Source organism: Nocardioides sp. WS12 (genome assembly GCF_014108865.1).
Taxonomy (GTDB): domain Bacteria; phylum Actinomycetota; class Actinomycetes; order Propionibacteriales; family Nocardioidaceae; genus Nocardioides.
In genome coordinates this window covers 2,034,114-2,089,641 of sequence record NZ_CP053928.1, presented here as the reverse complement: position 1 = coordinate 2,089,641, position 55,528 = coordinate 2,034,114, and the positions used below count along the sequence as shown (strand labels likewise).

At 69.3% G+C, this 55,528-nt stretch carries 58 protein-coding genes (2 of these 58 only partly in view); 24 read left to right on the top strand and 34 right to left on the bottom strand.

Translation table 11 applies throughout. The features are described from left to right. Positions 1 to 775, bottom strand: the 5' portion of a protein-coding gene (locus tag HRC28_RS10130; RefSeq protein ID WP_182379966.1) for an oxygenase MpaB family protein. It extends 497 nt beyond the left edge of the window; the window shows 775 of its 1,272 coding nt (coding positions 1–775); the start codon lies at positions 773 to 775; the stop codon falls past the left edge of the window. A 74-nt stretch (positions 776 to 849) separates the two neighbouring features. Here HRC28_RS10130 and HRC28_RS10125 point away from each other — a divergent pair, with 74 nt between their 5' ends. Beyond that, positions 850 to 1,800, top strand: a complete 951-nt coding sequence (locus HRC28_RS10125) for a sensor domain-containing diguanylate cyclase (RefSeq protein WP_182379965.1) — start codon at positions 850 to 852, stop codon at positions 1,798 to 1,800. Positions 1,801 to 1,819: 19 nt separating this feature from the next. Continuing rightward, complete coding sequence (locus HRC28_RS10120) at positions 1,820 to 2,413, top strand: TetR/AcrR family transcriptional regulator (protein WP_202033288.1); 594 nt, start codon at positions 1,820 to 1,822, stop codon at positions 2,411 to 2,413. Positions 2,414 to 2,434: 21 nt separating this feature from the next. Here HRC28_RS10120 and HRC28_RS10115 read toward each other — a convergent pair whose 3' ends face one another. From HRC28_RS10115 to mca, 3 genes are read right to left on the bottom strand one after another with little or no spacing between them, the layout of a single operon-like run. Continuing rightward, positions 2,435 to 3,076, bottom strand: coding sequence for a LysE family translocator (locus tag HRC28_RS10115; RefSeq protein WP_182379964.1), 642 nt, complete (start codon positions 3,074 to 3,076; stop codon positions 2,435 to 2,437). Then, positions 3,076 to 3,330 (bottom strand): hypothetical protein, encoded by a 255-nt coding sequence (locus tag HRC28_RS10110; protein WP_182379963.1) that lies wholly within the window; start codon positions 3,328 to 3,330, stop codon positions 3,076 to 3,078. Before HRC28_RS10110 ends, HRC28_RS10115 begins: the two co-directional genes overlap by 1 nt. A gap of 12 nt (positions 3,331 to 3,342) precedes the next feature. Beyond that, positions 3,343 to 4,254: a mycothiol conjugate amidase Mca gene (mca, locus tag HRC28_RS10105; protein ID WP_182379962.1), complete on the bottom strand. Its 912-nt coding sequence runs from the start codon at positions 4,252 to 4,254 to the stop codon at positions 3,343 to 3,345. 41 nt (positions 4,255 to 4,295) lie between these two features. Here mca and HRC28_RS10100 point away from each other — a divergent pair, with 41 nt between their 5' ends. Both HRC28_RS10100 and greA read left to right on the top strand, forming a co-directional pair. Then, positions 4,296 to 4,703, top strand: a complete 408-nt coding sequence (locus HRC28_RS10100; RefSeq protein ID WP_182379961.1) for a DUF4307 domain-containing protein — start codon at positions 4,296 to 4,298, stop codon at positions 4,701 to 4,703. 77 nt (positions 4,704 to 4,780) lie between these two features. After that, on the top strand, positions 4,781 to 5,293 hold the full coding sequence (gene greA / locus HRC28_RS10095) for a transcription elongation factor GreA (protein WP_182379960.1): 513 nt from the start codon (positions 4,781 to 4,783) through the stop codon (positions 5,291 to 5,293). Positions 5,294 to 5,301: 8 nt separating this feature from the next. Here greA and HRC28_RS10090 read toward each other — a convergent pair whose 3' ends face one another. The 3 genes from HRC28_RS10090 to HRC28_RS10080 all read right to left on the bottom strand — a co-directional run bounded on the left by HRC28_RS10090 (position 5,302) and on the right by HRC28_RS10080 (position 9,858). Next, on the bottom strand, positions 5,302 to 6,624 hold the full coding sequence (locus HRC28_RS10090) for an AI-2E family transporter (protein ID WP_237111778.1): 1,323 nt from the start codon (positions 6,622 to 6,624) through the stop codon (positions 5,302 to 5,304). 27 nt (positions 6,625 to 6,651) lie between these two features. Then, a complete protein-coding gene (locus HRC28_RS10085; protein ID WP_182379959.1) occupies positions 6,652 to 8,604 on the bottom strand; it encodes a fatty acid desaturase in 1,953 nt (650 codons plus the stop codon). An 81-nt stretch (positions 8,605 to 8,685) separates the two neighbouring features. Beyond that, entirely contained in the window at positions 8,686 to 9,858 is a 1,173-nt protein-coding gene (locus tag HRC28_RS10080) for a cystathionine gamma-synthase (protein WP_182379958.1), read from the bottom strand. Positions 9,859 to 9,926: 68 nt separating this feature from the next. On the opposite strand from HRC28_RS10080, the gene HRC28_RS10075 reads away from it, so the two are divergent. Next, entirely contained in the window at positions 9,927 to 10,889 is a 963-nt protein-coding gene (locus HRC28_RS10075; protein ID WP_182379957.1) for a DUF5995 family protein, read from the top strand. Here HRC28_RS10075 and HRC28_RS10070 read toward each other — a convergent pair whose 3' ends face one another. Further along, positions 10,890 to 11,258, bottom strand: a complete 369-nt coding sequence (locus HRC28_RS10070; protein WP_182379956.1) for a type II toxin-antitoxin system death-on-curing family toxin — start codon at positions 11,256 to 11,258, stop codon at positions 10,890 to 10,892. Next, the gene (locus HRC28_RS10065; protein WP_202033287.1) at positions 11,258 to 11,473 is read right to left on the bottom strand and encodes a ribbon-helix-helix protein, CopG family; all 216 of its coding nucleotides are present in this window, start codon (positions 11,471 to 11,473) and stop codon (positions 11,258 to 11,260) included. Before HRC28_RS10065 ends, HRC28_RS10070 begins: the two co-directional genes overlap by 1 nt. 109 nt (positions 11,474 to 11,582) lie before the next feature. On the opposite strand from HRC28_RS10065, the gene msrA reads away from it, so the two are divergent. From msrA to HRC28_RS10050, 3 genes are read left to right on the top strand one after another with little or no spacing between them, the layout of a single operon-like run. Beyond that, the gene (gene msrA / locus HRC28_RS10060; protein WP_182379955.1) at positions 11,583 to 12,233 is read left to right on the top strand and encodes a peptide-methionine (S)-S-oxide reductase MsrA; all 651 of its coding nucleotides are present in this window, start codon (positions 11,583 to 11,585) and stop codon (positions 12,231 to 12,233) included. 32 nt (positions 12,234 to 12,265) lie between these two features. Next, positions 12,266 to 13,627, top strand: coding sequence for an AarF/ABC1/UbiB kinase family protein (locus HRC28_RS10055; RefSeq protein ID WP_182379954.1), 1,362 nt, complete (start codon positions 12,266 to 12,268; stop codon positions 13,625 to 13,627). A 3-nt stretch (positions 13,628 to 13,630) separates the two neighbouring features. After that, a complete protein-coding gene (locus HRC28_RS10050) occupies positions 13,631 to 13,990 on the top strand; it encodes a hypothetical protein (protein WP_182379953.1) in 360 nt (119 codons plus the stop codon). A gap of 28 nt (positions 13,991 to 14,018) precedes the next feature. On the opposite strand, the gene HRC28_RS10045 is transcribed toward HRC28_RS10050, so the two are convergent. From HRC28_RS10045 to HRC28_RS10015, 7 genes are all read right to left on the bottom strand, one after another. Continuing rightward, complete coding sequence (locus tag HRC28_RS10045; protein ID WP_182379952.1) at positions 14,019 to 14,798, bottom strand: TSUP family transporter; 780 nt, start codon at positions 14,796 to 14,798, stop codon at positions 14,019 to 14,021. 27 nt (positions 14,799 to 14,825) lie between these two features. After that, positions 14,826 to 15,323 (bottom strand): hypothetical protein, encoded by a 498-nt coding sequence (locus HRC28_RS10040; protein WP_182379951.1) that lies wholly within the window; start codon positions 15,321 to 15,323, stop codon positions 14,826 to 14,828. Next, positions 15,323 to 17,137 carry an alpha/beta hydrolase gene (locus HRC28_RS10035; protein WP_182379950.1) on the bottom strand — a complete coding sequence of 605 codons (1,815 nt, stop codon included), beginning with the start codon at positions 17,135 to 17,137 and terminating at the stop codon, positions 15,323 to 15,325. The genes HRC28_RS10040 and HRC28_RS10035 overlap by 1 nt, the downstream gene beginning before the upstream one ends. Beyond that, complete coding sequence (locus HRC28_RS10030; protein WP_182379949.1) at positions 17,137 to 17,463, bottom strand: hypothetical protein; 327 nt, start codon at positions 17,461 to 17,463, stop codon at positions 17,137 to 17,139. Before HRC28_RS10030 ends, HRC28_RS10035 begins: the two co-directional genes overlap by 1 nt. Continuing rightward, positions 17,454 to 18,032: a hypothetical protein gene (locus tag HRC28_RS10025; protein ID WP_182379948.1), complete on the bottom strand. Its 579-nt coding sequence runs from the start codon at positions 18,030 to 18,032 to the stop codon at positions 17,454 to 17,456. The genes HRC28_RS10030 and HRC28_RS10025 overlap by 10 nt, the downstream gene beginning before the upstream one ends. Positions 18,033 to 18,102: 70 nt before the next feature. Next, positions 18,103 to 20,109, bottom strand: coding sequence for a VWA domain-containing protein (locus HRC28_RS10020; protein ID WP_182379947.1), 2,007 nt, complete (start codon positions 20,107 to 20,109; stop codon positions 18,103 to 18,105). Continuing rightward, entirely contained in the window at positions 20,102 to 21,526 is a 1,425-nt protein-coding gene (locus HRC28_RS10015) for an AAA family ATPase (protein ID WP_182379946.1), read from the bottom strand. The genes HRC28_RS10020 and HRC28_RS10015 overlap by 8 nt, the downstream gene beginning before the upstream one ends. A gap of 53 nt (positions 21,527 to 21,579) precedes the next feature. On the opposite strand from HRC28_RS10015, the gene HRC28_RS10010 reads away from it, so the two are divergent. Then, a complete protein-coding gene (locus tag HRC28_RS10010) occupies positions 21,580 to 22,410 on the top strand; it encodes an adenylate/guanylate cyclase domain-containing protein (protein WP_182379945.1) in 831 nt (276 codons plus the stop codon). Here the strand turns inward: HRC28_RS10010 and HRC28_RS10005 are convergent. The 6 genes from HRC28_RS10005 to mshB form a co-directional block, all read right to left on the bottom strand. Further along, positions 22,407 to 23,588 (bottom strand): lipid-transfer protein, encoded by a 1,182-nt coding sequence (locus HRC28_RS10005; protein WP_202033286.1) that lies wholly within the window; start codon positions 23,586 to 23,588, stop codon positions 22,407 to 22,409. The two genes, HRC28_RS10010 and HRC28_RS10005, sit on opposite strands and share 4 nt — an antisense overlap. Continuing rightward, entirely contained in the window at positions 23,588 to 24,073 is a 486-nt protein-coding gene (locus HRC28_RS10000; RefSeq protein ID WP_182379944.1) for an OB-fold domain-containing protein, read from the bottom strand. The genes HRC28_RS10005 and HRC28_RS10000 overlap by 1 nt, the downstream gene beginning before the upstream one ends. A 68-nt stretch (positions 24,074 to 24,141) precedes the next feature. Further along, the gene (locus HRC28_RS09995) at positions 24,142 to 24,711 is read right to left on the bottom strand and encodes a hypothetical protein (RefSeq protein WP_182379943.1); all 570 of its coding nucleotides are present in this window, start codon (positions 24,709 to 24,711) and stop codon (positions 24,142 to 24,144) included. 52 nt (positions 24,712 to 24,763) lie between these two features. Continuing rightward, positions 24,764 to 26,551 carry a VanW family protein gene (locus HRC28_RS09990; protein ID WP_182379942.1) on the bottom strand — a complete coding sequence of 596 codons (1,788 nt, stop codon included), beginning with the start codon at positions 26,549 to 26,551 and terminating at the stop codon, positions 24,764 to 24,766. 10 nt (positions 26,552 to 26,561) lie between these two features. Then, a complete protein-coding gene (locus HRC28_RS09985; protein WP_182379941.1) occupies positions 26,562 to 26,945 on the bottom strand; it encodes a hypothetical protein in 384 nt (127 codons plus the stop codon). Continuing rightward, a complete protein-coding gene (mshB, locus tag HRC28_RS09980) occupies positions 26,942 to 27,865 on the bottom strand; it encodes an N-acetyl-1-D-myo-inositol-2-amino-2-deoxy-alpha-D-glucopyranoside deacetylase (RefSeq protein ID WP_182379940.1) in 924 nt (307 codons plus the stop codon). The genes HRC28_RS09985 and mshB overlap by 4 nt, the downstream gene beginning before the upstream one ends. Before the next feature lie 25 nt (positions 27,866 to 27,890). On the opposite strand from mshB, the gene HRC28_RS09975 reads away from it, so the two are divergent. After that, a complete protein-coding gene (locus HRC28_RS09975) occupies positions 27,891 to 28,928 on the top strand; it encodes a hypothetical protein (RefSeq protein ID WP_182379939.1) in 1,038 nt (345 codons plus the stop codon). A gap of 13 nt (positions 28,929 to 28,941) precedes the next feature. On the opposite strand, the gene HRC28_RS09970 is transcribed toward HRC28_RS09975, so the two are convergent. Next, positions 28,942 to 29,238 (bottom strand): hypothetical protein, encoded by a 297-nt coding sequence (locus tag HRC28_RS09970; RefSeq protein ID WP_182379938.1) that lies wholly within the window; start codon positions 29,236 to 29,238, stop codon positions 28,942 to 28,944. Positions 29,239 to 29,278: 40 nt separating this feature from the next. On the opposite strand from HRC28_RS09970, the gene HRC28_RS09965 reads away from it, so the two are divergent. The 4 genes from HRC28_RS09965 to HRC28_RS09950 are packed head-to-tail and all read left to right on the top strand — an operon-like array spanning position 29,279 to position 33,215. After that, on the top strand, positions 29,279 to 30,319 hold the full coding sequence (locus HRC28_RS09965; RefSeq protein ID WP_182379937.1) for a hypothetical protein: 1,041 nt from the start codon (positions 29,279 to 29,281) through the stop codon (positions 30,317 to 30,319). A 39-nt stretch (positions 30,320 to 30,358) separates the two neighbouring features. Beyond that, positions 30,359 to 31,432 (top strand): acetamidase/formamidase family protein, encoded by a 1,074-nt coding sequence (locus tag HRC28_RS09960; protein ID WP_182379936.1) that lies wholly within the window; start codon positions 30,359 to 30,361, stop codon positions 31,430 to 31,432. Further along, positions 31,432 to 32,604, top strand: a complete 1,173-nt coding sequence (locus HRC28_RS09955) for an amidase family protein (RefSeq protein ID WP_182379935.1) — start codon at positions 31,432 to 31,434, stop codon at positions 32,602 to 32,604. Before HRC28_RS09960 ends, HRC28_RS09955 begins: the two co-directional genes overlap by 1 nt. Positions 32,605 to 32,627: 23 nt before the next feature. Further along, the gene (locus HRC28_RS09950) at positions 32,628 to 33,215 is read left to right on the top strand and encodes a hypothetical protein (protein WP_202033285.1); all 588 of its coding nucleotides are present in this window, start codon (positions 32,628 to 32,630) and stop codon (positions 33,213 to 33,215) included. Positions 33,216 to 33,223: 8 nt separating this feature from the next. Here the strand turns inward: HRC28_RS09950 and HRC28_RS09945 are convergent, their stop codons facing one another. From HRC28_RS09945 to HRC28_RS09930, 4 genes are read right to left on the bottom strand one after another with little or no spacing between them, the layout of a single operon-like run. Further along, positions 33,224 to 34,063, bottom strand: coding sequence for a hypothetical protein (locus HRC28_RS09945; protein WP_182379934.1), 840 nt, complete (start codon positions 34,061 to 34,063; stop codon positions 33,224 to 33,226). Between the two features lie 3 nt (positions 34,064 to 34,066). Beyond that, positions 34,067 to 35,881: a methionine--tRNA ligase gene (gene metG, locus HRC28_RS09940; protein ID WP_182379933.1), complete on the bottom strand. Its 1,815-nt coding sequence runs from the start codon at positions 35,879 to 35,881 to the stop codon at positions 34,067 to 34,069. Between the two features lie 44 nt (positions 35,882 to 35,925). Further along, positions 35,926 to 36,561, bottom strand: a complete 636-nt coding sequence (locus tag HRC28_RS09935; RefSeq protein WP_182379932.1) for a DsbA family protein — start codon at positions 36,559 to 36,561, stop codon at positions 35,926 to 35,928. A 42-nt stretch (positions 36,562 to 36,603) separates the two neighbouring features. Further along, complete coding sequence (locus HRC28_RS09930; RefSeq protein ID WP_182379931.1) at positions 36,604 to 38,235, bottom strand: CHAP domain-containing protein; 1,632 nt, start codon at positions 38,233 to 38,235, stop codon at positions 36,604 to 36,606. Positions 38,236 to 38,422: 187 nt separating this feature from the next. Here HRC28_RS09930 and pepN point away from each other — a divergent pair, with 187 nt between their 5' ends. After that, positions 38,423 to 41,005, top strand: a complete 2,583-nt coding sequence (gene pepN, locus HRC28_RS09925) for an aminopeptidase N (protein ID WP_182379930.1) — start codon at positions 38,423 to 38,425, stop codon at positions 41,003 to 41,005. Here the strand turns inward: pepN and HRC28_RS09920 are convergent. Then, a complete protein-coding gene (locus tag HRC28_RS09920; RefSeq protein WP_182379929.1) occupies positions 41,002 to 41,364 on the bottom strand; it encodes a TPM domain-containing protein in 363 nt (120 codons plus the stop codon). The genes pepN and HRC28_RS09920 overlap by 4 nt on opposite strands. 4 nt (positions 41,365 to 41,368) lie before the next feature. After that, a complete protein-coding gene (locus tag HRC28_RS09915) occupies positions 41,369 to 41,737 on the bottom strand; it encodes a hypothetical protein (RefSeq protein ID WP_182379928.1) in 369 nt (122 codons plus the stop codon). An 81-nt stretch (positions 41,738 to 41,818) separates the two neighbouring features. Between HRC28_RS09915 and HRC28_RS09910 the strand changes: the two genes are divergently transcribed. From HRC28_RS09910 to HRC28_RS09885, 6 genes are all read left to right on the top strand, one after another. Further along, a complete protein-coding gene (locus HRC28_RS09910) occupies positions 41,819 to 42,859 on the top strand; it encodes a mechanosensitive ion channel family protein (protein WP_182379927.1) in 1,041 nt (346 codons plus the stop codon). A gap of 18 nt (positions 42,860 to 42,877) precedes the next feature. Then, positions 42,878 to 43,261: a globin gene (locus HRC28_RS09905; RefSeq protein ID WP_182379926.1), complete on the top strand. Its 384-nt coding sequence runs from the start codon at positions 42,878 to 42,880 to the stop codon at positions 43,259 to 43,261. Between the two features lie 759 nt (positions 43,262 to 44,020). Continuing rightward, entirely contained in the window at positions 44,021 to 44,563 is a 543-nt protein-coding gene (locus tag HRC28_RS09900) for a sigma-70 family RNA polymerase sigma factor (protein ID WP_182379925.1), read from the top strand. Positions 44,564 to 44,668: 105 nt separating this feature from the next. Then, positions 44,669 to 45,199 (top strand): hypothetical protein, encoded by a 531-nt coding sequence (locus tag HRC28_RS09895; RefSeq protein ID WP_182379924.1) that lies wholly within the window; start codon positions 44,669 to 44,671, stop codon positions 45,197 to 45,199. 112 nt (positions 45,200 to 45,311) lie between these two features. Continuing rightward, entirely contained in the window at positions 45,312 to 45,842 is a 531-nt protein-coding gene (locus tag HRC28_RS09890; RefSeq protein ID WP_182379923.1) for a sigma-70 family RNA polymerase sigma factor, read from the top strand. A 21-nt stretch (positions 45,843 to 45,863) separates the two neighbouring features. Beyond that, positions 45,864 to 46,649, top strand: coding sequence for an enoyl-CoA hydratase-related protein (locus HRC28_RS09885; RefSeq protein ID WP_182379922.1), 786 nt, complete (start codon positions 45,864 to 45,866; stop codon positions 46,647 to 46,649). A gap of 9 nt (positions 46,650 to 46,658) precedes the next feature. Here the strand turns inward: HRC28_RS09885 and HRC28_RS09880 are convergent, their stop codons facing one another. Beyond that, entirely contained in the window at positions 46,659 to 47,540 is an 882-nt protein-coding gene (locus HRC28_RS09880; protein WP_182379921.1) for a thioesterase family protein, read from the bottom strand. Positions 47,541 to 47,688: 148 nt separating this feature from the next. On the opposite strand from HRC28_RS09880, the gene HRC28_RS09875 reads away from it, so the two are divergent. Genes HRC28_RS09875 through HRC28_RS09865 form a run of 3 tightly spaced genes read left to right on the top strand, consistent with a single transcriptional unit; the run spans position 47,689 to position 50,024 of the window. Then, positions 47,689 to 48,900: an acetyl-CoA C-acetyltransferase gene (locus HRC28_RS09875; protein ID WP_182379920.1), complete on the top strand. Its 1,212-nt coding sequence runs from the start codon at positions 47,689 to 47,691 to the stop codon at positions 48,898 to 48,900. Between the two features lie 39 nt (positions 48,901 to 48,939). Then, positions 48,940 to 49,509: a GNAT family N-acetyltransferase gene (locus HRC28_RS09870; protein WP_182379919.1), complete on the top strand. Its 570-nt coding sequence runs from the start codon at positions 48,940 to 48,942 to the stop codon at positions 49,507 to 49,509. 5 nt (positions 49,510 to 49,514) lie between these two features. Then, positions 49,515 to 50,024 carry a MarR family transcriptional regulator gene (locus HRC28_RS09865; RefSeq protein ID WP_237111777.1) on the top strand — a complete coding sequence of 170 codons (510 nt, stop codon included), beginning with the start codon at positions 49,515 to 49,517 and terminating at the stop codon, positions 50,022 to 50,024. 116 nt (positions 50,025 to 50,140) lie between these two features. On the opposite strand, the gene ettA is transcribed toward HRC28_RS09865, so the two are convergent. The 4 genes from ettA to HRC28_RS09845 all read right to left on the bottom strand — a co-directional run. Next, the gene (gene ettA, locus HRC28_RS09860) at positions 50,141 to 51,823 is read right to left on the bottom strand and encodes an energy-dependent translational throttle protein EttA (RefSeq protein ID WP_182379918.1); all 1,683 of its coding nucleotides are present in this window, start codon (positions 51,821 to 51,823) and stop codon (positions 50,141 to 50,143) included. Positions 51,824 to 51,876: 53 nt separating this feature from the next. Continuing rightward, positions 51,877 to 52,317, bottom strand: coding sequence for a single-stranded DNA-binding protein (locus HRC28_RS09855; protein WP_182379917.1), 441 nt, complete (start codon positions 52,315 to 52,317; stop codon positions 51,877 to 51,879). Between the two features lie 171 nt (positions 52,318 to 52,488). Further along, positions 52,489 to 54,087 (bottom strand): GTPase, encoded by a 1,599-nt coding sequence (locus HRC28_RS09850; RefSeq protein ID WP_237111776.1) that lies wholly within the window; start codon positions 54,085 to 54,087, stop codon positions 52,489 to 52,491. After that, positions 54,084 to 55,528, bottom strand: partial view of a dynamin family protein gene (locus HRC28_RS09845; protein ID WP_237111775.1) — the 3' portion only. Its footprint extends 313 nt past the window's final position; the window shows 1,445 of its 1,758 coding nt (coding positions 314–1,758); the start codon falls outside the window, past its right edge; it ends in the stop codon at positions 54,084 to 54,086. The genes HRC28_RS09850 and HRC28_RS09845 overlap by 4 nt, the downstream gene beginning before the upstream one ends.

Genomic DNA, 55,528 nt, shown 5'->3' with positions numbered 1-55,528 from the left:
TCGACACCCCGAGCGCCCGGGAGCCGATCAGGAGCACGCCGTCGAAGAGACCCAGCGTCGATGCCTGGTCGGCCTGGTTGATCGGCAGTCCCCATCGCGCCGTGTCCCACTGCGGCTCGAACGAGTGGTTGACCATCGCGTGCATCAGCCGGACGTGCACGGTGAGCCGCCAGGCCTCACCGGCGGCGGCGCCGTCACGCGGCGGCGTCAGCGCGCCGGGCCGCGGCAGCGCCGCACCCCACTTCTGCGTCTCGGCCAGCCGGCGCAGGGTCGCGCCGCCGGTCAGCGCGCCGGTGGCCACCAGCAGGTCGGTCGGCCCACCGAAGCGGTAGCCGCCGACCAGGGACAACTGGAGCAGCACGTCCTGGGCGTTCTGCCCGAGGCGCCGGAAGACCCGGGCACCCTCCTCGACGAGGTCGCGATCGAGCCAGTCCGGCTCCGCCTCGACCATCGAGAAGAACTCCACGAGCGCCGGGGGTGCGTCAGGCACCGACCCGACGCCGTACTCCATGGCCTGGCGGGCCTGCTCCATCGTGACCCGGCCGGGGGCACCTGCTCGCAATCGGATCGCGTCCGCGAGCCGCGCTCCCGGCTCGTCGCGCTCCATCATCGCCTCGCCGATCCGGGTCAGGAGTGCGTCGTCGACGTCCTTCACGCGACCGATCAGCTTCAGCGGGCGGCCGAGACGGCGGTTGCGGTCGCCGCCCGCCTTGAAGCGGGACGGGGTGGTGCCGGACCAGGACCCGTGGGGGGTGACAGCAGCTTCAGCGCTCATGGTTCATTGTGACGCGAGCATTTACTCGTGTTCAACTCGCGAATGTCAGCCTGCTTGCTGCCGAAAGGGGAGGCATGAACGGAGTGGACCGCCTGCTGCTCGCGATCCAGCAGCTCTCGCTCGCCGCCGACCTCGACGACGTCCAGGCCGTCATCCGCAGTGCGGCGCGCGAACTCGCCCACTGTGACGGCGCCACGTTCGTCCTGCGGGACGGCGAGCAGTGCTTCTACGCCGACGAGGACGCGATCGAGCCGCTCTGGAAGGGCCTGCGCTTTCCCCTCGAGGCCTGCATCAGCGGCTGGGCGATGCTGCACGGCACCCACGTCGTCATCCCCGACATCTACGCCGATCCGCGCATTCCGTTCGAGGCGTACCGGCCGACGTTCGTGAAGAGCCTGGTGATGATGCCCGTGCGCTCGATCGACCCGATCGCCGCCATCGGCGCCTACTGGGCCGACACCCACGAAGCCACGGACGAGGAGATCGCGCTGCTCCAGGGACTGGCCAACGCAGCGTCGGTCGCCCTCGACAAGGTGGCGGTCCACACCCAGCTGGTCTCCGCCGTCGAACTGCACGAGACCACCCATCTCCTCGCCATCACCGACGACCTGACCGGGTTGTGGAACCGGCGCGGCTTCCTCGAGCAGGCACGTGTGCGCTGGCGCCAACGCCTCGGCACCTCGGCCGCGGTCGCGTTCATCGACGTCGACGGCCTCAAACTCGTCAACGACCATGGCGGCCACGGGGCCGGCGACGCGCTGATCTGCGAGGTCGCGGAGCTGTTGCGCAACCACCTGCGCGACACCGATGTGATCGCCCGCCTCGGTGGCGACGAGTTCGCCGTGATGAGCCCCGACTTCAGCGCGGACGAACTCCACACCCGACTCGCTCCCGCCCTGGTCAGGCGGGCCAGCATCGGTACCGCGCCGTTGACCTCCATCGACCTGTTGCCCGACGCGCTGCTCAACGCCGACGCCCGGATGTACGACGCCAAGCGGCGCCAGGTGGCAGCCCGCTCCGCCTGACCCGTCTACGCTCGGCCCCGTGCGCAAGGCTCCCCGGCAGGCCCGCTCCCGCGAGATGGTCGAGCGGATCATCACCGCGGGTCGCGCCGTGCTCGTCAAGGACGGGTACGACGCCTTCAGCACCAACCGCGTCGCGACCACCGCGGGGATCAGCCCCGGCTCGCTCTACCAGTACTTCCCGGACAAGACCGCCATCCTCGACGTGGTCATCGACCGCTACTGGGAACAGGTGGCCGAGAGCGTGGCCGCCTCACTGTCCGACCGGATCGGTGGCGCCGGAGAGACCGCGGTGCGCGACACCGCCGACGCGCTCGTCGCCGCACTGGAGGTGGACGCGGAGCTGCTGCGGGTCGTCATCGAAGAACTACCGCTCACCCGCAACAAGGCCCGGCGATCCGTCCTGGAGAAGCGCGTCGGCGACCTGGCGGCGTTCTACTTCGCGGCGCGGCCCGAGAGCAGCCGCCGACCGTCCCCGACCGTCGCGGCCTGGGTGCTGGTGCTGAGCCTCGAGACCCTCGCGACCCGATGGGTGCTCGACCAGCCGGCCAACCTGGCGCGCGACGAACTGCTCGACGAGATGGTGGCCCTCGTCATGGGCTATCTGCAGGCCTGACCCCGGAGCTCGCCGGGGGCGTCAGTTGTGGCGGCCGGTGAGCGCCATGCCGACGCCGAGCCCGATCATCGACGTACCGCCGATGGCGCCGAGGGCGCTCCCCCGGCTCTCGGACGCGACGAACCATTCCCGGGCACGACCAGCGGCCAGCGCCCAGATCGAGTCACACGCCAGGCCGAGCAAGACAGCCAGGCTGCCCAGCGCGAACATCTGCGCGGGCACCGGCGACGACGAGGTCTGGTCGACGAAGGGCGGCAGCATCGCGGCGAAGATCAAGAACCCCTTCGGGTTGCTGACGCCGACGACGAAGCCCTGGCGGATGGCCTTCCAGCCGGTCAGCGAGACCCGGGCGTCGCCGTCCCCCATCCGGAAGTTCTTGCGGTGGCGGAGCGCCTGGACGCCCAGCCAGATCAGGTAGGCGGCGCCTGCGAACTTGATGACGGTGAAGACCAGCATCGACTCCGCGACGATCGCGCCCAGGCCCAGACAGACCAGGGCCATCACCACGAACAGGCCGAGCGTGTTGCCGACGACGCTGGCGAGCGCCACCCGCTGGCCGTAGGACACCGCGCGCCCCACGACGAAGACGACGCTCGGTCCGGGGATGACGATGACGACCAGCGCGGCAAGGCCGAAGCCCAGGAGCTGGTCGAGGCCGACCATCAGTCGACCGTCTCGTTGCCGTCGGAAGCGACATTGTCCTCAGCAGCGGGTACGTCGCCGTACAAGCCCTGTTCCTGGGCCTTGCCCGCCTTGCGCAGGCTGCGCGTGAGGAACCAGCCGATCACGATCACCGACAGGATCAGGAACCCGAAGATCAACGCACCGAGCGGGCCGGCAACGACCTTGTCGTCCTCCGGCGCCTTCTCCTCGACAGCGAGCAGGACGGAGGCCACGGTGACAGCGAGCGCGTGCATGACGTCAGTGTCTCAGGCGTCGCCACTGGTCGGCGCAGCGATGCCTGCGAACAGGTCGTCCTCGGGCAGCGGTGAGGTGACGTGGCTGGTGACCAGTTCGAAGTCCTCGGTCGGCCAGACCTTCTCCTGCAACTCGCGTGGGATCGCGAACCAGAATCCGTCGGGGTCGATCTGGGTCGCGTGGGCGAGCAGCGCCTGGTCGCGCACCCCGAAGTAATCGCCACACGGCACCCGGGTCGTGATCCGGGCGTCCCACTCGGGCTCGGGCTTCCACTCCTTGAGGCGCTCGGCCCACGGCGACTCGAGGTCGTGGTCGAGCATCGCCTCGTGCAGCGCCAGCATCCGGGGCCGGTTGAAGGAGTGGTGGTAGTACAGCTTGAGGGGCTGCCACGGCTCCCCCGCGTCGGGGAACCGGTCCGGGTCACCCGCCGCCTCGAAGGCCGCGACGCTCACTTCGTGACAGCGGATGTGGTCGGGGTGCGGGTAGCCGCCCCGCTCGTCGTACGTCGTGACGACGTGGGGCCGGAACTCGCGCACCTGGCGCACGAGGCGCTCTGTTGCCTCCTCGAGCGGGACCAGTCCGAAGCAGCCATCGGGAAGCGGCGGCTTGGGGTCGCCGTCGGGCCAACCCGAGTCCACGAAGCCCAGCCAGGTCTGACTGACCCCGAGGATGTCGCGCGCCCGCTCCATCTCCTGTCGACGCACCTCGGTGATGTTCGCGAGGATGTCGGGGCGGTCCATCTTCGGGTTCAGGATCGAGCCGCGTTCGCCACCCGTACACGTCACCACCCGCACCGACGCGCCCTCGGCGACGTACCTCGCCGTGGAGGCCGCACCCTTGCTCGACTCGTCGTCGGGGTGAGCATGGACGTGCATCAACCGCAGCCCGGAGCGGTCGATCGCGGGCGCGTGCGTGGAGGGCATGCCCCCCATCGTAGAAACAGACGGCATGGGACCATGAACCGGTGAGCTCAACCGACACTCTGGCCGGCAGGTACGGCGCCCCGTCGCGCGCCCGACGGCTGGCGGTGATCGTCCTCGCGGTCGCCGTTTCGGTCACGTTCCTCGGCTGGCTGCTGTGGGCGATGCTCTTCCACGCCAGCCCCGCGATCTCCTCGGAGGAGATCGGCCACCAGGTGATCGACGACCACAACGCCACCATCGAGGTCCAGATCGAGTACGGCGACGGGCCGGTCGACGCCACGTGCGACTTGCGCGCGATCTCGCACGACAAGGCAGTCGTCGGCGAGCTCACCTTCGAGCCGGATGCCGCCGACGGGCCGACGTACAACATTGCGATCAAGACGCACCGCCGCGCGACGACGGTGCAGTGGATCGGATGCAAGACCGAGGGCCAGCCCCGGTATCGCTGACCCGCTCGAGTCCGGGCGGGTAGACTCGTTCGTTCTGTACCCGAACGGGTGCACGACGAGCAGTACAGGAGTTCCACATGACGCAGACCGACCAGTCCGGCGGCGCCAACACCATCTGGCTGACCCAGGACGCCCACGACAAGTTGCAGGCGGAGCTGACCCACCTCAAGGGTCCCCGCCGCGCCGAGATCGTGTCCGAGATCAGTGCTGCCCGCGACGAGGGCGACCTCAAGGAGAACGGCGGCTACCACGCCGCCCGCGAGGAGCAGGGCAAGAACGAGCTCCGGATCCTCCAGCTCGAGGACATGCTCCGTCGTGCCGAGGTCGGCGAGACGCCGCCGGACGACGGCATCGTGGAGCCCGGCATGGTCGTGACCTACAAGTTCGAGGGCGATGACGACGCCGACGCGGAGTCCTTCCTCCTCGGCGCGCGCGAGATCGACCCGGGCGACGGCCTGACCGTCTACTCCCCGCAGTCCCCGCTCGGCCAGGCGATCAACGGCCGCAGCAAGGGCGAGACGGTGAGCTACGAGGTCAACGGCAAGGCGCAGACCGTCGTCATCCTCGACGCCAAGCCCTTCGCCGGCTAGGCATCCAGCTAGGCGAGCACAGGTTCTTCCGGACCGTCCGTCCCCTCGGGGGCGGACGGTTCGGCCATTTCGGCCAGGTGCAGCACGACCGCGTTGGCCGCGGCCGCCAGCGGTACGGCGACCAGCGCGCCCGCGATGCCCGCGACCAGCACTCCCCCGGCGATCGCCAGGATGACGCCGAGCGGGTGCAGCGAGACCCAGCGGCCGAGCAGGAACGGCTGCAGGACGTGGCCCTCCAGTTGCTGCACACCGATCACGACGCCGAGCATCAGCAGGGCGGTCAGCGGCCCCTGGTCGACCAGGGCGACCAGGATCGCGACGCTGCCTGCGATCGAGGCACCGATCATCGGGACGAACGCGCCGAGGAACACCAACACGCCGATCGCCAGCACGAACGGCACATTGAGGATCGCTGCTCCGAGCGCGATGCCGGCGGCGTCCACGAGCGCGACCAGGACGGTCGCCCGGACGAACTGGACCAGCGAGATCCAGGCGACCTTGCCCGAGCTGTCGACCCGCTCCCGGGCCGCGCGCGGCGCGATGCGCACGATCCACGACCAGATCCGGTCGCCGTCGGCGAGGAAGAAGTACGTCGCGAACACCGCGATGAAGAAGCCGGCGACGACGTGGCCGAGCGCGGCGCCGACCTCGGTGACCTGGGCGAGGACCTCACCGTTCTGCGAGCGGTCCCGGATCATGTCCTGGGCGTTCTTGATGTAGTCGTTGATCTGCGAGTCACTCGCATTGAGCGGCCCGTCGCGCAGCCAGTTCCGGATCTCCTGCAGGCCCTGCACGGTCGAGTCGGCGAGGTCATTGGCGCCCGATGCGACCTGCTGCCCGGCGAAGGTGAGCAGCGCACCCACGATCGCGAAACCGGTGATCACCACGAGCAGTGCCGACAGACCTCGCGGCACACCCATCCGGGTCAGGGCACGGACGAACGGAGCCGCCAGCGCACTGATCAGCAGCGCCACCGCGATCGGGATCGTGACGACGGCGAAGAAGCCGAGCACCCGGGCCAGCAGGTACGTCGCCGCGGCAATGATCAGCAGCCGCCAGGCCCAGCCAGCCGCCAGGTCGAGACCGAAGGGCACCTCTGCGCGGCGGTAGTTCGACGGACCGCTCGCGAGCACCGGGAGTTCGGCCCGACGCTCCTCGCGGCGCTCCTCCCGCACGATCGCCCACTGGTGGGCGAAGCGGCGGAAGAGCCGCTCCTCGCGTTCCTCCTCGGACAACGGCGGCTCCGCCGGCGGCAACTCGTCCGGATCCAGCGGGTCGTAGGGCTCCGGGGCAGGCAGGTCTTCGGGCTCGGTGGGGCCGTCGCTGGTCACGGGCACAGGCTAGTGGGCCACTCCCGCTCAGGCGTCGTAGTCGAGCCGGAGCTCCTTGGTCACCGGGTGCGCCTGGCAGGTCAGGACGTAACCGGTCGCGACCTCCGCGTCGTCCAGCGCATGGTTCTGGTCCATGACTGCCTTGCCCAGCAGGACCTTGGCGCGGCAGGTTCCGCAGGCTCCGCCTGCGCAGGAGTACGGCGGCTCGAGGCCCTGTTGCAGCGCCGCATCCAGGATCGTGTCACCGGTGGACCGCAGCACGAACGTGCTCTCCACCCCGTCGAGGGCAACGATCACCTGGCTCTCGACGTCGACGGCGAGGTCGGCGTGGGTCTGCTCGGCATGGAAGATCTCGGTCAGGACCTGACCGGGGAGCTCCGACGACAGGGAGTCGACGAGTTCCTGTGGACCGCAGAGGAACCACGCGTCGACGTCCTCGGACACCAGCTCCCGGACCAGGTCCGCGGTGATCCGGCCGACGTACGCCGCCCCCGGCTCCCGGGAGAGCACGTGGTGAACGGTCAACCGGTTGTCCCACCGGTCGCTGAGCGCCTCGAGTTCGGCACGGAACATCGTCGAGTCCGACGTCCGGTTGCCGTAGACCAGGATGAAGCGGCTGTGCTGTTCGGCCTCGAGCGTCGTGGCGACATTGGACAGGATCGCGGTGATGCCGGACCCGGCAGCCACCGCGGCGTAGATCCGCTGGGCGGTCGGTTCCAGCGCGGTGTGGAAACGCCCGGTCGGTGTCATCACGTCGAGGATGTCGCCGACCTGCAGGTGGTTGTTCACGTACGTCGAGAAGAGCCCACCCTCGATCTGCTTCACGGCCACGCGCAGCGTGCCCTCGGAGACCGGCGCGGTGATCGAGTACGACCGGCGCACGTCCTGGCCGTCGATGACGGCGCGGAGGGTGATGTGTTGGCCCTGCACGAAGCGATATTCGTGCGCGAGGTCGGCCGGCACGTCGAAGGTGACCAGGGTGCTCTCGGCCGTCAGCGCGGCGACGGACTGCACCCGCAGGGCACGGAAGGTCGGCCGCTGGGCACCGGCACGGTCGGGGGTGGTGCGCAGGTCGTCGGTGATGCGGCGCCAGGTGCGGTACTCGCTGGGTGACAGCGACCGACCGAACCAGGTGGAGATGGCCGCGTTGCGGTCGAGGTACGCCTCCTCGTTGCGACGCCAGGCGCGGACGTACCGATAAAACGGGATGCTCGGGTGCAGGTGATGCACCAGGTGGTAGTTCTGGTAGACGAACAGCGGCGTCAGCCAGAACTCACCGCCGACGCGGACCCGCGTGGCCTGGTACTTGTCCTCGCGCTGGGTCGCGGTCAGCCCGTGGTGCGGCAGGTAGTCGAACCACCAGGCGAGGACCATCAGCCCGATCCGCTGCCCGATCAGGATCGTGGCCAGCTCACTCGCATACGACGTCGTGAACAGCCATCCGAACGTCGCCATCACCGCGACGAAGACGAGGGCCGTGGGCACGGACTCGGACCGGGGCCGTTCGAAGATCCGTCGCAGGTAGAAGACGAAGTACCACAGGTCGATCGTCAGCCAGCGGAACGGCAGTTGCCACCAGGGACCCTCGCTGGTCCACCCGTCCGGGTCGACCGTCTTCGGTTCGTTGGTGTTGCGGTGGTGCTCGATGTGGATGAACTTGATCATCGGGAAGGTCGTGTACGTCGCCACGAACGGCTGGGACAGGTGGCCGAAGGTGTTGTTGAGGCGGGTGTCGCTGCTGATCGCGTGGTGCGTCGCCTCGTGCAGCACGCTGAACATGAGGAACGTGACGGCCGCACCCATCGGGATGGTCAACCACGGCGTCCATCCGCCGCCCAGCACGCCGTACATCTCGGCGACGAAGAGCACCAGGGTGCCGACGTACAGCGCAGCAGTGGGCCAGGCCAGGCCGGGAACCTTCTCGCCGGGGTCGGGCAGACCGAGCACTCGTTGCTGGCCGGGCACGGCAGTGACGGTCATCGAACCTGCTTTACAGTCGGGGCGGACTTGTAAAGTCTCATGCTCGTTCGGGGTCTGACAAGCCCCCGAGCGGAAGCGGGTTCAGTTGGCGGCGGCCAGTGCCCGGTCGAGATCGGCGAGCAGATCGTCGGCGGTCTCGATGCCGACACTCAGCCGCACCAGGTCCGCGGGGACCTCGAGGTCCGTGCCCGCGACGCTCGCGTGCGTCATCCGGCCCGGGTGCTCGATCAGCGACTCCACCCCGCCCAGGGATTCACCGAGGGTGAACACCTGCGTGGCTGCGCACACCGCGAGCGCCTGCTCCTCGCCACCCTTGACGCGGAAGGAGATCATGCCGCCGTACCGCTTCATCTGCCGCGAAGCGACCTCGTGACCGGGGTGGTCGGCGAGGCCGGGGTAGATGACCTGGCTGACCGCCGGGTGGGTGGAGAGGTAGTCGGCGATCTTCTCGGCGTTGTCGCAGTGCCGCTCCATCCGCAGCGCCAACGTCTTCAGCCCGCGCAGCACCAGCCACGCGTCGAACGGACCCGCGACGCCACCGATGGCGTTCTGGTGGAAGCCGATCTTCTCCGCCAGTTCGGCGTCGTCGACGACGAGCGCGCCACCGACGACGTCGGAGTGACCGCCGGCGTACTTGGTGGTCGAGTGGACGACGATGTCGGCGCCGAGCGCCAGCGGCTGCTGGAGGTACGACGACGCGAACGTGTTGTCGACGACGAGCTTCGCTCCGGCCTCGTGCGCCACGCCGGCGATCGCTTCGATGTCGCCGATCGACAGCAGCGGATTGGTGGGCGTCTCCAGCCAGACCAGCTTCGTCTCGCCCGGCCGGATCGCGGCACGCACGGCATCGAGGTCCGTCACCGGTGCCGGACTGTGACTGAGCCCCCACGCCGTCGCGACCTTGTCGAAGAGCCGGAAGGTGCCGCCGTAGGCATCGTTGGGGAGCACGACGTGGTCGCCGGGGCGGCACAGCGCGCGGATCAGGGTGTCCTCGGCGGCGAGGCCGGACGCGAACGCGTAGCCGTGCGCGGCGCCCTCGAGGGCGGCCAGCGTCGACTCGAGCGCGGTGCGCGTCGGGTTGGCCGAACGGCTGTACTCGTAGCCGTTGCGCAGCCCGCCGACGCCGTCCTGCGCGTAGGTCGAGGTCGCGTAGATCGGAGGAATGACCGCTCCGGTCGTCGGGTCCGGCTCGTAGCCGGCGTGGATGGCCCGGGTCTCGAAGCCAGCAGTGTCAAGGTGCTCGCGGTTGCTCACCCCAAGAGCCTAGCCACCTGATTTTCAGGGCGGCGTCACGAGGATTGGTCTCGCTCGTTCAACCTGATGTGACCGCGCCCCGCCGCTCGTTCGTCGCCCTGCTCTCCACGCTGATGGCCACCGTGCTCCTGATCATGGGAATCGGGGTCGCCGCGCCACCGGCCTCCGCCGACGACACCGGTGGATCGGGCGATCCGGACCCGCTGCGCGGGCTGGTGCTGCCGGTCTTCGACGGCCTGATCCGCCTGTTCGCTCCACTACCGCTTCCCGCGACGCCGTACACGGGGAACGTGTGCGTGAGCGGCGCCGACGCGTGCATCGATGACGTCGTGGTGCGGATGGAGGACCGCCTCGATCGGCTGTCGACCTCCTGCGCGCACTCCTCGATCTTCTCGCTGGCCTACCTGCGGGTGACCGAGAACGTGCGCGACGCCGTCCGCACCGGCTACTTCGCCGACCGGGCCTGGCTGAACCGTGTGGACGCCGTGTTCGCCGAGCTCTACTTCGACGTCACCAGCAAGTGGGAGTCCGGCCAGCGCACCGGCCTCCCGGGCGCCTGGCAGATCGCGCTCAAGGCCGAGGACGACCGCGCCATGAGCGGCCTGGGCAACTTCATGCTGGCGATGAACGCGCACATCAACCGCGACTTCCCGCACGTCCTGGCCGCGGTGGGACTGACGGGCCCGAACGGCAGCCACAAGGCCGACCACAACCGGTACAACAACCGGCTCGACACCCTCTACGGCCCGGTGTTCGCCGAGGAAGCGCGCCGCTTCGACCCGACCTTCGACGACATCGACGCCGGCACCGTCGAGGAGACCGCCGCCGGGCTGATCATGCGCGGCTGGCGCGAGATGGTCTGGCGGCACGCCGAGGCCCTCACGCTCGCGAAGACCGCTGCCCAGCGCAAGCTGGTCGAGCAGGAGATCGAGCTCTACTCGGTCCTCCAGGCGAAGCTGATCCGCTCCGTCCTCGTCGCCCAGCCCGCCCAACGCGACGCCTGGTGCGCCGTGCACGGCCGCGACAACTGATCAGCCACCGAACGCCTGCTCGAGAACCCCGGCGATGTCGCCGACCTCCACGTGCTGGGCCGCCACCCTCATGACCAGCGCGAAGGCGTCCTCGTCCGACATCTCGATCACGGTGCCGTTGATCCGAAGGAACACGTCGGTCGCCAGCCATGCAAGGCGCTTGTTGCCATCAACCAGCGCATGGTTCTGGCAGATCGAGTGCAGCAGCGCCGCCGCCTTCTCGAACAATGACGGATACGCGTCTTCCCCGAACACCGACGTCTTGGGCCGTGCAGCGGCCGCCTCGAGCAGACCGACATCACGCACGGGTCCCGCGCGGAGATCGTTGGTCAGGGCGAGCAGGTCCTCGAGGTCGAGGTACTCGACCATCACACGGAACCGAGGCGGTCAAGCACGTCGCCCCAGCGGTCCCGGGAAGCCGAGGACGCAGAAACAACCTTCGATCGGTGCTGGCTGCGGGCCTGCATCTCGAGGATTGCAGCGCGAGCAATCTCCTGCTTGGACACCCCGCGCGCCTCGCTGAGCTCCGCCAGGGCAGCCTCGAGCTCGGCATCGGTGCGCAGGGTGAAGGCCATGGTTGTCATGATACTCCTCCTTGGTATCAACGTGATACCAAAGCGTCGCTCGCGCAGCCGATGCCCGCAACCGCGTTTCCACAGGTGTGAGCCTTGCCTGCCCGGAGAGAATGGACGCATGTTCTCCCGTCGCAAGTCCGAGATGGTCGACCCTGCCCAGGCCCTGCCTGGCCGCGCTGCTCCCGCGTTCGCGCTCCCGCCTCTCCACGAGGTCCTGCACACCCCCCTGGTCACCGGCCCCGCGGAGGGCGACGTGCCCGACGGTCTCGAGGCCGCAGTGTTCGGCCTCGGCTGCTTCTGGGGCGCCGAGGAGATCTACTGGCAGGTCCCCGGCGTCTGGTCGACGTCGGTCGGGTACGCCGGCGGCATCACCCCGCACCCGACGTACGAAGAGGTCTGCAGCGGCCGCACCGGCCACACCGAGGCCGTCCGGATCGTCTTCGACCCCGACGTCGTCTCGTACGCCGACCTGGTGAAGAAGTTCTTCGAGGTCCACGACCCGACCCAGGGCATGCAGCAGGGCAACGATCACGGCACGCAGTACCGCTCGGCGATCTACTTCACCAGCCCTGAGCAGGAGACCACCGCCCGCGACCTCACCAAGGTGTACGGCGAGGAGCTGGCCCGTCGCGGCTTCGACCCGATCACGACCGAGATCGCCCCGGCAGCCGAGTACTACTACGCGGAGCCGGCCCACCAGCAGTACCTCCACAAGGTGCCGCACGGCTACCGCTGCCACGCCTCCACCGGGATTCCCTTCCCCGCCTGATCCGGGTTGCACCGACCCGCGACAATGGAGGCATGGCCGATCTCCCTCGCAAGACCGCTGCCCGCACGGCACGTCTTGCTGCCCTGCCGCTGACCTACGCGGGCCGGTCCGCGATCGGCTTCGGCAAGCGGATGGGCGGAGCGTCGGCCGACGCGGTGATGAGTGAGATCCAGCAGCGCACCGCGGAGCAGTTGTTCCGCACCCTGGGCGAACTCAAGGGCGGCGCGATGAAGTTCGGGCAGGCCCTGTCGGTGCTGGAGTCGGCTCTGCCGGAGGAGATGGCGGCGCCCTACCGCGAGCACCTGACCAAGCTGCAGGACTCCGCTCCCCCGATGCCGACGCAGACGGTGCGCAACATCCTGGCGGAGGACCTCGGCCCCAACTGGAAGAACCAGTTGGTCTGGATGGACGGCGCCCCGACCGCGGCCGCCTCGATCGGCCAGGTCCACGAGGGCAAGTGGCACGACGGTCGTCGGGTCGCGGTGAAGGTGCAGTACCCGAACGCCGGCGAGGCCCTGATGTCCGACCTGCGCACGCTCGCGCGGGCGGCCCGCGCGATCGGACCGTTGATCCCCGGCGTCGACATGAAGCCGCTCGTGGAGGAGGTCCAGGCCCGGGCACGTGAAGAACTGGACTACGAACTCGAGGCCGAGGCGCAGCGCATCTTCGCGGCGACGTTCCGCGACGATCCCGTGATCGACGTCCCGGACGTGGTGGCCGTGGGGCCACGGGTCCTGATCACCGAGTGGCTCGACTCGGCCGGTTCGCTCGCGACGATCATCGCCGACGGGACGCCCGAGGAGCGCGACCACTACGGCGCGATCTTCGCCCGGTTCCTGTTCTCCGGCCCGGCGCGCACTGGCCTGCTCCACGCCGACCCGCACCCCGGGAACTTCCGGATCATCCCGAACGACGACGGAACACCCGGTCGGATGGGCGTCCTCGACTACGGATCGGTCGCCCGCCTCCCCCAGCGCGGACTCCCCGCACCGATGGGTCGGTTGATCTCGCTGTGCGCTGCCGGTGACGGCGAGGCACTGATCGACGGCCTGCGCGACGAGGGCTTCCTCAAGGACCGGATCAACCTCGACCCGCAGTTGTTGATGGACTACCTGTCGCCCTTCGTCGAGCCGACGCTGGTCGAGCGGTTCCGGTTCAGCCGGGTGTGGATGCGCGAGCAGTTCCAGCGGATCAACAACCCGAAGGACCCGGCCTACACGGTCTCGCTCAAGCTGAACCTGCCGCCGTCGTACGTCCTGATCCACCGGACCTGGCTCGGCGGCGTCGGGGTGTTGAGTCAACTCGAGGCCGAGGCGTCGTTCCGGTCGCTGATGGAGGAGTTCCTGCCAGGCTTCGTGTCCACCGTTGAAGACCGCAGCGACCCGGAAGTGTGACCCATGGCGACGACCAGTGGTGATGTCCGAGCGGTCAAGGCGCTCGGCCTGGTCCGTGTCGGTGTGGGCGTGGCGATGGTGACCGCGCCCCGCCTGATCGGGCGGAGCGAGGACCCGTCGTTCGTCCTGCTGCTCCGCACCATCGGCGTTCGCGACCTCGTGATCGGCGCGGGCACCGTGGCCGCGCCCGCCTCCGCGACCACCCTGTGGGGTTGCGCGGCGCTGGCGAGCGATTCGATCGACGTCGTCGTGGGAGCAGCGTCGACACCGAAGATCGGGGTGGGTCCGGGTCTGGTCGCCACCCTGCTTCCCGTGCCGTTCGCCGCCTTCGGCGCCTGGGCCGTACGGCGCGCGCTCGGCTGAGCCCCGTCTCCCGGGCCAGGTGGCGGGGTCACCAGACCCCGATGACGCCTCCGCCGATCCGGATGATGAACGCACTGACCACCACGATGAAGAAGACCCGCACGAACTTCGCGCCGCGGGACACCGCGGTGCGCGCTCCGAGGTAGCCGCCGACCAGGTTGCAGGCGCCCATCATCAGGCCGACGTCCCACATCACGGCGCCGGTGGGGATGAACAGCAACAGCGCACCGATGTTCGTGGCGAGGTTGGCGAGCTTGGCCTTGGCCGAGGCCTGCAGGAAGTCGTAGCCCATCAGGCCGACCAGCGTGAACACGAAGAAACTGCCCGTGCCGGGGCCGAGGATGCCGTCGTACAGGCCGATCACGAAGCCGACGCCCATCGCGGCGGCCAGGTGGCGGTGGCCGTCGAAGCGGAGTTCGGTCTCCTCGCCCATCTTCGGTCGCAGCAGCACGTAGGCGCCGACGGCGACCAGGGCCGCCAGCACGATCGGCTCGAACGCCTCCCGTGGGATCTTCGACGCGGCGAGCGCGCCCGTGAAGGCTCCCGCCAGCGCCAGCAGCATCAGCGGGCCGAAGGTCTTCGGGTCCGGCCGGATCCGTCGGTAGTACGTCGCCGAGCTGGCCGCCGTGCCGCACACCGAGGCGATCTTGTTGGTGGCCAGGATCTGCACCGGACTCGCACCCGGCAGTCCCAGGAGGAGTGCGGGCAACTGGACGAGTCCACCACCACCGACGACCGCGTCAACAAAACCGGCCGTCAGTGCGGCCAGCGCGAGGAGCGCCAGGACGGTCAGGCTCAGGTCGCTCATCGCGACCGACCCTACGACCTCACCGCGCTACTTCCACGTGAGGTCGGTGTACCCCTGGTCCTGGTAGTCGTTGGCCACGTCGTTCGACGTGTCGACACAGGAGGAGCCGATGCTCACCTGGGTGCCGGCAGGCCCGAACTGGAACCTGAGGTCGTCCCCGTCCTTGGCACCTTCGACGATGGCAGGGTTCTCCACGCGCTTCACCGTCCAGCCGTCGGCCTCCATCGCGCTCGCGGCGGCATCAACCAGGTCCTCCACCGGCTCGTCCGACGGACCGAAGTTCAGTGACACCCGGTGGATGACACCACCGGCTGCCTGACCGTCCCCACAGGTCACGAACCGGTGTCGCCCACTCACGAACTCCAGGCCCGTGCCGTCCATGGCGTCGTGGACGACACCATCCACGGCCGCCAGTGCCCGCGCTTCCACGGCGTCGACGTCCTCCTGGTCTGTTGCGGGATCGTCGCTGCATCCGGACAGGCACGCCGCCAGGGTCAGGCCGGCAACGACGGCCCAGCCCCTCATCAGAGGAACCTTCCCGGACCGAAGCCTCGCGACAACGAATCGATGAAGTCCCTGCCCCATTGCTCGACTCCGTCCACGATCGGTCCTCCCGCGCCCTTGATCGACGACTCCACCAGATACTCCGGCAGGGTCTGATAGTGCCCCTCGTCGGTCCATCGTTCCCGCTCCTCGTCGTGGATGACGTTGTCGTCCTGGTTGACCACGATGGCTCCCAGGTTGTGCAGTGAATCGCCCTCGAAGTACGACGTGTGGTTGTCGAGCGCGTCCTGGATCCGTGAGGACCCGTCGCCCGTCTCGAACCGCGTGGCGCCGAACGACTCCTGCGCAGGGTCGCCTCCCAGGGTTCCGGGCCCGTCCTGGGCACCGAGGAGCGACACCGGGTCGTTGTCCTTGGCACCCACCCACACGTCCGCGTCAGTCAATGCGGCGGCGGAGTACTCGGGAACGCCCGGACTGCCGATCAAGATGGCGTCGTCGACCGGCAGGCCGTCCTGGAGGGCGTGGCCCACCGTCGTGGAACCGTAACTGTGGCCGATGACCGTCAGGTGGGCTCGGTCCCCCTCGTCGGAGGCACGCAATCCGTCGACGAAATCGGAGAAGCGCTCACCACCACGGTCAGCGGCGCCCGGACCGATGACCGACCCGAAGTCGAGCAGGTCGTCGACGCTGCCCACCGGATTGCCGCTGGGGGCGTCGTAGTCGAGCCAGAAGATGCTGGCCACCGTCCCGTCCGTCTGCCCGAGTGCCGATCCGTGGAGGTCCTCCGTTCGGGCGAGATTGCCGGGCAGGCTCGACGTCTCACTGGTCAGGCCGGGCACGTTGACCGACACGTGGTCGGCCCGGTCGGGGTCACCGAAGCTGATCGCGACACCACCGTCGCCCCCGTGCTCGCCGGGCTTGTAGACGATCACGTGCACCAGGTGCTCGCCGGTGAGCGGATCGACGTCATCCATCCGACCGTTGAGCTCCTCGCGGATCACCTTGGCGTTGTCCAGGATCGCGCGTTCCTCGTCGGTCAGCACCCCATCCGCTTCCTGGCGGGTGAGCCGATCGATGTCGCTGTAGACCGCGGCACGGTTGGCCTCGTCACGATCGCTGACGGGAATGCCGTCAGCGTTCCCGATCTCGTGCGGCCGCTCGGCCAGCAACGCCTGCTTCTGTGCGCGCGACAGGGTGCGCCACCACGCGGCCAGAGCGACGGGGTCACCGACGCGGCGATCGAAGGCGCGGCCGAGTGCGTCGGGATCGGGCCGATCGGGATCCTGCGCCGCCCGACGTCCCTCCGCGATCTCGTCGACGTGCTGCAGCGCGCGGACGAACTCGTCCTCGGCATCGTCGTCGTCGCCGATCCACGCGGTGATGTCGTCCAGCAGGTCGGTCGCCCGGGAGCGAAGACCGGCCGCGCGGCGTTCCCAGCCCGCGACGTTGACCTCGACCGCTTCGTTGCCCTCGATCTCGGCCCGGAGCGTCTCGACGTCATCGTTGAGGGTCGTACGACGTTTCGCGAGCTCGATCCGGCGGGTGCCGAGTCGGACGAGTCGGTCCTCGAACCTGTCGGCGGCCGTGATCGCCCGCTCCAGCGCGGCCTCGGACACGTCGACCCGTCGGGCGAAACGCGTCGTGCCGTGATCGGCAGCCTCCCGTGCATCGCCCTGCCAGCCGTCGGGGACCCCTTGGGACTCCGCCCATGCCTGGACATCCTTGACCTGGACCGCCACCGCGCGGAGGTTGTTCGCGAAGGTGGCCGCCCGGACCGCGGTGGATTCCATCGCCGGAACCGGATCGATCGCACGGGGAAGCTCGATGGTGACCATCAGCGTTCCCCGATCGGTGCCGCGCGATGGGCCCAGCCGAGGAGCGCGCGGGCCTGCTCCGCCGCCGCGGCGTCGGAGAACTCGAAATCACCGCTGACCTCGACGAAGGCATCACTGTTGACCTGGGCCGCCTCCGCCCGCCGCTTCAGCTCGTCGGTCCAGGTCGTCTGGAACGCCTCGATGGCCGTCACCACTGCCGGGGCGAAGCCGGCCGTCGATGCCTTGCTCAACCGGCGCCACGCGCCGTCCAGTCCGTCGGCGGCGTCGTCCCAGGCGATCTTTGCCGCCGCCAGAACGCCCGGGGGGACGTCGATCGTCACTCCCATGACGCCACCTCCGCCCGGACCTCGTCCTTGACGAGCTGCGCGACCTCGACGGTCAGCACCAGCGGGACGCCCGTGAGCGTCATGACCGTGGCGCCCGGACCGGCGACCGCCTCGACCGCAGCCGCGCCGTCGGTTGCCCGCAGGGTCGGGAGGCCGTCCCGGACACCCGGCTGGAGGGCCCACCCTCGTTCGCCCAGGTGGACCAGGAGCGTCATCAGGAGCTCGGTGCCACGCTGCTGGTCGATCCCCGGCAGCGCCTTCTGCAGGATCAGGGACCGACGCCCCTCCGCCTCCCTCCAGCGAACGCTCGGTGGCGCCAGCGGACCGAACCCGGCGAGCAGCGGACGGACCCCGCGCCAGACCTCCTGGACGGCGACCGCAGCACGCCGCACCTCGGTGTCGCTGGCGGGCGCCAGGTCCGGGTCCGGGGACGGGTCCGGGGACGGGTCCGGCGGCAGGAGCACGATGTCGACGTCGGGGTGGCGGCGTCGTACCTCGGACCAGAAGGGGTCGTCATCGAGGACATCGGGATCGACGCGATGAAAGCGCCCGGGATTCGCTTCAGTCATGCACTGATCGATCCCCGTGGGACAGGTCACACAAACCCGCGGTCAGCGTTGTCCACAGGCGGTCAGCGAATCAGACCCAGAACCCCCGGGATCCGAACATGTCGCGATAGCTTCCGGAAACGCTGCCGGAGCGCCCGCCCCGTCGTGACCCGAGGTAGGAGCCGACGACGGCAGCACCGAGGTCCCCCTCCTCCGGCGCGATGACCGAACCGTCCACGCGACGGGCCATCGATTCGATGAAACGGGCCAGGCCGGGGTCCTCGCCGAGCCGGAAGAACGTGGTCTGTGCGCCGAGCCGCTGCGCGTTGTCGAGCTCGCGCACGGCCAGCGCAATCGTCATCGGATGCGGCGGATAGGAGAAGAAGATGTCCCCGCTCGACTCCAGGTGGGACGTCGGTTCGCCGTCGGTCACGATGAGCAACACCGGCTGGGCGTTCGGATGCTTGCGGAAGTGCCGGTTCGCCAGCAACAGGGCGTGGTGCAGGTTGGTGCCCTTGGCCCACTTCGCATCGAGCGCGGTGAGCTCCTCGATCTGCATCGTCTGGGCATGGCGCCCGAAGCCGATCAGCTCGAGGCTGTCGCCGCGGAAGCGCGACCCGATCAGCGTGTGCAACGCCAGCGCGGTCTGCTTCATCGGCACCCAGCGACCGTCCATCGCCATCGAGAAGGACGTGTCCACGCACAGCGCCACCGCGGCCTGGGTGCGGGCCTCGGTCTCGGAGACCTCGACGTCGTCGATCGACAGCATGGGGCCATCGGGCTCGCCGGAGCGCCGGAGCACGCCGTTCAGCATCGTGCGCGGGATGTCCCACGGCTCGGTGTCGCCGAAGGCCCACGGTCGCGTGGCACCGGACAGCTCGCCGGCGGCGCCGGCTTGCCGCAGGTCGCGCTGCCCCTGCCGTCCGGACAGCTTCTGCGCGACGTCGCGCAGCAAGGCCTTGCCGAGCTGCCGCATCGCCTTCGGGGTCAGCCGGAGCTCGCCGTCGAAGCTGCGTTCCATCGCACCGGACTGGCGCAGCGCCTGCTCGAGCTCCTGCAGCTTGCGCGCATCGACCGCGGCCTCGTTGCCGAGCTGGCGGGCGAGCTTGTCGAGGTCCACGTCATCGAGACGCGCGCCGCCGTACGACTGGGCGAGCTGGTCGGCCAGCGCGTCGAGGTCGGCGAGGTCCTGGAGGGCGCCGGTGCCGTCGCCGAGACCGAGGCCGTTGCCGCCCTGACCGAACGGCTCCGAGCCGCCCCAGTCCTCGCCGGGGCGCAGGTCCATCAGGTTCTGGTCGAGGCGGTCGAGCTGGTCCATCAGCGCCGGGGAACCGAAGGCCTGGGCCGACAGCTGCATCAGCTCGGCGCGCTGCTCGGGCGTCATCGAGTTGAGCATCCGCTGCGCGGCCGCCGATCGCTGGGCGAGCGTGTCGAGGAGTTCGTCGATGTTCTGCGGGTTCTCGGGGAAGTGCTGGCCGTGCCTGGCCATGAACTCCTGGAAGTCCTCAGGGGTGTCCTCGCCCGTCGCGTGCTTCTCGAGCAGGTCGTTGAGGTCCGCCAGCATCTCGTTGATGGCCTGCCGGTCCTGTTCGGTGGCGTTCTCCAGGGCCTGCTTCATGCCGGCGAACCGCTGATCGAGGAGTTCGCGACCCAGCAGGTCCTTGATCTGCTCGAAGGCCTCGCGGGCCTCGCTGGACTGCCAGTCGTAGTCGCCGAGCTCGGTGACCGCGGCCGCCGGGGAGTCCGGCAGGTTCTGCAGGCGCATCTCGCGGAAGGCGCGGTCGCCGTCGTCCATCATGGCGTCGCGCGCGAGTTGCTTGCGCTCCTCGAGGACCGCCTTCTCCAGCAGTTCGCGGACCTCCTGCAGCGTCCCGTCGAGGTTGTTCTGCTGCAGCAGTTCGCGGCGCCGCTCGGCCACCCGGCGGGCGAGGTCGTCGAGTCCGGCCTGGTCCTGGCCGCCGCGCCGGAGGAACTCGCGCATCGCCCGTTCTGGGCTGTAGCCGGCCATGACGTCCTCGCCGATGGCGTCGAGCGCCTCGGCGATGTCGACGGGTGGGGCGAGGGGGTCGCCGCCGTCGTACTGCCGATATCTAGCCATAGACGGTCTCGGACCCGGATGTGCCGAACTGGGTGTCCTTACCGATCTTGCGGGCCAGGAAGAGGCCCTCGAGGGCCAGTTCGATGGCGGCGGCACGCTCGCCGTCCGTCGTCCCCGCGCCCTCGCCATTGACGCGGTCGCACACCTGGTCGTAGAGGTCCGACTCCCCCAGGACGGGCAGGCCGCTCAACAGGTCGCGCGCCCCGATCCGTTCGCCGGTCGTGACCGTGGCGCCGTCCTCGATGGCGCCGACGAGCAGCGCGAGGTCGAGGCCACGGAACTTCTCCCGCACCGTCTCGGCCGTCGCCGTGCGCAGCAGGTGGGTGAGGATCTCGGTCTCGCGGCCTTCCTCGCCCGACTCGAACTCGATCTTTCCCCCGAGTACGTCGACCGCGGTCTCCAGGTCGACGACGCGAGCCACTGCGTGGTCCTCGCCCTCGATGGTCGCCCTGCGCAGGGCAGCAGCCGCGATGGTCTCGGCCCCGGCGATGGCGAAGCGCGCCGAGACACCGGAGCGCTGGTCGACGGCGCTGGAGTCGCGCAGATTGCGGGTGAAGCGGGCCAGGATCTCGACGAGGAACCCGGGCACGATCACCTGGTCGGCGAGCAGGTCGGCCTCCTGCCGGATGACAGCGATCTCGGCTGCGAGTTCCTTCGGGTAGTGGGTACGGATCTCGGCGCCGAACCGGTCCTTCAGCGGGGTGATGATCCGGCCGCGGTTCGTGTAGTCCTCGGGGTTGGCCGAGGCCACCACGAACACGTCGAGCGGCAATCGGAGGACGTAGCCGCGGATCTGGATGTCGCGTTCCTCCATCACGTTGAGCATGGCGACCTGGATCCGCTCGGCGAGGTCGGGCAACTCGTTGATCGCCACGATGCCCCGGTGGGAGCGGGGAATCAGGCCGAAGTGGATGGTCTCCGGGTCGCCCAGCGACCGCCCTTCCGCGACCTTCATCGGGTCCACATCGCCAATCAGGTCCGCGACGCTGGTGTCGGGCGTGGCCAGCTTCTCCGCGTACCGCTCGTCGCGGTGGCGCCAAACGACCGGCAGTTCGTCCCCGAGCTCGGCGGCCCGGCGGCGAGAGGCGACCGTGATCGGCTCGTAGGGGTGTTCGCCGAGGTCCGCACCGTCGATGACAGGCGTCCACTCGTCCAGGAGGCCGACCAGGGTGCGCAGCAGGCGCGTCTTGCCCTGTCCGCGCTCTCCCAGCAGGACCATGTCATGGCCAGCGATGATCGCCCGTTCGAGTTGCGGGATCACCGTGTCCTCGAAGCCGTGCAGGCCGGGCCACGGGTCCTCACCGGCCCGGAGCCGGGCCAGGAGGTTTTCGCGGAGCTCTGCCCGCAGCGTCTTCTGGACATGGCCGGAGGCGCGGAGCGCGCCGAGAGTGGAGATCGTGGGAGCCGTAGTGGTCACGATCTCACGCTACTGCGCGTACGCAACGACCGTCTGCGCTCTACGCTTCGATCGTGGTCATCGTCCTCGGCGTCGCGTGCGTGCTGCTCGTCGGCATCGTCGTCCTGTTCGCCCGCGGCCGCGCGAGCCTGCAGACCCAGCTCGCGGACGCCCGGCACCACATCACCCAACTCGAGTCCGACCTCGACGCGGCGCTCCGGCCGCCACCGCCGAGCAGTTCGGCAGAGCGGACGGTACGACGGGTCCTGCGGACGGCGTCCCGGGTCCGCGTGCACGGCATCAGCGGCCTGATCCAGGGCACGATCGAGGACCTGCAGAACTGGGCCAGCGACGACGCCCGGGCCGACATCCTCAACATGGCCGCCTCTGACGGCACGGTCACCCTGTTCTTCTCCGACATCCAGGACTCGACGCCCCTGAACGACCGGCTCGGTGACGCCGCGTGGGTGAAGGTCCTCGCCGCCCACGACCGGGTACTGCGGGCGCGCATCGAGCAGTACCGCGGCCAGGTCGTGAAGACCGCCGGAGACGGCTACATGGTGACCTTCCGCGACGCCGAGGCCGCCTGCCGGGCCGCGCTCGCGATCCAGAAGGACCTGCCCCGCGACGCCACCCTGCGTCGGTACGGCGGCATCCACATCCGGATCGGCATCCACACCGGCCAGGTCGTCGCCCTCGACGGGGACTACTTCGGGCGCAACGTGGCCATGGCCGCGCGCGTCGCCGACCTCGCCCAGGGCGACGAGATCCTCGCGAGCGACGCCGTACGGGAGGCGCTGGACGACGACGCCGCGCTCCGGCTCGAGGAGCTCGAAGCAGTCGAGCTCAAGGGCCTGACCGGCGAGCACGTCATCTGGCGGATCCTTCCGCCCCGTGCCGCCTAGGTACTGAGCAGGACCGACGAGCCGTGGCCGAACAGGCCCTGGTTCGCGGTGATGCCGACCTTCGCGCCCTCGACCTGACGGCCCGTGGCCTGACCGCGCAACTGCCAGGTCAACTCGCAGACCTGCGCGATCGCCTGGGCCGGGACCGCTTCGCCGAAGCACGCGAGACCGCCGGACGGGTTGACCGGGATCCGGCCACCGATCGTGGTGTCCCCCGCGCGCAGCAGGACCTCGGCCTCGCCGGGCTTGCAGAGCTGCAGGTCCTCGATCCAGTCGAGTTCGAGCGCCGTTGACAGGTCGTAGACCTCGGCCACGTCGACGTCCTCGGGACCGATGCCGGCCTCCTCGTAGGCGGCCTGGCCGATCGCTTCCTTGAAGGTGCGCTCGGGGACCCCCGTGAGGGCCGACGAATCGGTCGACAGGAGCGGCATGTCGATGACGGTGTTCGGGAAGGTCGGCGTGACCGTGGAGACCGCGGCGATCTTCACCGGTGACGCGATTCCGTGCTTCTTCGCGTACTCCGCGCTCACGAGTACGACGGCAGCGGCGCCGTCGGACGTGGCGCAGATGTCGAGCAGGTGCAGCGGGTCCGAGACCACCGGCGAGGCCAGCACGTCAGCGATGGTCACCTCCTTGCGGAAGCGCGCGTTCGGGTTCTCGAGACCGTGCTTCGCGTTCTTGACCTTGACCTGCGCGAAGTCCTCGCTGGTCGCGCCGTAGAGGTCCATCCGGCGGCGCGCGTAGAGGGCGAAGTACGCCGGGTTGGTCATGCCGAGCAGTCGGAACCGCAGCCAGTCGGGGTCGTCCCAGCGCTCACCGGCGTTGGGGGCGAGGAAGCCCTTCGGGGTCGTGTCCGCACCGACCACCAGGGCGACCTCGCACAGCCCGGCCAGGATCCGGGTGCGCGCGGTGTCGATGGCCTGGGCGCCGGTGGCGCAGGCGGCGTACGACGTCGCGATCCGCGCGCCGTTCCAGCCGAGCGCCTGGGCGAAGGTCGAACCGGCGACGTACCCGGCGTAGCCGTTGCGCACGGTCTCGCCACCGACGACGAAGTCCACGTCGGCCCAGGCCACGCCGGCGTCCTTGAGGGCGGCGCGGGCGGCGTGGACGCCGTACTCGGTGAAGTTCTTGCCCCACTTGCCCCAGGGGTGCATGCCTGCACCAGCAATGACGACCATCAGTTCTCCTCGGTGGTTGAGGTGCGAGCGGAGCGAGCCTCGAAACCAACCGGCTTCCAGCGATAGATGGTGCGCTCGCCGGTCTCGTCGGCGTGCAGGGTCTCGACGACGAGCTCGACCTCGGCACCGACCGCGAGATCGGCGACGCCGTACCCGTCGGCCACCTGACCGAGGATCACGAGGCCCTCCGGCAACTCGACCGCAGCCAGCGCGAACGGCTGGTACGGGTCACTGGCGGGGACGTACGGCGCCGGCGGCTGGTACTGGGCATCCGTGTAGGACCAGACCGTGCCGCGGTTGGACAGCTCGACGGCGTCGTACTCGTCGCCGTCACAGGCAGGGTTGCGGCAGTAGAAGGCCGCGGCACCCGCGGCGGTCGACACCGGCGGGAACACCACGTTGCTGCAGCGGGTGCAGCGGGACGCGATGAGCCGGGGCGCCTCGCCCGAGGTGAACCAGCCGTCGATGACGGGGGTGGCGGTCATGACACTCCTGAACTAGAACGTGTTCTCATTCTAGCGGGTCTCGACAGGCTCGACCACCGGAGGTTCCACTACTCGCTCGGGACGACCGCCCGCGCGGGGGTGATCGGGACGAACTCCACGATCTCGCTGAACGGAAGGCCCATGTGCCAACGGATCTGGATGAGGGCCACGTCGGCCACCGTCCACGACATGCAGGTCCAGTCCTCCATCCGCGCCAGCGTCGGCTCGACCCGGGATCCGGGCTTCTGCTCATCGATCTGGGCCACGACCAGCAACGGACGGAACGCCCGGCGATCGATGTAGACATGGATCCGCTCGGCGCTCTTGCCCACAGCACCGGCAATCCCGTACAACCCGGTCACGTCTCCGGTGACAGTGATGCCGATGTCGCCGTCAGGCTGGAGGTGCACGCCCGAGAGGCCCACCTGGGGCAGGGTCTCGGGACCGGCCGAAGCGGCGATCCTGCGTGCCAGCTGAGCGGTGTCGGCCCTGGAGACGTTGCCGAGGCTGGCAATGGGTACGTCGAGACGGTCATTGGGCGCCGAGCGAACGCCGGGCAGCATCCCCAGGCGGCCCGAGAGCGCACGCAGCTCCTCCACCACCTCGTCGGGTGGCACGAATGCAACGCGAAGCATCATGACGATCCCCTCCACCAGCCTCATCGGCTCAGCGAACGGGATCCGAAGGAAACTAGTCCCCCGGTTCAGGGTCCTCGGGCGGCGGCGGCCCCGGCTTCTTGCACACGACGGTGTCGGCCGGCGTGTAGTTGGTGTGGAACTTCTCGGTGTGGTGGACCGTGGACTCCCCGTGCTTGCGGAAGATCCGGGTCACATCGATCTGGAACCCCGACGAGCCCTGGTGGACCTCGCAGTCGGGCGTGGTGAGGGTGCGCGTCGCGGGCGGGACGTAGGCGTACCGCGCCGAGCTCTTCGACTTGATGTTCCAGACCTTCGTCGACCACATCTGCACGGTGACAACACCCTGGGAGGAGTAGTTGCTGGGCTGCACCCAGGCACGCACGAGGACGCCGTACGGGCTGTCGTTCTCGAAGGACATGTCGACCGTCGGCCAGGCCACCGTTGCCTCACGGCCGGCGGGATAGCGGTCGATGTAGAACGAGTGCGGCTTGTGCTCGATGTCCTTCAGGCCGGCGTAGAACATCGCGTTGAAGGTCGTCGTGGCGAGCTGTGAAACGCCGCCACCAAGGTCCTTCTTGAGGATGCCGTTGTTGATGACGTAGCCCTCGGTGAAGCCGTTCTCGGCGGTGCGCTCCCCGACGATGCCGTTGAGCGAGAACCGCTCCCCCGGCTTGAGGACGGTGCCGTCGATCAACTCGGCGGCGCGGCCGATGTTGATGTTGCGGTAGTCGGCGTGCGGGTAGTAGGTCACCCACTGCGAGACCTTCTCGACGATCTTCAGGTCCTTGGCGTCCTGCGTCGTGAACTCGGCGTCGGTCACCTCGGCCTCGACCTTGCCGCTGCGCGAGCCCTGGGGCGCGGTGAGCAGGCCCTGGAAAACGGTGGCGACATCGGCCGGGTCGAAGGCGACGCCCGGCTTGGCCGGAATCACCTTCGGCTTGCCCTTCACGAGCTTGACGGTGGCGTCCACCGGCTTGCCGTCTGCGGTGGCGTCCGCGACCAGCGTGGCCAGCTTGGCCTGGTCGACGACCGGGACGAGTTCACCGTTCTCCGGCTTCATCGACAACGCAGCGGCGAACTTGCGCGGCTCGAGACGGATGTCGTTCGCACCGAAGACCAGGATGACGGCGTTGGCCATCGCGGGGTTCGCGAACGACTCAGTGGCCTCGGCAACATCCGTGGCGTCGATGTCAGGCTCGGCGTTGGCGACCTGCAGGGACACGGACTTCTCGCCGGCCAGGTAGGCGTCGATGATCGCGGTGCGCGCGGCATCGCGGTCGATGGCCTTGCCGGACTGCGGGTCGACGGTCTCGACGCCGTCGGCCGTGAACTTCACCTGGCCATCCTTCGGCGGCGTGCCGAGGCCCTTCGAGAGGTCGTCGAGCTTCGCGTCGAAGAGTTCGTCGTCCACGGTGACCACCGCGTCGACGTCCGTGCCGCCGGTGAAGTAGTCCCACTGGCGGCCCGGGCTCCAGCTCGAGCCGGCCCCGGCCGCGTCGACCGACGCGGCGTAGTCGACCTGCAGGCCGATGTCGCCGGGTTCGACGGCGGAACCGTTGCCCTTGTTCGCAGTCCCGGATGCCGATGCGACCGAGACGTCGATGTCCGTGTCGGCGCGCTCTTCGAAGACCGCGGACAGCTTGTCGACGGCGGCGCTCCGGCTGAGGCCCCCGACGTCGACGCCGGAGATGGACGTACCGCGCGGCACCTTGTCGCCCGCCAGGGCGTAGGCGCCCGCGTAACCGCCACCCACGAGGACCACGAGGCTCGCAACGACGCCGGCAACGACCTTGCCGCCGGCGCGCTCGCTCTTGCCCTCCGTGGGCTCCCAGTTCGTCACGCGCGTCAGTCTAGGGAGCGGTACCCGGCTGACCTGAATCGCGAACCGGCCCGCGTGGCGCGATCAGACCGACGAATCCGGCCCCGAACACCAGGATTCCAGCGCCGAGCAGCAGGTAGCCGTCGACGTCACCCGCCACGACGAAGTCCCCTTCGGCACGCTCCGGCGTCACCAGCACGAGGACGGCCACCCAGCCGAGCGCGAAGGACAGGCGCGACCACCAGCCCGCGGGGAGCGCCACCAACGAGGCCGCCGTTGCCGCCAGTCCGAGGGCCAGGCCCCAGGCGTAGCCGTGCAACGCGACCGTGCACACCGAGACGCCCAAGCCCAGCAACGCGCAGGGCACGGCCAGCAACGCGCGCCCCCAGGCCGGCATCGTGTCGCCCCGGCTCACCCGGCGGAGACGCCTGCGAACAGGTCGGTCTCCCAGCCGTTGTCCGCCGTGTCGCCGGGCACGCCCTTGACCAGGCGGAACTGCTCACGACCGAAGGCCTGGGCACCCATGTTGTTGGACAACGCGAAGAACGGTCCGTCGGTCGTGATCTGCGTGGCGTGGGCGCGCAGGGCGTCCAGCTTCTGGTCGACGTACGCGCCCGCGTCGACCTCGCAGTCGATGTCCTCGTCGCGACGGAAGATCGGGGGCAGCGGTCCGTCCGGTTCCATGCCCTCGAACGTGGTCGTGTCGCCGGCGGCCCGCATCGCGCGCAACCCTTCGCGGAGCCGGCTCTCGGCCATCGCGCCCCAGTAGATCTTCGCGATCTCCCAGGCCTCCCCCAGGTCCGGTCGGTACGACGCCACGGCAGCCAGTTGCGCGGCGTACATCGCGACCCGGTGGGCCTGGATGTGGTCGGGATGTCCGTAGCCACCGAACTCGTCGTACGCCACCATCACCTGCGGCCGCACCTCACGGATCACCGCCACCAGGTGGGTGGCGGCCTCGGTCAGGTCGGCGTGCCAGAAGGCGTTGTCGTGGATGTCGTCGGCGGCGATCGCGTGGCCGTCCTCGTGCCACTTCATGCCGGAGTCGCGGTAGGTGCCGAAACCACCGAGGAACCGGTGGTCGGTGACACCTAGCGCGACCATGGCGGCATCGAGTTCGCCCTTGCGGTGCTCGCCGAGGGTGTCCTCCTGGTCGGCGGCCAGATGCACCAGTCCGGGCACGAGGATCTCGCCCATCTCGCCCGCCGTGCAGGTGACCAGCGTGACGCCGCGACCCTCGGCGACGTACTTCGCCATCGTGGCGCCCTGGCCGATCGACTCGTCGTCGGGGTGAGCGTGGACGAGGAGCAGCCGGTGTGCCGGTGTTTCACTCATGCTCAGGAGCGTAATGATGTCTGCCATGACTTCCACGCTCGGGCGCTTCGTGACCGCCTCTGTCGCTGTCGTACTGACCACCAGCGGGTTGAGTGGGTGCGGCCTCCTGGACGGTAGTTCGCGGATCCAGGAGGCCCTCGAATACCTCCCCGCCGACATGACGAACGTGGTCTTCGTCGATGAGTCAGCGATCTCCGAGCGACTGGATGTCGACGACCTCGAGACCGGAGCATCGGAGAAGGACATCGAGCGGTGGATCGAGGCCTCGAAGGCCGAGGCCTACGGATCCGAGCTCCGCAACTGGACCCAGGTCATGCAGGATGCCGCGTTCAGTGAGTTCGACGTCGAGTGGGAAGCCACCGCGACCTCGGAGGACGGCCTGGTGCGGGTGACCAAGCTCAACGCCGACACCGACTTCGACGCCATCGCCGACGATCTCGAGGACGCCGGTTACGAACGGTCGAAGGACGGCGACGCGGAGACCTTCGAGGCCGACCTCTCCTCCGCGGACGCGACGACCGGACTGATCGGCGACCGCTACCCCGGCGTTCTGATCAACCTCGCCCTGGTCCCCGACGAGCACCTCATCGTGGCGGGCGCCATCGCCGAAGGCCTCGACGTCATCAGCGAGGACAAGGACTCCCTGGCCGACTCGGGCAGGTTCGATGACCTGCTGGACCAGGCGCCCGGCGACGACCTCGAGTTCGCCGCGCTCGACGTCGACCCGCCCTGTGCGTCCACGCTCGGGAGGAATGCCTCGCCCGAGCAACAGGAACAGGTTCTCGGCGGCCTCGGGCACCCCCGCAACATCGGCTACTTCGCTGCCCCGGACGAGCGGTTGAAGGTCGTGCGCTTCCTGCTGGACGAGGAGTCAGCCGAGGACGACGAGAACAGTCTGGCGACCTACCTCGACGGAGGGGCGCAAGACGCCGGACTCGACGCCGACTTCGACACCGAGGTGGAGGGCAGGACAGTCATCGTCGAGGCGGACTTCGACGACCGTCGGCAGCTCACCCAGGCGTGGACGCGCGGCGAAGGGCCGTTCGCCTGCTCGCCCGCGTGAGCACGGGCGAATCTCAGTCGGGCCGCTTGATCCGCTTCGGCTGGTCCGGCAATGGCAGCACGAACCCGGCCTTGGTCTGCGGTACGACGGGCGCGGCGTCCTCGTCGTCGTAGTCCAGCCAGCCGTCGTACATCTCGACGAGCATGTCGAGCTGGATCTCCGGGGCGTCGGTGATCACGGCCCACGGGTGGCCCTCTTCGTCGTCCTCACCGGCGAGGCGTTCCCTCACGACCTCCGCGGCATACCCGCCCCGCACCAGCACGAGCGCGGCGGACCGCGCGTGCTCCTCCTCGAAGAAGATGCCCCTCACCTGCCCATCATGGCGCAGCCGTTCGGCTAGCGTGACCGCCGTGGCCGGACTTCACCTGACCCGCACCGCTGAGAACGGCGCCGAGATCGACGCCCTCGCCACGGCCCTCGACTCCGACGGAGGCGGCCGGGTCGGCCTCGACGGCATGCTGCCGGACCTGACCGGCACGTTGCGCCGCACATTCGCGCCCACTCCCCGCCTGCTCGGCCTCAAGGTCAGCAAGGCCTACACATGGGAGGCGTTCGACCGCCGGGATCCGGAGTGGTGGCCCCAGGGCATCACCACCTCGGCGCTCACCGGCTTCAGGGAGAAGCACGGCCGCGACGTCCTGGCCTCGTCGTGGTACTCCAAGCTCGGCGCCGGTTCGCGGATCAGCATCATCGACCTCGAACGCCATCGCTACGGCCACGTGCTGCTCGTGACCCCGACGCTCGTCGACGGTGTGCCCGGCTTCAAGCCGCTGAAGGTGCACGCGGGCGGCATCGTCTGGCACGGCGACTACCTGCACGTCGCCGGGACCGGGCGCGGTTTCTTCAGTTGCCGCTTCGAGGACCTTCTTCGGGTGCCGGCCGGGTCGTCGTACGAGACCTTTGGGCATCGCTACGTCCTGCCCGTCCGGTTCGCGCACCGCGGCAAGTCGGACGAGGGGCAGGCCAAGCTGCGTTTTTCGTTCTTCACCATCGACCGGAGTACGACGGAGCCGACCCTGGTCGTCGGCGAGTACGGATCCAGCAAGCAGACCCGCCGGATGGCGCGATTCCCGATCGACCCAGCCACGGGGTTGGTGGCCGCGGACGCCGAGGGGCTGGCCCGACCGGTGATCGACGAACGGGGCCAGGCCCGGATGCAGGGCGTCTCCGTGGTCGACGGCGTCTACTACGTGACGTCGTCGCGCAGCGGCTACTTCCCCGGGTCGGTCTATGTCGGTGAGCCAGGCGCATTCCGCGAGCACCGCTTCGCGACCGCGATCGGCCCCGAAGACCTGGTGTGGTGGCCCGAGACGAACCGCTTCTGGTCGGTCAGCGAGCATCCGCGTCGGCGCTGGATCTTCGGCTTGAAGCGCTCGAACCTGCCGGCCTGAGCGCACCTTTCTGAAACGTCGGGGCTCTAGGGTCGGTGCATGATCCTGCAGCCCGGGACCGGCCCGATCCGTGCCGCGTCCTATCTCCCGGCGGACCCGGACGCGGTCCTGTGGGGTCGGCTGCCGTGCTCTGCTGACGCGCCGGTAGCGACGGTGGAGTCGGGTGCGGAGGTCACCTTCGACACGATCAGCCACGAAGGGATCCTCGAAGACCAGGGCCGCGACCCGCGGGCCTTCTTCGGGGGCCACGGCGTTGGTGAGGACGGCGTGCTCGCCGATGCGATCGCGCTCGCCGCATCGCCGGTCCCCCACGTGGTCGGCGTCGACGGACCACACGTGGTGTCGCGACCGGTGCACATTTCCGGCGCCCGGGTGGGCGATCTGCTCGCCATGACGGTGGTGGAGACGCTGCCGCGGGTGCCGTACGGCGTGGTCTCCAACCGGCACGGTCGGGGTGCACTGCCGGACGAGTTCCCCGCCTCCGGGGACACGGTGTCGGTCTTCACACGGGTGTCCGACGACGGTGCGCGAGGCCTGCTGCCGTTGGTCGAGGGTGGCGACCCGGTCGTGTCGTTCCCGCTGGCTCCCTTCCTCGGGATCATGGGCGTCGCCCCGGCCGCTGGCGAACGCCCGCATTCCGTCCCGCCCGGCGCGTACGGCGGCAACATCGACATCAACCTGCTCACGGTGGGCGCCACCTTGTACCTGCCCGTCCAGGTCGACGGCGCGCTGGCGTACGTCGGCGATCCGCACTTCGCGCAGGGCGACGGCGAGGTGTCGCTCACTGCACTGGAGGCTTCCCTGCGGGCGACGATCCGGTTCGACGTGGTGCCGCGCGAGGATGCGCTCCGCCGCTTCGGTGAACTCGCTGGTCCCTTGGCAGAGACGACCGATCATCTGGTTCCGACCGGGCTCGATCCGTCGCTCGACGTCGCTCTCCAGAACTGCGTACGGGCTGCGATCGCCCTCCTCGGCGCCCGTTACGGCATGGCCCCGCACCTCGCGTACGCCTACCTCAGCGCCGCCACCGACTTCGACATCTCCCAGGTCGTCGACCTGGTGAAGGGTGTCCACGCGCGGATCCGGAAGAGCGACTTCCCGGAGGTGCGGTGATGGCTGGGCCGCAGTGGGACGAACGGGTGTGGCGGGCGGTCGGCTCGCCGCTTCTGGCTGGTGCCTCCGAGGGCCCGCTTCTCGGCGAGAGCGTCGCGGTCAAGGACCTGTACGACGTCGCTGGGTTCGCCGTCGGCGCCGGAAACCCTGCGTGGCTGGCGGCTTCTGCGGTTGCCGCAGTTTCTGCTCCGGTCGTGTCGACCCTGTTGGCGGCCGGGGCATCGGTGCGCGGGATCAGCCGGACCGACGAGTTCGCCTACTCGCTCGCCGGCACCAATCCCCACTACGGAACGCCACCCAACCCCGCGGCTCCCGGCCGTGTGCCGGGCGGCTCGTCGTCGGGGTCTGCGGCCGCCGTTGCGCTCGGCGAGGCGACGATCGGACTGGGCACGGACACGGGCGGCTCGATCCGGGTGCCGGCCGCCTACCAGGGGCTGTTCGGCATCCGCACCACCCACGACGTCGTACGACGGGACGGGCTGGTGCCGCTGGCCCCGACCTTCGACACCGTGGGCTGGCTGACCCGCTCCCCTGACCTGTTGGCCCGGGTCGGCGACGTGTTGTTGCCGGGGTCGACGACGTCTGCGGATCGGCGCCTTGTGATGGTGCCAGCATTGTTGGCACTCGCCGATGCCGACGTGGCCGCCGCGGTCGCGGGCTGGCAGCCGGACCTGGGCTTGCGATTGCCCGAGGCCTGGCCACTCGACGACCTGTCGTCCTGGCGGGATGCCTTCGTGACGCTGCAGGGCTGGGAGGCGTGGCAGGCCCACGGCGCCTGGCTGGAGGACCGCCTCGACACCCTGGGCGCGGACGTGCGGGGCCGCTTCGAGCGAGCGCGGTTGGTCACGGAGGGCGAGGCTTCGGCGGCTCGCGATGTGGTGGCGGCCGCCCGCGAGACGATCCGCGATCTCGTGGCCGACCGGATCGTCGTACTCCCAGCGGCGCCGTCGGTGCCTCCTTCCCTCGGCCCCGACCTGGGCGAACGCCTGCAGGCTGCGCGCGCAGCGACGCTGGCCCTCACCTGCATCGCCGGGATCGGTGGACTGCCTGCCGTCACCGTGCCGCTGACCACCGCCGGCGGGCTGCCCTGCGGTGTGTGTCTGGTGGCCGCCCCCGGGCGGGACAAGGACCTGCTCGACCTCGTCAACCAAGGGTCCGTGCTGCGCGTGTAACAGGTGTCCAGAAGGAGGACGCCATGAACATTTCCCGGCACATGAGGCGCATCGTGCGCCCGCTCGCCCTCGCCCTCGCCCTCGCCGTGAGCATCGCACCGGTCGCGGCGGTCACGTCGGCGCCGGCGGCATCGACCGCGGCCTGCGCGGCGCAGTGGGGATCGCTCGTCAAGGCGCGAGCGCCGCACACCAGCAAACAGATCACGAACGTCCGGTCCGGTCAGCACCTGTGCTTCGACCGGCTGGTGATCGACATCAACGCCCGTGGCACGGGCGCGCCCGGCTACCGGGTCGCGTACGTCCAGCAGGTCGCCGCGGACGGCTCCGGCGCCCTCGTTCCGCTGCGCGGTGGCGCCCGGCTGAGCATCGTCGTCAAGGCCCCGGCGTACGACGCCAACGGCAAGCTCACCTACCGGCCCGCCAACCGGCGCGAACTCGTCAACGTCGCCGGCTACCGGACCTTCCGCCAGGTCGCCTGGGCCGGGAGCTTCGAGGGACAGACCACGATCGGGCTCGGCGTGCGTGCCCGGCTTCCGATGCGCGTCCTGGTCCTGAACAACACCGGCGGCGGGCACCGGGTCGTCGTGGACGTCGCGCACCGCTGGTACTGACCAACAGGTCAGATGCGTTCGAGTTTGTAGTGCAGGCGCATCGCGGTGGCGCGGCCCATCCGCAGCACGTGGTCGGTGCGCAACACGCCGCGGTCGTCGACGTACACGTGGAAGGTCTCGTGGACCGGGGCGCGGGAGGCGTAGGTGCGGCCGCCGTCCTCGACGACGACGTAGGCACCGTCGCCACCGAAGCGGCCGCCCGGCGACTCGAGCCACAACGACCCATCGCGCAGGACCGACGGCTTGAGGAAGACCTGCACGTTGCCCGACTCGAGCGGGAACGCGACGTGGACCGACGGGCGCTGGGCGCCGGGGAGGGTGCGCTGCGAGTAGCAACCGCTGAAGACGTAGTCCCCGGTCGCACGAAGGGTGCGCAGCCAGCCCGCGGCCACCTGGTCGCCGGCGGCATCGCGGATCACGGAGATCCGGCTGTCCATGCCCTTCGCGACATCGAGAGGACGGGTCGGCAGGGCGAGTTGCTCGACACGCTTGCCGAAGAAGCGCGAGATCAGTTCGCCGCCCGGCCAGGCCCACGGCGCCCAGGCACTCCAGACCTCGACGTGCCACTGCGCGGTGTGCTCGTAGAAGTCCCGCACCTGCGGGAGGAGGTCGGCAGCACGGAAGCCCGGCCCATCGAGCTCGGCCATCGACGCCAACAGGCCGGCGTCCGGCGAGTCCTCGTCGACCCGGCCGCCATGCAGGGCCGCCTCGGCCGCGAGCCAACCGTCGCGGACGACCGCCGACGTGCTCGTGGGCGCACGCAACCACGCATGCGCGCCCGCGAGATCCACCGGTCGCCCCAGCGAACGCCAGAACTTCCGGGTCCCGAGATCGACCAGCGGCGTCACGAATCAGACGCCGAGGCGGGCGAGTTCCTCGTCGATGACGACGGGGTCGAGCTTGGTGAAGACCGGTGTCGGCTTCGCCACCGCGCGGCCCACCTCGATCAGGTGCCGCTGCCAGTTCGGGAATCCGGTGTAGTCGCCAGTGATGATCGGGTAGGACCGGCCCTCGATGTCGAGGTCGGCCACGTCCTCGATCCGCGGCATCGGCGCGATCGCACCATCGCCGCCGAACGCCTTGTCGACCTCGTTGGCGGAGAACGGCAGGAACGGGCTGAGCACGATGTTCAGGTCAGCGACACACTGCGCCATCACGTGCAGGATCGTGCCCAGGCGCTCGCGATCCGCCGGATCCTTGGCCAACTTCCACGGCTCCAGGTCCGAGACGTACTTGTTCACCTCGGCCACCGCACGCATCGCTTCGCCGACGGCCTGCTTCTGGCGGTGCTTGGCGATCAGGTCACCGACGGTGTCGAACGCCGCCTCGGTCGCGGCAAGGACCGCAGTGTCCTCGGCAGTGAGCTCGCCCGCCGGCGGGATCTCCTCGAAGTTCTTCGCGATCAGGTTGGCGGTCCGGTTGACCAGGTTGCCCCACCCCGCGACCAGTTCGTCGTTGGTACGACGGACGAACTCGGCCCAAGTGAAGTCGGAGTCCTGGTTCTCCGGGCCGGCCGCAGCCACGAAGTAGCGGAACGCGTCCGGCTGGTAGCGCTCGAGCAGGTCGTGGACGTAGATGACGACCTTCTTCGACGAGGAGAACTTCTTGCCCTCCATCGTCAGGAACTCCGACGACACGACCTCGGTCGGCAGGTTGAGGACGCCGAGCTCGCGCGGCGACCCGCCCTTGTCGCCCTTGCCGGCGTAGGCCAGCAGTTCGGCGGGCCAGATCTGGGAGTGGAAGGTGATGTTGTCCTTGCCCATGAAGTAGTAGGCCAGGGACTCCTCGGCGCCGTCGGCGGCCGGGTTCCACCAGTCACGCCAGGCGTCCGGGTTGCCGGTACGACGAGCCCACTCGATCGACGCCGACAGGTAGCCGACGACCGCGTCGAACCAGACGTACAGCTTCTTCGTGGAGTTCTCGCGCCACCCGTCCAGCGGCACCGCGATGCCCCAGTCGATGTCGCGGGTCATCGCCCGCGGGCGGATCTCCTTGAGGATGTTCTGGCTGAATCGGATCACGTTCGGCCGCCACAGGCCCGTCGCCTCGCGGCCGTCGAGCCACTCGGTGAGCGCCTCGGCCAGCGCAGGCAGGTCCAGGAAGAAGTGCTGGGTCTCGATGAACTCCGGCGTCTCGCCGTTGATCTTCGAGCGTGGGTTGACGAGGTCGTGCGGGTCGAGCTGGTTGCCGCAGTTGTCACACTGGTCGCCGCGCGCGCCGTCGTACCCACAGATCGGGCAGGTGCCCTCGATGTAGCGGTCCGGCAGGGTGCGACCCGTGGAGGGCGAGATGGCGCCGTACGTCGTCTGCTCGACGAAGTAGCCGTTCTCGTAGACGCCGAGGAAAAGCTCCTGCACCACGCTGTGGTGGTTGCCGGTCGTCGTACGCGTGTAGAGGTCGTAGCTGACCCCCAGCCCGACGAGGTCCTCGATGATCAGCCGGTGGTTCTTGTCGGCCAGTTCCTGCGGGGTCACCCCGGCCTCGTCGGCAGCGATCAGGATCGGCGTGCCGTGCTCGTCGGAGCCCGACACCATGAGCACCTCGTTGCCCGCCATCCGCTGGTACCGACTGAACACGTCGGAGGGAACACCGAAACCGGCCACGTGGCCGATGTGGCGTGGGCCGTTGGCGTACGGCCAGGCGACAGCGGAGAGGACATGCGTCATGGGGTCAACCTTAGGGACTCCGGCGGCGGGCCGGCGCCACGCCCTCAGGAGAAGTCGAGGTCACCCGTCCGGGAGCGCTTGAGCTCGTAGAAGTACGGGAACGAGGCGACCGCGACGGTGCCGTCCCAGAGCCGACCGGCGTCCTCGCCGCGCGGGATCTTCGAGAGGACCGGACCGAAGAACGCCGTGCCGTTGACGTGGATCGTGGGTGTGCCGACCTCGTTGCCGACCGCGTCCATCCCCTCGTGGTGCGACTTCGCCACCGCGTCGTCGTACGACGGGTCCGTGGCCGCCTCGATCAGGTCGGCGTCGAGGCCCACCTCGTCGAGCACTTCGGCGATCAGGCCGAGGCCACCGTCGGGCTCTTCGTGCAGGGGACGACCACCGAGGTGGATGCGGGCACCGAAGGCGTCGTACATCGGGAGCAGGACCTTGTCGCCGTGGCGTTCCTGCGCCGCGATCAGCACCCGGACGGGACCCCAGGCGGGGGCGAGCCGCACCCGGTACTCCTCGGGCAGGTCCCGGTCCTTGTTCAGGTACGCCAGGCTCATCACGTGCCAGACGACCTCGACGTCGCGGACCTTCTCGACCTCGAGGATCCACCGGGAGGTGATCCACGCGAACGGGCAGAGCGGGTCGAACCAGAGGTCAGCGCGGTTGGGCGCAGTGGCGAAGGACATGTCGGGCCAACCACGTCACCCGCGACAGCATTCCCTGTCGGGTCAGCGAACGACGACCGAGGAGTCCCGACGGACCCGCGGAACAGCGGCGGAACCCTGGTAGCTCACGATCACGTCCTTGCGTCCGGCTGAATAGACCTTCGCGGAGACCACGGCCCGACCGTCGACCAGTCGGACGGTCCTGACCGTGCCACCGATCCGGACCCGGACCTCGCCGGTGACCGGGACGACCCCGGGAGCGGTGATCTGGATGCGCGCCTTCACGGAGCGTCCCCGGACTTCGGTGGTGAGCCGGACCGTTCCCGGGCTGGTGACCACACCGGCCTTGGTCAGCGTCTCCGGAAGCGGCGCGTAGTTCTTGCGGGTGCGGCTGATCTTGAGCGAGATGGTCTTTCCGGCGTCGGGTGCGGTCAGGCGGTACGACGCCGTGGTCGCGCCGGGGACAGGCACCCCGTTGCGGAGCCACTGGAGCACCACGGTGGCGTCGGCCGGCGTGACCGCTCCCGTCACTGCGCGCAGTGTGTTGCCGAGGTTCGCCTTGCCGGTGATCGCTGACGGGCTCGCCACTTCGATGGCACCGCTCAGCACCTGGCCGACCACGATCGTCGGCGCGGCCGTGTCCGGGTAACCCGCCTGACGGGCAACGGCGCGCACGCTGATGACCTTGCCGACCAGTTCCGGCACGAGCGGCAACTGGGCGGTGTCGTTGCCCTTGAGCAGGACGCCGTCGGCGTACCAGCGCCACCAGGTCTGGCCGGGCGTGGGCAGCCACGTGCCCGTCGTGGCGGTGAGCACCTCGTCGACGTACGGACTTCCCTGGATGACCGGCTTCTGCTCGAGGACAAGGGTTCCGGGTACGACGGCGGCCGTGGCGATCGAGGTCTGGACGCCGTCGGTGTAACCGGCCCGCTTGGTGCGCACCGTGACGGTGACCGGCTTGCCCACGTCGGCGGCACGCGGCGTGAAGGTGCGCGTGACGACGCCAGTGCTGACGCCACCGACCAGCCAGTTGTAGCTGACGCTGCTCGGGCTGACCGACCAGAGGCCGGTGGTGGAGGTGAGCGTGGAGCCGACGGCGCTGGTGCCGCTGATGACCGGAGGGGTCTTTCCGGCGATCCGCTTGTCGGTGAAGTGGATGAACCCGGTCGGCCAGCGGCCGCTCGACTTCAGGATCGTGCGCCAGTGGAAGGTGCCGCCCCAACTGTCCTCGGAGATCACGATCTCCGTCGGCGACACGACCCGCTCGACGTACGCGACGTGTCCTGCCGAGCCACTGCCGTTGGAGTACCGACCCCACCAGGCGATCGCGCCGACGTTCGGGACCTGGTCGGTGATGCTGGCCATCCGCAAGCCCCACTCGCTCGCGTTGCCGCCACCGGTCCACGGACGCGTGGCGGGACCGCCGGACTTGATCACCCGGTAGGCCGCGTAGTTGGTGCAGTTGTGACCGGAGTACATCCGCCAGTACATCGTGCCGCTGACCGCGCCGTAGCCGGCGTCGGAGTAGCCCGCGCTCCTGCATCCGGAGTAACCACTGCAGTGATAGGTGGTCGCTGCCGATGGGGAGGTCGCCACACCGACCCGCGCCGGTGATCCCACCAGCAGCAAGGTCGCGATGAGCGCACTGGTGACGACGGAGGTCCCCCAGCGCGCAGCCAGTCCCCGATTGCGCATGTCGAACACCATCGGACACATGTGCCCCAAAACGCAACAAAATCCCCAGAAATCTCGTGCTTCACTGGCGTGTCGCGTTGACTTTTCATAGTTACACGGTTGTAGTTCCGCGCTCGCGGGTCCCAGGCCCCCTCCTCGAGTCGCACCCGATTGTCTGACAATGTGGACCGGATGTAAGGATGACCGCATGCCCGGCACCAACCTCACCCGCGACGAAGCGGCCACCCGCGCGGCCCTCGTCAGCGTGACTTCCTACGTCATCGACCTCGACCTCACGAACGCGACCGCGGAGGGCGTCGAGACCTTCGGTTCGACGACGACTCTGACCTTCACGTGCCGCGCTCCGGGGAGCAGCACGTTCGCCGACCTGGTCGACGCGACGATCCACGAGATCACGCTCAACGGCGCTCCCCTGGACCCCGCGACGGCATACGCCGACAGCCGGATCACGCTGACCGACCTGCAGGCCGAGAACGTCCTGGTCGTGCGTGCGGACTGCACCTACTCGCACACCGGCGAGGGCCTGCACCACTTCGTCGACCCCGCCGACGGCAACATCTACCTCTACTCGCAGTTCGAGGTGCCGGACGCCCGCCGCGTCTACACCACCTTCGAGCAGCCCGACCTGAAGGCGCCGTTCACCTTCAACGTCACCGCGCCGGCGCACTGGAAGGTCGTCTCCAACGCGGCCACGCCCGAACCGGTCTCGACCGGCTCGGCCAACGGGGTCGACACCGCGGTGTGGAACTTCCCGCCGACCAAGCCGATGTCGACGTACATCACGGCCGTCGTCGCCGGTGACTACTACGAGGTCCAGGACGTCTACGAGGGCAAGCACGGAACGATCCCGCTCGGCCACTACAGCCGGCAGTCGCTCAAGGAGTTCCTCGAGCGCGACCGCGACGAGATCGTGACCCTCACCAAGCAGGGCTTCGAATTCTTCGAGGACGCCTTCGGCTACCCGTACCCGTTCGGCAAGTACGACCAGCTCTACGTCCCCGAATACAACATGGGCGCGATGGAGAACGCCGGCTGCGTGACCCTGCGCGACGAGTACCTCCCCCGCTCACGCCAGCCGCGCTCGTTCTACGAGTTCCGCGCGTCGGTGATCCTGCACGAGATGGCCCACATGTGGTTCGGCGACCTCGTGACCATGAAGTGGTGGGACGACCTCTGGTTGAACGAGTCCTTCGCCGAGTGGGCCTGCTACCACGCCGAAGCCCTCGCGACGTCGTACGACGACGCCTGGACCGGGTTCACGAACGCCCGCAAGCAGACCGGCTACCGCGCGGACTCGCTGCCGTCGACGCACCCGATCGCGGCCGACAACGTCGACCTGCACGCGGTCGAGGTCAACTTCGACATGATCACCTACGCCAAGGGCGCAGCGGTGCTCAAGCAGCTCGTCGCCTGGGTGGGGCTCGACCCGTTCCTCGCTGGCCTGCGGCAGTACTTCCAGGACCACGAGTACGGCAACACCGAGTTCTCGGACCTGTTGACGGCCCTCGAGAAGGCGTCAGGCCGCGAACTGTCGAGCTGGGCGCAGGAGTGGCTGCAGACCGCAGGCACCAACACCTTCACCCCCGAGCTCGAGCTGGCCTCCGACGGCACCTACGCGTCGTACGCCGTCCTCCAGAGCGCTCCGGCCGACCACCCGACGCTGCGTCGCCACCGCGTCGGCGTCGGCTTCTACAACAGCAACGACGAGGGCCGCCTCGTTCGCACCGACTACGTCGAGGTCGACGTCGAGGGTGAGCGCACCGAACTCACCGAGCTGGTCGGCAAGGCCCAGCCCGAACTGCTGCTGCTCAACGACGAGGACCTGGCCTTCGCCAAGATCCGCCTCGACGAGCGGTCCCTCGCCACCGCGATCGCCCGCCTCTCCGACCTGGACGACTCGCTGGCCCGCGCGCTGATCTGGAGCGCCGCCTGGGACATGACCCGCGACGCCGAGCTCTCCGCAAACGACTTCGTGACCCTGGTGCTCGGCAACATCGGCAAGGAGACCGACGCCTGGGGCCTCAGCCGGATCCCCGTGTACGCCGCCCAGGCCGTCAACCTCTACAGCGCCCCGGCCGGCCGGGCTGCCCTGTCAGCCCGCTGGCAGGAGGGCCTGCGGGCCCTGCTGGAACAGGCCGAGGCCGGCACCGACCACCAGTTGACGTTCGCCCGCTCCTACGCCGGCGCCGCGACCAGCGACGCCGCGATCGCCGACCTGGAGGCGATCCTCGACGGCTCGCTCGTCTTCGAGGGCCTTGCCGTTGACCAGGACCTCCGCTGGTCGCTGCTCACGGCCCTGGCCCGGGTCGGCAGCGCCGACGACGCCCGCATCGACGCGGAACTCGCAAAGGACAACACGATCTCCGGCCAGGAGAAGTCGGCCGCGGCCCGCGCCGCGCTCCCGACCGCTACGGCGAAGGAGCGCGCCTGGACCCAGGCACTGCTCGACCCGACGGTCCCGAACGAGACCCAGCGCAGCGTCGTCCTCGCCTTCATGCAGCCCGGCCAGGAGGAAGTGTTGACGCCGTACGTCGCCACGTACCTCGCCGAGGTCGCGGGCACGTGGGAGCGGCTCGGTGCCCACAAGGCGTCGGTCGCGCTGGAGTTCATCTTCCCGCGCATCCTGGCCACGCAGGCCACCCTCGACGCCGTCGACGCCTGGCTCGCCGAGAACGCCGAGACGGTCAATGCGGGCGCACTGCGCTACGTCCGTGAGGGACGCGCTGACGTGGCCCGGGCCCTCGCGGCGCAGGCGTTCGACGCGAGTTAGTCCTTCGCGAACTGACCGAGCAGTTCGATACCGCGATTGAGCCCACCGGCGAGATCACCCGCGGCGAACCGCTCGGTCATCGCGGTGACGGCCTGCGACGACTCGTCGTCGGTCAGCCGTTCACGGACGTGACCGCCGGTGACGATCTCGACGGCCTTGCGGGCCGTGTCGACCATGATCAGGACGCTGCGGGCCGGCAGCACGAGCGTGTTGTGCAGGCTCGTGGCGAAGTCACGCGGGTCACCGGTGGCGGATCCGACGAACACCGAGATCTCGGCACGGCACGCCTGCTCGGCGTGGCGGATGGTGACGTCCAGCTTGGCCCGCTCGGCCTCGCTCAGGGATCCGTTGCTGGTCATCGAACTACCAGGTCCCGCCGGCGCCGCCGGCCTTCGAGCTGTCCGAGTCCGGCGCAGCCAGCTCCCCGGCCGCCTTGCGCGGGCCGCCGAGCCACTGGTTCTCCGGCACGCGCGCGTCGATGCTCAGGTCCTCGCCACGGGCGAGCGCCGGTGCCACGAACAGCAGCGTGATGACCACGAAGGCGAGCAGCGGGATGCCACCGAGCAGCAGGAACGCGTTGAGCACGTCGATGTCGGGCTTCGGCTCCCAGCTGCCGGGGCGCGGCTCCGGGGTGTCGGCGGAGGCAATGCCTGCCGACATGACAACGAGGAGCGCGCTCACGCCGACGAGGGAGCACACGGCGAGGACACGTCGAAGAACAGTGCTGGTCACGGGAGGAGGATATCGGGAGTTCGACCTCCGTGGCGGGGTGGTGTCGACATGAGCCTCAGGAGGCTTTGGGAGACTGGCTCCATGTCGGCGTCCACGCTGTCCATTCTGTCCCTTTCCGCGGCCCCGGCCTCGGCTCTTTCGGCCCCGCTGGTGGCCAGTCCCTGCGCCGATGGTGAGCAGGTCTGCGAGCTGACCTTTGACTGGACGGGGAACAGCCGCCTCGCCGACTGGTCCGACATCCTGATCGGCAAGCCGCTCGCGATCCTGGGACTGATCCTGCTCGGCCTGGTCGCCCGCTGGCTGCTGCACCGGATGGTCGATCGCCTGGCTCGGCGTGCCGAGCGCGGCGTCCTGCCCGAGCGGGTCGAGGGGGCCGTCTACGCCCGGCGCAAGCAGCGCGCCGCCACCATGTCCGGCGTCCTGAAGAGCATCGTCACGTTCATCGTGGTAGCCATCGTGGGGACCATGGTGCTCAGCGAACTCGGGGTCGCCATCGCACCGATCATCGCGAGCGCCGGCATCCTCGGGATCGCGCTGGGCTTCGGCGCCCAGTCCCTGGTCCGCGACTTCCTGGCCGGCATCTTCATCTTCATCGAGGACCAGTACGGCGTCGGCGACGTGGTGGACGTCGGCGAGGCCAACGGAACGGTCGAGGCCGTCACCCTGCGGATGACGCGGCTGCGCGACATCAACGGCACCGTCTGGTACGTCCCGAACGGTGCGATCCAGCGCGTCGGCAACAAGAGCCAGAACTGGTCGCGTGCCGTCGTCGACGTCTCCGTCGGGTACGGCGAGGACCTGGCCAGCGTGCAGCGGGTGCTGCGCGACGTGGCCCACGACCTCTGGCAGGACGACGAGTTCAACCACGTGATCATCGAGGAGCCCGAGGTGACGGGCGTCGAGATGCTCGCCGCCGACTCGGTCACGATCCGCGTGATGGTGAAGACCGCACCGCTGGAGCAGTGGGCCGTGGCGCGGGAACTGCGCCAGCGGATCAAGGCCCGCTTCGACCACGAGGGCATCGAGATCCCGTTCGCGCAGCGCGTGGTCTGGCACCGGCAGGACCGTCGCGAGGGCGACGCAGTCCACACCGGTACGGCAGCCGCGGGCGACGAGGGATGATGGACAGCGTGATCGACGATGAGTGACGCCCCCACCTTCTACGACGAGATCGGTGGCTTCGAGACGATCCGCGGGATCGTGGCGAAGTTCTACGAAGGTGTCGCGCACGACGTCGTACTCCGGCCGATGTATCCGGAGGCCGATCTGGGCCCGGCCGAGGAGCGCTTCCTGCTGTTCCTGGTGCAGTACTGGGGCGGCCCGACGACGTACTCCGAGCAACGGGGCCACCCGAGGCTGCGGATGCGGCATGCCCCCTTCGCCGTGGACCTCGACGCGCGCGACCGTTGGCTCGGTCACTTCCGGGCCGCGCTCGACAACGCCGCGCTCACTCCGGAGCAGGACAAGCAGTTCTGGGACTACGTCACCCACGCGGCAAACTTCATGGTCAACACGACCGACTGAAAGATATTTCCGGCCGCGATGTAACAGCGGCTCCCACCCACGACAGGTACAGCACGAGGGACTTCCCCGGTTCCTTGTCCGTGACCCGCACCTGCGGACCACGGCGACAACACTCGAAAGAGAAAACATGACCCGGCCGGACTGGATCGAGACGCTGAGCGCAGACCTGCGCCCCGTCGATCCTGATCCGGTGCTGCTCGCGCAGATGGTCCAGTTGAGCGCAAGCTCGACGGTTCCTGCTGCGCGACCGGGTCGGTCGGCTGGCGCCCGATTCGCGATTGTGCTGGGGGGTGTGATCGCGATTGGTGCAACCTCGTGGGCAGCGGGTGCCCTGCCCGGAACGGAATCTCCGTTTCGCCCTGAGGAGCAAGTGACGCAACAGCCGACCGACCCAACACCTGGAGGCGTTCGAACCCCACTTTCGGACACCCCGACGTCACCTGCTGGCGGGCAGTCCTCGCCAGCAGGTGGCGCCCAGGTCGGGAGCCCACCGGCCGGGAGCCCACCGGCCGGTCGCCCGCCGACGGGCGTGCCGGCAGGCACCGGCGCACCCGGGGTCCCCGAAGGCGTGCCACCCGGCCCGCGCGTGGACGTGCCGACCCAGGTGCCCGAGTTGCCTGAGGTGCCCGTCCTGCCCAAGATCCCTGACGTCTCGGCGACATCTGTTCCGCCGGGACTCAGTCATGTTCCGACCCCGCCCATTTCCCGTGGTTCGACCCGCACCCCCCAGCCGCAGGAAGACCTGGTGAACCGGGGGCGGTGACGACAGACGACGAGGTCGTCGCCGCAGCCAAGCAGGGCGACTCTGATGCGTGGCGTGAGCTCTATCGAGCTCACGCCTCACGTCTGTTGCTCTGGCTCCGAACCCGCCGGTCCGGGGACGAGAGTCCCGAGGACATCGCCTCGAGCACCTGGTTGGTCGCCGCCGAGAAGATCGCCGGCTTCTCCGGCACCAGCGACGACTTCGCCGGATGGCTGTTCGGCATCGCCCGCAACCTGGCGGCGAATGCGCGACGACGCGCTGCCCGGCGTGAACAGATCACCTTCGGCGACGGATCCGCTGACAGCGAGCCCGGACCCGAGACCACCTCCAGCGACGCCGACTGGGCGCGCCGGCTCCTGTCCACCCTCCCGGAGCGAGAGCGCGACGTCGTGACCTGCCGCGAGGTACTCGACATGGACGTGGCCACGACCGCGACGGCGCTCGACATCAGCGCGGTCGCCGTACGAGTGGCCCACCATCGGGGACTCCGACGACTCCGCAATCGGGCGGTCGACCAAGAAACTGCTGAACCGGCGTAACACTTCGTCCACCTGCCTACATGTTCAGTGTGAAGGCAGCCCCCTTCCCGGGTGGGGGTTGACGGAGCAACGCCCCGGCAACACCACCACGATGAGAAGCAGGAAATGACGAGTCAGCACCGCCCCCACCAGTTCCGCGTCGCTGCGCCGACGCTGGAACCGGATGCGGTGTTCCTCGGCATGCTGGCCGACCTGAGCGCGAGCTCACGGGCGGCTGGCCCCCGAACGGCTCGGTCGGCTGGACTCCGGATGATCGTCGCGACAGCCTCGGTGGCTGTCATCGCGGCGGCCACCTGGGCAGGCGGCAGCGGCATGGAGACCCCACTTTCTCCCGCTGACGCCCCGTCCCAGCAGGAGCCCTCCGGCTCGCCGAGTCACGGAGACGTCGCTACCCCACAGCGCGACGTATCCATCTCGCCCGGAAGCCCCGTGTCCCCGGGGCTTCCGGGCACACCCTCTTCCGCGGCCATCCAGGCACGCATCGACGACCCCGCCCCGAACAGTGCCCGGCGTGCGGCGTCCCACGGCAAGGCGATCGCCAACGCCAAGAGCAAGGCCGGCAAGGCCAAGGGCAAGGCGAAGAACAAGGCCAACCGGACCACGCGTCCCGGCCAGGCCCACGGATCACGAAAGTAAAACGGACGACCCCATTACCCTCCGCAGCACTGCGGAAGGCGCGACAATGGTGAGGACGGTTCGGGAGATTCCCTCGGGCTGAGGAGCAGGCCGACAGGGGTGGGACACGTCCGTGCGCGCCGACGACGAAATCGTCGCCGCTGCCAAGAGCGGCGACTCGGCTGCGTGGCGCGATCTCTATCGCGCCCATGCGGGTCGACTGCTGCTCTGGCTCGAGGCGCGGACCGCCGCCAGTAGCGATGCGCCCGAGGACCTTGCGGCCGCCACCTGGCTGGTCGCCGCCGAACGGATTGCCGACTTCAACGGGAGCACGTCGGACTTCGGCGGATGGTTGTTCGGGATCGCCCGCAATCACTCCGCCAACGCCTGGCGTCGGACCGGTACGCGCACCCGCGGGCTCGGAGCGCTGGCCGCGTCCACCGACGAGGAGCACCCCGACCCCGAGAAGTCGCTGATCGCCGACGAATGGGTGCGGCACGCACTGGCTGGGCTCCCTCCGCGTGAACGGGACGTCGTTGCCTGCCTGGAAGTGCTCGACATGGACGTCGCCGAGACGGCGCAGGCGCTCGGGATGACGGCCGTCGCCGTGCGCGTGGCACGCCACCGTGGACTCAAACGACTGCGATCGAGCGTCGGCGAATAGAACACGTTCTATTCTTGGTGCATGACGCTCATCGTCTCCGACGCAAACCGGGTCCGCACCATCCTCCTCAACCGCCCCGAGGCCCTCAACGCCTTCAATGAGGAGTTGTACGACGCCACGGCGGACGCGTTGCTCGAAGCGGCCCAGGATCCGTCGGTCGCAGTGGTGCTGATCTCCGGCAACGGCCGGGCCTTCAGCGCCGGCACCGACCTGCTCGAGATGCACCGGATCGCGACCGACCCGGACTTCCCCCGCGGCAAGCACGGCTTCATCGGCCTGCTCGACGCCCTGGTCGACTTCCCCAAGCCGCTCGTCGTGGCCGTCAACGGACTGGGCCTCGGCATCGGCGCCACGATCCTCGGGTTCGCCGACCTGGCGTTCATGTCGACGCAGGCACGCCTGAAGTGCCCGTTCACGTCACTCGGCGTCGCGCCAGAGGCCGCGTCGTCGTACCTCTTCCCGGCGCTGGTGGGCCGCCAGAACGCCGCCTGGGCCCTGCTGTCGGCGGAGTGGATCGGGGCCGCGGAGGCGCAAGCGATGGGCCTGGTGCTGAGGGTCTGCGAACCCGACGACCTGCTGCCCGTCGCGCGTCAGCACGCCGAGGTGCTGGCCTCCCGGCCGATCTCGTCGCTGATCGCCGTGAAGCGGACCATGACCGAGCCGCACCGCGAAGCGATCCGCGCAGCCCGGGATCGCGAGAACGCAGCGTTCGCTGAACTGATGGGCGGCCCCGCCAACCTGGAAGCCCTGGCCGCCTTCGCCGAAGGGCGCCAGCCCGACTTCACCCAACTGCCAGCGGGGTGGTGAGGACGTCGCTCAGATGCCGCCGAGCGAGGTCATGATCGCCTCGCGGTAGCCATCGGGCGGCACGACCGACCGCTGCGTCGCCGGATCGAAGAACACCACGACGGAACGGGACTTCGCCAGCACACCGCGCGCACCGGCGTCCGAGTCGTCGACGATCTCCGCCTCGATGGTCATCGACTTCGTACCGACGGCAGTGACGGCCGACCAGCAGTCGTAGGGCTGGGCGCGCAGGGTGATCGGGGCGACGTACTCCAGGTCGGTCTGCGCGACCACCACGCTGATCCGCGGGAAGTCGGCGAGGGCCTCGCGGGACTTCTTGAACAGCACGATGCGTGCTTCCTGGAAGTACTCGATGTACTTCACGTTGTTCACGTGACGGTAGATGTCCAGGTCCGAGAAACGGACCTGGACCGGGAAGTGCAGGGCGCGCTCGCGCGGCACCGACACCTGGACGGGACGGGCGCGGTCGCCGCTCTCGGCGTACGGCAGCAGCGCAGCCTTCTCCTCCGGCAACATCCGGCGCGGGGCGCCGGTCGCCAGGACGAAGGGCGCGACCACCGTGCGGGCGCGCAGGTAGACGGTCCGCTCCCCCTCGGGGGTCTCGCGGAAGATCTCGTGATCGAGCGTGAAGCTGCCACCGTGAATGCCGGTCACCCAGGACTCGATGGAGACCGTCCCGCCCCCCAGCCGCATCGGCGCGAGGAACGACACCTCGTGCCGCACGACGATCAAGCCGTCGCTCTCGTGGCGTTCGACCCCAGCCGCGTGGAGGCACGCCCGCAGGAATGCCCCGCGGGCCTCCTGGAGGTAGTCCACGTACTTCACGTTGTTGATGTGCCCGAGGAGATCGAGGTCGGCCCAACGCAAGGGGCACTCATAGCGGTGACGCACCTGTGCATGGTTCCACGGCGGCCGGAGGACCGACCGCGAGGACCCCGTGCGGTGGGACGGGACGTGGCCTGCACCACTACTAGAACAAGTTCCATTCTGGGCGCACTACGCTGTGCTCGATCCGACTTCACCGTACCCAGGAGTGTTCATGCCCGAGGCCGTCATTGTTTCTGCTGCTCGTACCCCGATCGGACGGGCCAACAAGGGCTCGCTCAAGGACTTCCGGCCCGACGACCTGACCGCGCTGATCACCCAGGCGGCGCTCGACAAGATCCCGGCGCTGGACCCGAACACCATCGATGACCTCTACCTCGGCTGCGGTCTGCCCGGTGGCGAGGCCGGCAACAACATGGCCCGCATCGTCACCTCGCTGATGGGCTACGAGATCCCCGGCGCGACGATCACCCGCTACTGCTCCTCCTCGGTCCAGACCTCGCGGATGGCCTTCCACGCGATCAAGGCCGGCGAGGGCGACATCTTCATCTCCGCCGGCGTCGAGACCGTGTCGCGATTCCAGTTCGGTACGTCCGACCACATCCCGAACACGAAGAACCCGCTGTTCGCCGACGGCCAGGTGCGCACCGAGGAGTACGCCCAGGGCGGCAAGGACTGGCACGACCCGCGCGAGGACGGCCTGCTCCCCGACGTCTACATCGCCATGGGCCAGACCGCCGAGAACGTCGCACGCCTGCGCGGTCTCAAGCGCGAGGACCTCGACGCGTTCGGCGTCCGCTCGCAGAACCTCGCCGAGAAGGCGATCGCTGACGGCTTCTGGGCCCGCGAGATCACCCCGATCACCCTCGCCGACGGCACCGTGGTCTCCGCCGACGACGGCCCCCGCGCCGGCGTCACCTACGAGGCCCTGTCCGGCCTGCAGCCGGTGTTCCGCCCCGACGGCGTGGTCACCGCCGGCAACTGCTGCGCGCTCAACGACGGTGCGGCCGCGGTCGTCATCATGTCCGACACCAAGGCAGCCGAACTCGGCCTCACGCCGCTGGCACGCATCGTGTCGACCGGCGTCTCCGGCCTCTCCCCCGAGATCATGGGCCTGGGCCCGGTCGAGGCGACCCGCAACGCCCTCAAGTACGCCGGCATGACGATCGACGACATCGACCTCGCCGAGATCAACGAGGCCTTCGCCGCGCAGGTGCTTCCCTCGGCCGAGGACCTCGGTATCCCGATGGAGAAGCTGAACATCAACGGCGGTGCCATTGCCGTGGGCCACCCCTTCGGCATGACCGGTGCCCGCCTGCAGAACACCATGCTGAACTCGCTGGAGTGGCACGACAAGACCACGGGCCTGATCACCATGTGCGTCGGTGGCGGCCAGGGCATGGCGATGATCCTCGAGCGCATTTGAGCTGACTGCTTGTCGGTGCCGGGCCGTAGCCTCGATGTCATGGACGTCGAGGTGCGGCCCGCCACCGTTTTCGAGGACGTACGCACGCTGGTCGGTCCGAAGCGGCCCGATGCCAACGTCTGCTGGTGCCTGAGCTACCGGATCCCCTCGAAGCTCAACAACGACCTCAAGGGACCGGAGCGCGGCGAGTTCGTGGCCGGACTGCTGGCGGACGGCCCCCTCGGAGTCATGGCGTACGACGGCGACGAGCCCGTCGGCTGGGCGGCCGTGGCCCCGCGTGCCGACACGACCTTCGCCACCAACCGCAAGATCCCCCACGTCGACGACCTGCCGGTGTGGTCCCTCTGGTGCATCCGGGTCCGGCCCGGCCACCGCGGTCGCGGCATCTCCCACGCCCTCATCAAGGGCGCCATCGACTACGCCCGCAGAGGCGGGGCTCCGGCACTCGAGGCGTATCCGCTCGACAACGGCGCCGCGAAGGTCGACCTGACGATGGCGTACGCCGGCCTGCGTGCGAACTTCGAAGCAGCCGGATTCCGTCAGGTGGGCACCACGACATCCGTACTGAACGGGCATCCCCGAGTACTGATGCGCCACGACCTAAACTGACGCGCGTGACAGCGGACCACGACAGCATTGCGGGCTCCACCGCCGAGCCGCGCTGGCTCGATGACGAGCAGCAACAGGCCTGGCGTTCGTTCCTGCTCGGCACCACCCTGTTGCTCGACCGGCTCGACGAGGACCTGCGCCGCGACCACGGCCTGGCCGTCGTCGAGTACGAGATCCTCGTCCGCCTCTCCGAGGCCGGAGGCCAACTGCGGATGGCGAAGCTGGCCGCAGCGCTGGCGCACAGCCGGAGCCGCGTCACCCACACCGTGAAGCGGATGGAGGCCGCGGACCTCGTCGTCCGCGCCGAATCACCCGAGGACGGTCGCGGCGTCACCTGTCAGTTGACGAAGAACGGCGTCGCCATGCTGGAGACCGCCGCACCCAGCCACGTCGAGACCGTGCGCCAGTCGCTGGTCGACCTGGTGGAGCCGGCCGACCTGGTCGCCCTCGGCCGCGTCATGGACGCGGTCTGCGACCACCTCATCGCCGACCACCCGGAGCGCGAACTCCGCTGACGCCCACCCGGGCGGCCGACGGCGCCTTCGGCGCCGGACGAGGCACCCCTCCGGGCCCATCGGGGTGCCGCCGGCGCCGAACCCGCCGACGGACTCAGCGGTTGGCCGGCCTCGGGTCAGTCGCGGGTCAGGCGGCGGTGCGTGACGCGGTGCGGACGGGCCGCTTCCACGCCGAGGCGCTCGATCTTGTTGTCCTCGTAGGACTGGAAGTTGCCCTCGAACCAGAACCACTCGCCCTCGCTGTCCTCGGTGCCTTCCCAGGCAAGGATGTGCGTGGCGACGCGGTCGAGGAACCACCGGTCGTGCGAGGTGACGACCGCGCAGCCCGGGAAGTCGAGCAGGGCGTCTTCGAGGGCCGACAGGGTCTCGACGTCCAGGTCGTTGGTGGGCTCATCGAGAAGCAGCATGTTGCCGCCCTGCTTGAGGGTCAGCGCGAGGTTGAGGCGGTTGCGCTCACCACCGGAGAGCACCCCGGCCTTCTTCTGCTGGTCCGGACCCTTGAAGCCGAACGACGCGACGTAGGCGCGGCTGTTCATCTCGAAGTTGGCGACCTTGATGAAGTCCAGGCCGTCGGACACGACCTCCCAGACGTTCTTCTTCGGGTCGATGCCGCCACGGCTCTGGTCGACGTAGGAGATCTTCACGGTCTGGCCGACGGTGAGGACGCCCGAGTCGGGCTGCTCTCCCCCGGTGATCATCCGGAACAGCGTGGTCTTGCCGACGCCGTTCGGGCCGACCACGCCGACGATGCCGGCGCGCGGAAGAGTGAAGGAGATGTTGTCCCACAGGACGCGGTCCTCGAAGCCCTTGGTGAGCTTCTTGGCTTCGAGTACGACGTCGCCCAGGCGCGGGCCCGGCGGGATGTTGATGTCGGCCGCGTCGATCTTGCGGGCCTTGTCAGCCTCGTTGGCGAGTTCCTCGTAGCGCGCGAGACGCGACTTGGACTTCGTCTGGCGGGCCTTGGCGTTGGAGCGAACCCACTCGAGTTCCTTCTCCAGCATCTTGGCGCGCTTGGCGTCCTTGGCGCCCTCGACCTTGAGCCGGTCCTTCTTGGTCTCGAGGTACGTCGAGTAGTTGCCCTCGTAGCCGTGGATCTGGCCGCGGTCGACCTCGGCGATCCACTGCGCGACGTTGTCGAGGAAGTACCGGTCGTGGGTGACGGCGAGGACGGCGCCCGGGTAGGCCTTCAGGTGGCCCTCGAGCCACTGAACGGACTCGGCGTCGAGGTGGTTGGTGGGCTCGTCGAGGAGCAGCAGGTCGGGCTGCTGCAGGAGCAGCTTGCACAGGGCGACACGACGGCGCTCACCACCGGACAGGGTGTCGACGATCGAGTCGGACGGCGGGCAGCGCAGCGCGTCCATGGCCTGCTCGAGGCGGCTGTCGATGTCCCAGGCGTTGGCGTTGTCGAGTTCGGTCTGCAGGTCACCGGTCTCGAGCATCAGGGCGTCCTGATCGGCGTCGGGGTCACCCATCTCCATGTAGGCGTCCTCGAGGCGCTTCATCTTCGCCTTGATGTCGGCGACCGCCTCTTCGACGTTCTCCAGCACCGTCTTGCCCTCGGTCAACGGCGGCTCCTGCTGGAGCATGCCGACCGTGGCGTCGGGGTCGCGCACGATGTCGCCGTTGTTGGGGTGGTCGAGACCCGCCATCAACTTCAACAGCGACGACTTGCCCATGCCGTTCGGGCCGACGACACCGATCTTTGCGCCGTGCAGGAAGGACAACGTCACGTTGTCGAGGACGACCTTGTCGCCGTGGGCCTTCCGCACATTACGCAGTGCGAGCACATATTCCGCCATGCCTCAAGGCTACGCAGCGCCCGACCACCGGCCGAGGCCGGGGTCGGGCCCGATCAGGCCGCGACGTGGGGTGCTGCGGGTGCTCCCCACGGCTCGACCGACGCCGGAGCCGGCGCCGCGGCCGGTGCCTGGGCTGGCGCCTTGACGAACGACGCGATTCCGCGGCTCAGGTCATGGCCGATGGTGAAGGCCTCGATCTCCACGGCGACGGCTTCGAGACCGTTCTTGTTGACGTAGGTCCGGTGGTTGAGGCGACCGTGGATGACGACCGGGTCACCCTGCCTCAGCGACTTCGCACCGTGCGCGGCAAGGCGCCGCCACGCGCTCACGCCGTACCACTGGGTTTCGCTGTCGACCCAGGTGTCGGTGGCCTTGTTGAAGTGGCGCGGGGTGCAGCCCACCCGGAAGTTCAGCACCGGAACCCCGCCGACGTCGCGGACCACCGGGGCGTTCCCGATCCAGCCCTGGATCGTGACCATCGTTTCGTTCGCCATCTGACTGCCCTCTCACTCGGTGCCGGGCACCTGCGTGACCGGTCGAGGAGAGTTCACTGCGGATGGCCGACGCACCGCCGCAGGGGCGGGCGTCCCTGTGCACAACCGGCACCCTCCACCAGGGCTGGGGACGGCAAACGGCACGAGGCAGCACTCGTGGGACCAGAGCGGTCAGGCCTTGGCGGTGTCCACACCCCGGCGGAAGGCGGCGTACGACGCCAGTTCGGCGCTGACCGACTGGATGACCTCGGTGTCGACCACGGCGTGCACCACCGCACGCAGCCGGTCGTCGGCTGCCTCGGCGCGGGTCCGGGCCAGACCCTTGACCAGGATGCGTCCGACGATGGCCAGCAGGAGCCCGAGCACCAGCGCACCACCACCGACGAGGGGCGGCAGCGGCAGGCCGGCGACCTCGGGCAGGTCCTTGACCTTGCCCTGGACGGCGGCCACGCCCCACCAGGCCAGACCGGCGACGGCAGCGAGCAGCAACAGCCAGTGCAGGACACGGACGGCGCCGACCCAGAGCGGAAGGCGGCCACCGAGCGGAACCCTGCCCAGGTCGTGGTTCAGGCGGTCACCGAGCTCGGTCAGTCGACCGGTGCCGGCGCTGCGCACCTGACGCGACCAGGCCGGCCCGACGCCGTCGCTGAGCTCGTCGACCAGGCCACGAACGCCAGTGTCGACAGTTGCCCGGTCCAGCGGGGCGATCCGCGGGGCGCCATCGAGCGCCTCCACGTCGGGGTCACGACGGTTCAGCAGCGTGAGGGGCGGCCACATGACCGCGCGCTTCGCCGAGGAGCCCAGGGTGCGCTCGATGCTGTCGACGACGGAGGTGACGCCGGCGGCATCCGCCACGACCTCCTCCAGGTCGCGGACCCGGGTCACGGGCAGCGTGGCGGCGGGCGTCGTACCGCCTGCGGACTCGAGTCGGCCGGCAGCCGCGACGACGTCGGCCTCGACGCGCGCGGTCGTGCTGCGCTTGTCGGCCACGCGACGCTGGATCTCAGCGCGCAGTTCGTCCATACCGATACCGGCCCTGGCCGAGATCGCGAGCACCGGGACGTTCGGCAGGCCGTCGGCGATCAGCAGCCGGCGGACGTCGTCGATCATCGACTGGCGGCGGTCCTCGGGGACGGTGTCGATGTGGTTCAGCGCGACCAGGATGACGTCCTGGTGCGTGGCCATCGGCTTGAAGTAGCGATCGTGCACCGCAGCGTCGGCGTACTTCTGCGGGTCGAGGATCCAGACCATCAGATCCGCGACAGCGAGCAGGCGGTCGACCTCGAGGTGGTGGGAGACCTCGGTCGAGTCGTGGTCGGGAAGGTCGAGCAGGACGACGCCGTCGAGCGCGTGGTCATGCGTGGCGTCGAGCATCGAGTCACGCATCGTCTGGTGACGCGGCGGAATGCCGAGGTGGTCGAACAGTTCCTCGGCGCCCTCGCTCCCCCACACGACAGCGGTGGCCCAGGACGTGGTGGGACGACGGATGCCGACCGAGGACAGCTCCAGTCCCGTCAGCGCGTTGTACGTCGAGGACTTGCCGGAGCCCGTCGCACCCGCGATCGCCACGACCGTGTGGCGTGCGGACAGCTTCAACCGTCCGGTCGCCCTGTCCGCAGCGGCCGCGACGTCGTCGAGCACCGGGTCGGGCACGTGACCGCGCGCTGCCACGACGGCGTCGCCGAGTCCGGAGACCCGAGCGCCGATCGCGGTTCCACGGATGGCCAGGTCACCGAGCTGCGGCGTGGCCTCCTCGAGCGCATCCGTCACAGGTGATCACCGGTTCCCTTCTTGGCCGCGGCGAACCGCAGGTCGTCCACGCGTCGCGCCGCCTGGCGCAACTGGTGAGGTGCATCGGGCTTGAGCTCCCACTGCGCCGCGGGCGCAAGGTAACGGGCGCGCTCGCCGCTCATCAAGGTCGACATCCGGCGAGCGAGCGTGCCGCGCGCCTGGTTGATGATCCGCTCGGTCGCATCGCGACCGAGAACGGTCTCCAGCAGCGTCTGCCCGAGACGAACCGCTTCGGCGGACTGTCCGCGCGGAGCCGGGCCGGCGAGGGCAACGACACCGAGGGTGACGGCCAGGCCGTGCACGCCCAGCGCCAGGAACCGGGCGCTGTGCCGGGCGTCGCCGGCTTCGTGGCGCACGAACTCCTGGAGTTCCTCGTGCCAGCCGCGAACCTCCTGCTCGGTACGGGCGCGCAGCGCACGACCCGCACGGGTGAGGTCGTCGGTCGTCGAGGCGAGCAGGGCATCGCCGTACTCCTTCTCGCGCCAGCCGTCGGACGCGATGCCGGCAGCGCGCTCGGCGTGGTCGGCAACAGCGGCCTCGAGCGCCATCTCGATCGCGACGGCGACCCGCTCGGCCTGCTGCGGCTTGCCCTTGATCGCGTTGACGAGGCGCTCGCGCACGAAGCCGACCTTCGCTTCGAGGCTGCGGACCAGTTCGCCGCTTCCGACGAACTCCTGCCAGCGTGCCAGCAGGTCACCCCGCAGGAGGGTGCCGTCGGCAGTGGCCGTGGCGAGCTCGGTCTGGGCGTCGTCGTAGACCTTGTCGGCGATGACCAGCAGTTCGGCGATCGCGTCGACCTGGAGGGCAGCGGCGTCGGCGATCGGGAACGCCTTGCGCGTCACGGTGCGGACAGCGCCGGCCACGGTCTGGCTGACGAGCTCACGGCGCCCGGAGGCGTCGGCCGCGAGGGCCTCGAGCCAACCCCGGATCTCGGTCGCGTACGACGTCGGGAGCAGGCCTTCGGCGCTGACGGTGCCGTGGGCGACGGTGAACAACGGGCTGTCCTTGAGGCCGCGCGCAGCCATCATCCGGGCGAGGTGCACGGACACGGTGGCGACGTCGTCGGCAGGCGTGCGGCTGAGGACCAGCGCGACCGCGGTGTTGCGCTCGACGGCGACCTTGAGGTGGTCCCACGGGACCTGGTCGGAGTAGCGGGCGGCGGAGGTCACGAAGAGCCACAGGTCGGCGGCGGCCAGCAACTGCGTCGCGAGCTCGCGGTTGCGCTCGTCGACCGAGTCGACGTCGGGAGCATCGAGGATCGCCAACCCGCGCGGTACCTCGGTGCTGGCCACCAGCTGGATCGCGTTCTGGTCGTTGGTCGCGTCGTGGACGCGGGCCAGGTCGGGCAGCAGTCGATCGACGCCGAACCAGCGGACGTCGTCGGGGTGGTGCACCAGAACGGGCGAACGGGTCGTGGGGC

Excerpts from the sequence above, each read along its gene's own strand:
- HRC28_RS10125 (WP_182379965.1), top strand. The coding sequence starts at position 850 with ATGAACGGAGTGGACCGCCTGCTGCTCGCGATCCAGCAGCTCTCGCTC.
- HRC28_RS10115 (WP_182379964.1), bottom strand. The coding sequence starts at position 3,076 with ATGGTCGGCCTCGACCAGCTCCTGGGCTTCGGCCTTGCCGCGCTGGTC.
- HRC28_RS10110 (WP_182379963.1), bottom strand. The coding sequence starts at position 3,330 with ATGCACGCGCTCGCTGTCACCGTGGCCTCCGTCCTGCTCGCTGTCGAG.
- mca (WP_182379962.1), bottom strand. The coding sequence starts at position 4,254 with ATGCCCTCCACGCACGCGCCCGCGATCGACCGCTCCGGGCTGCGGTTG.
- greA (WP_182379960.1), top strand. The coding sequence starts at position 4,781 with ATGACGCAGACCGACCAGTCCGGCGGCGCCAACACCATCTGGCTGACC.
- HRC28_RS10085 (WP_182379959.1), bottom strand. The coding sequence starts at position 8,604 with ATGACCGTCACTGCCGTGCCCGGCCAGCAACGAGTGCTCGGTCTGCCC.
- HRC28_RS10070 (WP_182379956.1), bottom strand. The coding sequence starts at position 11,258 with ATGGTCGAGTACCTCGACCTCGAGGACCTGCTCGCCCTGACCAACGAT.
- HRC28_RS10065 (WP_202033287.1), bottom strand. The coding sequence starts at position 11,473 with ATGACAACCATGGCCTTCACCCTGCGCACCGATGCCGAGCTCGAGGCT.
- msrA (WP_182379955.1), top strand. The coding sequence starts at position 11,583 with ATGTTCTCCCGTCGCAAGTCCGAGATGGTCGACCCTGCCCAGGCCCTG.
- HRC28_RS10055 (WP_182379954.1), top strand. The coding sequence starts at position 12,266 with ATGGCCGATCTCCCTCGCAAGACCGCTGCCCGCACGGCACGTCTTGCT.
- HRC28_RS10050 (WP_182379953.1), top strand. The coding sequence starts at position 13,631 with ATGGCGACGACCAGTGGTGATGTCCGAGCGGTCAAGGCGCTCGGCCTG.
- HRC28_RS10045 (WP_182379952.1), bottom strand. The coding sequence starts at position 14,798 with ATGAGCGACCTGAGCCTGACCGTCCTGGCGCTCCTCGCGCTGGCCGCA.
- HRC28_RS10040 (WP_182379951.1), bottom strand. The coding sequence starts at position 15,323 with ATGAGGGGCTGGGCCGTCGTTGCCGGCCTGACCCTGGCGGCGTGCCTG.
- HRC28_RS10035 (WP_182379950.1), bottom strand. The coding sequence starts at position 17,137 with ATGGTCACCATCGAGCTTCCCCGTGCGATCGATCCGGTTCCGGCGATG.
- HRC28_RS10030 (WP_182379949.1), bottom strand. The coding sequence starts at position 17,463 with ATGGGAGTGACGATCGACGTCCCCCCGGGCGTTCTGGCGGCGGCAAAG.
- HRC28_RS10025 (WP_182379948.1), bottom strand. The coding sequence starts at position 18,032 with ATGACTGAAGCGAATCCCGGGCGCTTTCATCGCGTCGATCCCGATGTC.
- HRC28_RS10020 (WP_182379947.1), bottom strand. The coding sequence starts at position 20,109 with ATGGCTAGATATCGGCAGTACGACGGCGGCGACCCCCTCGCCCCACCC.
- HRC28_RS10005 (WP_202033286.1), bottom strand. The coding sequence starts at position 23,588 with ATGGTCGTCATTGCTGGTGCAGGCATGCACCCCTGGGGCAAGTGGGGC.
- HRC28_RS10000 (WP_182379944.1), bottom strand. The coding sequence starts at position 24,073 with ATGACCGCCACCCCCGTCATCGACGGCTGGTTCACCTCGGGCGAGGCG.
- HRC28_RS09995 (WP_182379943.1), bottom strand. The coding sequence starts at position 24,711 with ATGATGCTTCGCGTTGCATTCGTGCCACCCGACGAGGTGGTGGAGGAG.
- mshB (WP_182379940.1), bottom strand. The coding sequence starts at position 27,865 with ATGAGTGAAACACCGGCACACCGGCTGCTCCTCGTCCACGCTCACCCC.
- HRC28_RS09975 (WP_182379939.1), top strand. The coding sequence starts at position 27,891 with ATGACTTCCACGCTCGGGCGCTTCGTGACCGCCTCTGTCGCTGTCGTA.
- HRC28_RS09960 (WP_182379936.1), top strand. The coding sequence starts at position 30,359 with ATGATCCTGCAGCCCGGGACCGGCCCGATCCGTGCCGCGTCCTATCTC.
- HRC28_RS09955 (WP_182379935.1), top strand. The coding sequence starts at position 31,432 with ATGGCTGGGCCGCAGTGGGACGAACGGGTGTGGCGGGCGGTCGGCTCG.
- HRC28_RS09950 (WP_202033285.1), top strand. The coding sequence starts at position 32,628 with ATGAACATTTCCCGGCACATGAGGCGCATCGTGCGCCCGCTCGCCCTC.
- metG (WP_182379933.1), bottom strand. The coding sequence starts at position 35,881 with ATGACGCATGTCCTCTCCGCTGTCGCCTGGCCGTACGCCAACGGCCCA.
- HRC28_RS09935 (WP_182379932.1), bottom strand. The coding sequence starts at position 36,561 with ATGTCCTTCGCCACTGCGCCCAACCGCGCTGACCTCTGGTTCGACCCG.
- HRC28_RS09930 (WP_182379931.1), bottom strand. The coding sequence starts at position 38,235 with ATGCGCAATCGGGGACTGGCTGCGCGCTGGGGGACCTCCGTCGTCACC.
- pepN (WP_182379930.1), top strand. The coding sequence starts at position 38,423 with ATGCCCGGCACCAACCTCACCCGCGACGAAGCGGCCACCCGCGCGGCC.
- HRC28_RS09920 (WP_182379929.1), bottom strand. The coding sequence starts at position 41,364 with ATGACCAGCAACGGATCCCTGAGCGAGGCCGAGCGGGCCAAGCTGGAC.
- HRC28_RS09910 (WP_182379927.1), top strand. The coding sequence starts at position 41,819 with ATGTCGGCGTCCACGCTGTCCATTCTGTCCCTTTCCGCGGCCCCGGCC.
- HRC28_RS09905 (WP_182379926.1), top strand. The coding sequence starts at position 42,878 with ATGAGTGACGCCCCCACCTTCTACGACGAGATCGGTGGCTTCGAGACG.
- HRC28_RS09895 (WP_182379924.1), top strand. The coding sequence starts at position 44,669 with ATGACGAGTCAGCACCGCCCCCACCAGTTCCGCGTCGCTGCGCCGACG.
- HRC28_RS09885 (WP_182379922.1), top strand. The coding sequence starts at position 45,864 with ATGACGCTCATCGTCTCCGACGCAAACCGGGTCCGCACCATCCTCCTC.
- HRC28_RS09875 (WP_182379920.1), top strand. The coding sequence starts at position 47,689 with ATGCCCGAGGCCGTCATTGTTTCTGCTGCTCGTACCCCGATCGGACGG.
- HRC28_RS09870 (WP_182379919.1), top strand. The coding sequence starts at position 48,940 with ATGGACGTCGAGGTGCGGCCCGCCACCGTTTTCGAGGACGTACGCACG.
- ettA (WP_182379918.1), bottom strand. The coding sequence starts at position 51,823 with ATGGCGGAATATGTGCTCGCACTGCGTAATGTGCGGAAGGCCCACGGC.
- HRC28_RS09855 (WP_182379917.1), bottom strand. The coding sequence starts at position 52,317 with ATGGCGAACGAAACGATGGTCACGATCCAGGGCTGGATCGGGAACGCC.